This is a genomic window from Allohoeflea poritis (assembly GCF_027889715.1).
In the GTDB taxonomy this organism is placed as follows: Bacteria; Pseudomonadota; Alphaproteobacteria; order Rhizobiales; family Rhizobiaceae; genus Hoeflea_A; species Hoeflea_A poritis.
The window spans coordinates 1-56,387 of record NZ_JAPJZH010000024.1; the positions used below are offsets into that span (position 1 = coordinate 1).

Annotated in this window: 49 protein-coding genes and 1 tRNA gene; 25 read left to right on the plus strand and 25 right to left on the minus strand. The window is 53.6% G+C overall.

Going from position 1 to position 56,387, the window contains the following annotated elements; all coding sequences use genetic code 11:
- Positions 1-175 precede the first annotated feature (175 nt).
- A tRNA-Met gene (locus OOZ53_RS24255) sits at positions 176-252 on the plus strand.
- Positions 253-741: 489 nt separating this feature from the next.
- Here the strand turns inward: OOZ53_RS24255 and OOZ53_RS24260 are convergent.
- From OOZ53_RS24260 to OOZ53_RS24270, 3 genes are read right to left on the minus strand one after another with little or no spacing between them, the layout of a single operon-like run.
- Positions 742-900 (minus strand): hypothetical protein, encoded by a 159-nt coding sequence (locus OOZ53_RS24260; RefSeq protein ID WP_271092368.1) that lies wholly within the window; start codon positions 898-900, stop codon positions 742-744.
- Between the two features lie 3 nt (positions 901-903).
- Positions 904-1,740, minus strand: a complete 837-nt coding sequence (locus tag OOZ53_RS24265; RefSeq protein ID WP_271092369.1) for an alpha/beta hydrolase — start codon at positions 1,738-1,740, stop codon at positions 904-906.
- Positions 1,737-2,975, minus strand: a complete 1,239-nt coding sequence (locus OOZ53_RS24270) for an acyl-CoA dehydrogenase (RefSeq protein WP_271092370.1) — start codon at positions 2,973-2,975, stop codon at positions 1,737-1,739. Before OOZ53_RS24270 ends, OOZ53_RS24265 begins: the two co-directional genes overlap by 4 nt.
- Positions 2,976-3,124: 149 nt before the next feature.
- Here OOZ53_RS24270 and OOZ53_RS24275 point away from each other — a divergent pair, with 149 nt between their 5' ends.
- The 5 genes from OOZ53_RS24275 to OOZ53_RS24295 all read left to right on the plus strand — a co-directional run bounded on the left by OOZ53_RS24275 (position 3,125) and on the right by OOZ53_RS24295 (position 9,743).
- Complete coding sequence (locus tag OOZ53_RS24275) at positions 3,125-5,416, plus strand: bifunctional salicylyl-CoA 5-hydroxylase/oxidoreductase (RefSeq protein WP_271092416.1); 2,292 nt, start codon at positions 3,125-3,127, stop codon at positions 5,414-5,416.
- 199 nt (positions 5,417-5,615) lie between these two features.
- On the plus strand, positions 5,616-7,235 hold the full coding sequence (locus tag OOZ53_RS24280; RefSeq protein ID WP_271092371.1) for an AMP-binding protein: 1,620 nt from the start codon (positions 5,616-5,618) through the stop codon (positions 7,233-7,235).
- Entirely contained in the window at positions 7,232-8,071 is an 840-nt protein-coding gene (locus OOZ53_RS24285) for a tryptophan 2,3-dioxygenase (RefSeq protein ID WP_271092372.1), read from the plus strand. Before OOZ53_RS24280 ends, OOZ53_RS24285 begins: the two co-directional genes overlap by 4 nt.
- A gap of 2 nt (positions 8,072-8,073) precedes the next feature.
- On the plus strand, positions 8,074-9,261 hold the full coding sequence (kynU, locus tag OOZ53_RS24290; RefSeq protein ID WP_271092373.1) for a kynureninase: 1,188 nt from the start codon (positions 8,074-8,076) through the stop codon (positions 9,259-9,261).
- Positions 9,262-9,341: 80 nt separating this feature from the next.
- Positions 9,342-9,743: a RidA family protein gene (locus OOZ53_RS24295; RefSeq protein ID WP_271092374.1), complete on the plus strand. Its 402-nt coding sequence runs from the start codon at positions 9,342-9,344 to the stop codon at positions 9,741-9,743.
- 34 nt (positions 9,744-9,777) lie between these two features.
- Here the strand turns inward: OOZ53_RS24295 and OOZ53_RS24300 are convergent, their stop codons facing one another.
- The 4 genes from OOZ53_RS24300 to OOZ53_RS24315 form a co-directional block, all read right to left on the minus strand.
- Positions 9,778-10,605, minus strand: coding sequence for a universal stress protein (locus tag OOZ53_RS24300; protein WP_271092375.1), 828 nt, complete (start codon positions 10,603-10,605; stop codon positions 9,778-9,780).
- A gap of 13 nt (positions 10,606-10,618) precedes the next feature.
- Positions 10,619-12,208: a tripartite tricarboxylate transporter permease gene (locus tag OOZ53_RS24305; protein ID WP_271092376.1), complete on the minus strand. Its 1,590-nt coding sequence runs from the start codon at positions 12,206-12,208 to the stop codon at positions 10,619-10,621.
- A complete protein-coding gene (locus OOZ53_RS24310) occupies positions 12,208-12,774 on the minus strand; it encodes a hypothetical protein (RefSeq protein WP_271092377.1) in 567 nt (188 codons plus the stop codon). The genes OOZ53_RS24305 and OOZ53_RS24310 overlap by 1 nt, the downstream gene beginning before the upstream one ends.
- Before the next feature lie 72 nt (positions 12,775-12,846).
- Positions 12,847-13,800 carry a Bug family tripartite tricarboxylate transporter substrate binding protein gene (locus OOZ53_RS24315; RefSeq protein WP_271092378.1) on the minus strand — a complete coding sequence of 318 codons (954 nt, stop codon included), beginning with the start codon at positions 13,798-13,800 and terminating at the stop codon, positions 12,847-12,849.
- Between the two features lie 121 nt (positions 13,801-13,921).
- Between OOZ53_RS24315 and OOZ53_RS24320 the strand changes: the two genes are divergently transcribed.
- Positions 13,922-14,392 carry a MarR family winged helix-turn-helix transcriptional regulator gene (locus tag OOZ53_RS24320; RefSeq protein ID WP_271092379.1) on the plus strand — a complete coding sequence of 157 codons (471 nt, stop codon included), beginning with the start codon at positions 13,922-13,924 and terminating at the stop codon, positions 14,390-14,392.
- Positions 14,393-14,702: 310 nt separating this feature from the next.
- Positions 14,703-15,551: an MBL fold metallo-hydrolase gene (locus OOZ53_RS24325; RefSeq protein WP_271092380.1), complete on the plus strand. Its 849-nt coding sequence runs from the start codon at positions 14,703-14,705 to the stop codon at positions 15,549-15,551.
- 347 nt (positions 15,552-15,898) lie between these two features.
- Here the strand turns inward: OOZ53_RS24325 and OOZ53_RS24330 are convergent, their stop codons facing one another.
- From OOZ53_RS24330 to OOZ53_RS24345, 4 genes are all read right to left on the minus strand, one after another.
- Positions 15,899-17,248: a TRAP transporter large permease gene (locus OOZ53_RS24330; RefSeq protein WP_271092381.1), complete on the minus strand. Its 1,350-nt coding sequence runs from the start codon at positions 17,246-17,248 to the stop codon at positions 15,899-15,901.
- A gap of 14 nt (positions 17,249-17,262) precedes the next feature.
- Positions 17,263-17,799 carry a TRAP transporter small permease gene (locus OOZ53_RS24335; protein WP_271092382.1) on the minus strand — a complete coding sequence of 179 codons (537 nt, stop codon included), beginning with the start codon at positions 17,797-17,799 and terminating at the stop codon, positions 17,263-17,265.
- Between the two features lie 32 nt (positions 17,800-17,831).
- Positions 17,832-18,695, minus strand: coding sequence for an enoyl-CoA hydratase/isomerase family protein (locus tag OOZ53_RS24340; protein ID WP_271092383.1), 864 nt, complete (start codon positions 18,693-18,695; stop codon positions 17,832-17,834).
- 117 nt (positions 18,696-18,812) lie between these two features.
- On the minus strand, positions 18,813-19,868 hold the full coding sequence (locus OOZ53_RS24345; RefSeq protein ID WP_271092384.1) for an acyl-CoA dehydrogenase family protein: 1,056 nt from the start codon (positions 19,866-19,868) through the stop codon (positions 18,813-18,815).
- Between the two features lie 305 nt (positions 19,869-20,173).
- Between OOZ53_RS24345 and OOZ53_RS24350 the strand changes: the two genes are divergently transcribed.
- From OOZ53_RS24350 to OOZ53_RS24360, 3 genes are all read left to right on the plus strand, one after another.
- Positions 20,174-20,533 carry a hypothetical protein gene (locus tag OOZ53_RS24350; protein WP_271092385.1) on the plus strand — a complete coding sequence of 120 codons (360 nt, stop codon included), beginning with the start codon at positions 20,174-20,176 and terminating at the stop codon, positions 20,531-20,533.
- A gap of 71 nt (positions 20,534-20,604) precedes the next feature.
- Positions 20,605-21,777, plus strand: a complete 1,173-nt coding sequence (locus OOZ53_RS24355; protein ID WP_271092386.1) for a thiolase domain-containing protein — start codon at positions 20,605-20,607, stop codon at positions 21,775-21,777.
- Positions 21,774-22,163, plus strand: a complete 390-nt coding sequence (locus OOZ53_RS24360) for a Zn-ribbon domain-containing OB-fold protein (protein ID WP_271092387.1) — start codon at positions 21,774-21,776, stop codon at positions 22,161-22,163. The genes OOZ53_RS24355 and OOZ53_RS24360 overlap by 4 nt, the downstream gene beginning before the upstream one ends.
- 323 nt (positions 22,164-22,486) lie before the next feature.
- On the opposite strand, the gene OOZ53_RS24365 is transcribed toward OOZ53_RS24360, so the two are convergent.
- The 13 genes from OOZ53_RS24365 to OOZ53_RS24425 all read right to left on the minus strand — a co-directional run bounded on the left by OOZ53_RS24365 (position 22,487) and on the right by OOZ53_RS24425 (position 36,566).
- Positions 22,487-22,936, minus strand: a complete 450-nt coding sequence (locus OOZ53_RS24365; RefSeq protein WP_271092388.1) for a hypothetical protein — start codon at positions 22,934-22,936, stop codon at positions 22,487-22,489.
- Between the two features lie 220 nt (positions 22,937-23,156).
- A complete protein-coding gene (locus OOZ53_RS24370) occupies positions 23,157-24,842 on the minus strand; it encodes an FAD-dependent monooxygenase (RefSeq protein WP_271092389.1) in 1,686 nt (561 codons plus the stop codon).
- Between the two features lie 379 nt (positions 24,843-25,221).
- On the minus strand, positions 25,222-25,836 hold the full coding sequence (locus OOZ53_RS24375; protein ID WP_271092390.1) for an NAD(P)H-dependent oxidoreductase: 615 nt from the start codon (positions 25,834-25,836) through the stop codon (positions 25,222-25,224).
- A 1-nt stretch (position 25,837) separates the two neighbouring features.
- Positions 25,838-27,262, minus strand: coding sequence for an FAD-dependent oxidoreductase (locus OOZ53_RS24380; protein WP_271092391.1), 1,425 nt, complete (start codon positions 27,260-27,262; stop codon positions 25,838-25,840).
- A 239-nt stretch (positions 27,263-27,501) separates the two neighbouring features.
- Complete coding sequence (locus tag OOZ53_RS24385; RefSeq protein ID WP_271092392.1) at positions 27,502-28,389, minus strand: fumarylacetoacetate hydrolase family protein; 888 nt, start codon at positions 28,387-28,389, stop codon at positions 27,502-27,504.
- A gap of 14 nt (positions 28,390-28,403) precedes the next feature.
- Positions 28,404-29,456 carry a cupin domain-containing protein gene (locus OOZ53_RS24390; RefSeq protein WP_271092393.1) on the minus strand — a complete coding sequence of 351 codons (1,053 nt, stop codon included), beginning with the start codon at positions 29,454-29,456 and terminating at the stop codon, positions 28,404-28,406.
- 167 nt (positions 29,457-29,623) lie between these two features.
- Positions 29,624-30,427: an SDR family NAD(P)-dependent oxidoreductase gene (locus OOZ53_RS24395; RefSeq protein ID WP_271092394.1), complete on the minus strand. Its 804-nt coding sequence runs from the start codon at positions 30,425-30,427 to the stop codon at positions 29,624-29,626.
- Complete coding sequence (locus tag OOZ53_RS24400) at positions 30,369-31,787, minus strand: MmgE/PrpD family protein (RefSeq protein WP_271092395.1); 1,419 nt, start codon at positions 31,785-31,787, stop codon at positions 30,369-30,371. Before OOZ53_RS24400 ends, OOZ53_RS24395 begins: the two co-directional genes overlap by 59 nt.
- The gene (locus OOZ53_RS24405; protein WP_271092396.1) at positions 31,780-33,201 is read right to left on the minus strand and encodes an FAD-dependent oxidoreductase; all 1,422 of its coding nucleotides are present in this window, start codon (positions 33,199-33,201) and stop codon (positions 31,780-31,782) included. Before OOZ53_RS24405 ends, OOZ53_RS24400 begins: the two co-directional genes overlap by 8 nt.
- Positions 33,202-33,426: a hypothetical protein gene (locus tag OOZ53_RS24410; RefSeq protein WP_271092397.1), complete on the minus strand. Its 225-nt coding sequence runs from the start codon at positions 33,424-33,426 to the stop codon at positions 33,202-33,204.
- Positions 33,427-33,650: 224 nt separating this feature from the next.
- Entirely contained in the window at positions 33,651-34,751 is a 1,101-nt protein-coding gene (locus OOZ53_RS24415; RefSeq protein ID WP_271092398.1) for a C4-dicarboxylate TRAP transporter substrate-binding protein, read from the minus strand.
- A 27-nt stretch (positions 34,752-34,778) separates the two neighbouring features.
- A complete protein-coding gene (locus OOZ53_RS24420; protein ID WP_271092399.1) occupies positions 34,779-36,089 on the minus strand; it encodes a TRAP transporter large permease in 1,311 nt (436 codons plus the stop codon).
- 21 nt (positions 36,090-36,110) lie between these two features.
- The gene (locus OOZ53_RS24425; RefSeq protein ID WP_271092400.1) at positions 36,111-36,566 is read right to left on the minus strand and encodes a TRAP transporter small permease; all 456 of its coding nucleotides are present in this window, start codon (positions 36,564-36,566) and stop codon (positions 36,111-36,113) included.
- 283 nt (positions 36,567-36,849) lie between these two features.
- Between OOZ53_RS24425 and OOZ53_RS24430 the strand changes: the two genes are divergently transcribed.
- The 13 genes from OOZ53_RS24430 to OOZ53_RS24490 all read left to right on the plus strand — a co-directional run bounded on the left by OOZ53_RS24430 (position 36,850) and on the right by OOZ53_RS24490 (position 53,752).
- A complete protein-coding gene (locus tag OOZ53_RS24430) occupies positions 36,850-37,614 on the plus strand; it encodes a FadR/GntR family transcriptional regulator (RefSeq protein ID WP_271092401.1) in 765 nt (254 codons plus the stop codon).
- 323 nt (positions 37,615-37,937) lie between these two features.
- Positions 37,938-39,017 (plus strand): TRAP transporter substrate-binding protein DctP, encoded by a 1,080-nt coding sequence (gene dctP, locus OOZ53_RS24435; RefSeq protein ID WP_271092402.1) that lies wholly within the window; start codon positions 37,938-37,940, stop codon positions 39,015-39,017.
- A 130-nt stretch (positions 39,018-39,147) separates the two neighbouring features.
- Positions 39,148-40,773: a GMC family oxidoreductase gene (locus OOZ53_RS24440; RefSeq protein WP_271092403.1), complete on the plus strand. Its 1,626-nt coding sequence runs from the start codon at positions 39,148-39,150 to the stop codon at positions 40,771-40,773.
- A 19-nt stretch (positions 40,774-40,792) separates the two neighbouring features.
- Positions 40,793-42,058: an acyl-CoA dehydrogenase family protein gene (locus tag OOZ53_RS24445; RefSeq protein WP_271092404.1), complete on the plus strand. Its 1,266-nt coding sequence runs from the start codon at positions 40,793-40,795 to the stop codon at positions 42,056-42,058.
- Positions 42,059-42,093: 35 nt separating this feature from the next.
- A complete protein-coding gene (locus tag OOZ53_RS24450) occupies positions 42,094-42,993 on the plus strand; it encodes a DMT family transporter (RefSeq protein ID WP_271092405.1) in 900 nt (299 codons plus the stop codon).
- A gap of 22 nt (positions 42,994-43,015) precedes the next feature.
- On the plus strand, positions 43,016-44,137 hold the full coding sequence (locus tag OOZ53_RS24455; RefSeq protein ID WP_271092406.1) for an acyl-CoA dehydrogenase family protein: 1,122 nt from the start codon (positions 43,016-43,018) through the stop codon (positions 44,135-44,137).
- A 37-nt stretch (positions 44,138-44,174) separates the two neighbouring features.
- Entirely contained in the window at positions 44,175-45,188 is a 1,014-nt protein-coding gene (locus OOZ53_RS24460; protein WP_271092407.1) for a zinc-dependent alcohol dehydrogenase family protein, read from the plus strand.
- A 33-nt stretch (positions 45,189-45,221) separates the two neighbouring features.
- On the plus strand, positions 45,222-46,316 hold the full coding sequence (locus OOZ53_RS24465) for a Zn-dependent alcohol dehydrogenase (RefSeq protein ID WP_271092408.1): 1,095 nt from the start codon (positions 45,222-45,224) through the stop codon (positions 46,314-46,316).
- A gap of 269 nt (positions 46,317-46,585) precedes the next feature.
- Positions 46,586-47,746 (plus strand): acyl-CoA dehydrogenase family protein, encoded by a 1,161-nt coding sequence (locus tag OOZ53_RS24470; protein ID WP_271092409.1) that lies wholly within the window; start codon positions 46,586-46,588, stop codon positions 47,744-47,746.
- Positions 47,747-47,780: 34 nt separating this feature from the next.
- The gene (locus tag OOZ53_RS24475; protein WP_271092410.1) at positions 47,781-49,988 is read left to right on the plus strand and encodes an acetate--CoA ligase family protein; all 2,208 of its coding nucleotides are present in this window, start codon (positions 47,781-47,783) and stop codon (positions 49,986-49,988) included.
- Positions 49,989-50,066: 78 nt separating this feature from the next.
- On the plus strand, positions 50,067-52,361 hold the full coding sequence (locus OOZ53_RS24480; RefSeq protein ID WP_271092411.1) for a xanthine dehydrogenase family protein molybdopterin-binding subunit: 2,295 nt from the start codon (positions 50,067-50,069) through the stop codon (positions 52,359-52,361).
- 43 nt (positions 52,362-52,404) lie between these two features.
- Positions 52,405-53,277 (plus strand): FAD binding domain-containing protein, encoded by an 873-nt coding sequence (locus OOZ53_RS24485; protein ID WP_271092412.1) that lies wholly within the window; start codon positions 52,405-52,407, stop codon positions 53,275-53,277.
- A gap of 1 nt (position 53,278) precedes the next feature.
- Positions 53,279-53,752: a (2Fe-2S)-binding protein gene (locus tag OOZ53_RS24490; protein WP_271092413.1), complete on the plus strand. Its 474-nt coding sequence runs from the start codon at positions 53,279-53,281 to the stop codon at positions 53,750-53,752.
- A 45-nt stretch (positions 53,753-53,797) separates the two neighbouring features.
- On the opposite strand, the gene OOZ53_RS24495 is transcribed toward OOZ53_RS24490, so the two are convergent.
- Entirely contained in the window at positions 53,798-54,658 is an 861-nt protein-coding gene (locus OOZ53_RS24495) for a MaoC family dehydratase (RefSeq protein WP_271092414.1), read from the minus strand.
- Positions 54,659-54,773: 115 nt separating this feature from the next.
- On the opposite strand from OOZ53_RS24495, the gene OOZ53_RS24500 reads away from it, so the two are divergent.
- A complete protein-coding gene (locus OOZ53_RS24500) occupies positions 54,774-55,685 on the plus strand; it encodes an SDR family NAD(P)-dependent oxidoreductase (RefSeq protein WP_271092415.1) in 912 nt (303 codons plus the stop codon).
- Positions 55,686-56,387: the final 702 nt, after the last annotated feature.

Here is a 56,387-nt window from a genome sequence, read left to right on the forward strand (position 1 = left end):
GTGAAACACCCCTGCGCCAATGGTACTTCGTCTCAAGACGCGGGAGAGTAGGGCACCGCCAGGTCCGCAAAAAGCAAAAACATATCTTCTCTTTAAAATGTTCGAGCCAAGCCATTTTCAGCGCCGATTAAGGTGCAAGTTTCGCTTCGGTTCGAGCGCAGGACACAAAAGTTGACGCGGGGTGGAGCAGCCCGGTAGCTCGTCAGGCTCATAACCTGAAGGTCGCAGGTTCAAATCCTGCCCCCGCAACCAAAATCAACCCGGTATTCCAATAGGATGTCGGGTTTTCTGATTCTTGGACACTTCTCAATTTTGGTATGGGTACCAAATGGGTACCACTCGAAAATCAAAATTAAGCCAAGTGCGAACTCAGCCCTCAAAAGGCAGAGGTCACAGGTCCGAATCCAGCCGGGTGCTGCAAAAATCTAATAAATTCAAGAGATTGAAGATATGTTTGAGAGTTTGTATTTCTGAAACAAGAATGGGTCACCTCATGATTACCACGTGAATTCATGAAGGCCGCGAGTTCAAGTACTGCTTGCAACCATCTCAGGGCAAAAAATCCAACCAAGACATGGAGAATTCGATGCCAACCCAACGGTCCGACCGACCGAGAGGCAGCCATTGTTGATCCGTCTTCGGATATCCATTGCCTTGCCCGGATATTGTCCTACCGAATGGTAGAGGAAGTAACCGGACCATCAGGAAGCGGGCTTGCGTCGTTCATGGAAGCTCCTCGATCTAATATCCAAGATTGCCGGGTAACCACAGTCTTATGCCGGGAAAGGTAACGACGATCACCAGTGTCAGCAGGTTGATCAGGAAAAGCAGTGCATTGGCGCTCAGCAATGGGCGCAGACAGCACCCGGCAATCTGGTCAATGCCGCACTCAGTCCTCATCTCTCAATGTTCTACTGCCTCATGATGGTCTCCAGCGAAGGTGCGAGCTAGCGGATGATAGGGAACTTTCAGTCCGTCTATGACATCAAAATGATGCCTTCCCCGATCTTGAACGAAACTTGTAGGTAGGCCCTTGCTGGCCCAGACTTCGGCCAAACATCGAGATTGACGGACAAATTCTGGCCGTTCGTCGTCTCCAACCCAACATGTTAGTTCTGGCCCTGCAACAGGATCATGCAGCACGGGACTTTCGATCTCGGCCTCCTTCTGGTCGAGTTTTAGCAAAACGTTCATCTCAGTCAGACGAAGCGGTCTCAAGTCATGCAGCCCGCTTATGGAGAGCACACGATCGATTCTTGAGAGCACACCCGGCGGGAGAGGGGTGTCGTCGCAGATCATTCGGGTGACAAGATGTCCGCCGGCAGAATGACCTGCCAATCTGACCGGGCCGTCGAACTTCTCAGAGGCACCTTCAATCGCGTGGCCGACTTGTCGGGTTATATCTCTAATCCTGGCTTCGGGCGCCAAGGTATAGCTGGGTATTACGACGGCCCAACCAAGGCTCACAGCGCCAGCGGCGAGGTCGGACCAACTGGATTTGTCGAATTCAGACCAATAGCCACCGTGAACAAAAACCGCCAAGCCAATTGGTTCGCCATCCGGGCGGAAAATGTCCATACGCTCGCGTCTGTGATAGCCGTATGGAACATCCGGTATAGTGAAAGCACTGGACCGATAATCGGCTGCACGCCTGGCCCATAAATCAGGATAATCCTCGCCTTTGTCGATGTAACGCGCATTTGAAAACGCGTCGTCCCAGTTGATCTTCGCAATGCTCATGAGAATGCCTGCAGACCGGTCTGACCGCGTCCAAGGATGAGCGCGTGGATATCGTGCGTGCCTTCGTAAGTGTTGACCGCTTCAAGGTTCATGACGTGCCGGATTACGCCATACTCATCCGAAACACCGTTGCCACCGTGCATGTCCCGTGCTTCGCGAGCGATCGCCAAAGCCTTTCCGCAGTTGTTTCTTTTGACGAGACTGATGAGCTCGGCAGAATTTTCATGGGCGTCCATCATACGCCCCAGCCGCAACGAGCCGAGCAATCCAAACGAGATGTCAGTCTGCATGTCGGCGAGCTTCTTTTGGATAAGTTGCATTGCCGCAAGTGGCTTTCCGAACTGCTTGCGTTCCAGTGTGTAGTTGCGCGCGGCATGCCAACAGGCTTCCGCCGCACCCATGGCGCCCCAACTGATGCCAAATCGTGCCCGATTCAGGCAGCCGAACGGTCCGGCTAGCCCCTCAACATTTGGGAGAAGGTTCTCTTCGGGGACAAAGACATCGCTCATCTGGATCATGCCGGTGACAGATGCGCGCAGTGAGAATTTTCCCTCGATCTTGGGTGCATCGAGACCGCTCATACCCTTTTCGAGAACAAAACCTCGGATGCGCGCTTCATGCGCGTCGGACTTGGCCCAAACCACAAAGACATCGGCAATCGGACTGTTGGTAATCCAGTTCTTGGCGCCGGACACAAGATAGCCGCCGTCCACCTTCTTTGCCCGTGTGATCATCGATCCCGGATCAGAGCCATGGTCTGGTTCGGTCAGACCAAAGCAGCCAACCCACTCGCCGGAAGCCAGTTTGGGTAAGTACTTGCTGCGCTGCTCTTCCGACCCGTAGGCAAAGATCGGATGCATCACAAGTGAACTCTGTACGGACATGGCCGAGCGGTAACCGCTATCGACGCGCTCGACTTCTCTCGCAACCAAGCCGTAGGAGACATAGTTCGTTCCAACCCCGCCATAGGCCTCGGGAATTGTCGGGCCCAGCAGGCCGAGTTCACCCATTTCCGTCATGATGTCCCGGTCGAACACTTCGCGCCGATTTGCCTCGATCACACGCGACGCCAGATTGTCCTGACAATAGGCGCGCGCTGTGTCGCGTATCATTCGTTCTTCATCTGACAACAGGTTTTCCAGGAGGAACGGGTCCTCCCAATTCAAAGCCTCCGGCTTGGCTCGCGCAGTTTCCGGCGTTACGTGAACGCTTTCGATGGATTTCGAGTTTTGCATCGCGCTTCTCTCCCTTATGGCTGTTTCGCAAAAGCATATATTTTAAGTTTAAAAATTTCAAGCTTGAAATATATTTGGTTTCGCGTTATGAACACAGCGTTCGCAACTGATCGTCCAAGGGGCACAGCATTGAGACAATGGAGGAAACCATGCGTATAGCGTGTTTGGGTGGTGGGCCGGCTGGGCTATACTTCGCTATCTCCGCTAAACTGCGCGACCCTTTGCAAGAAGTCGTCGTCATCGAGCGAAACCGGTTCGATGATACGTTCGGGTGGGGCGTGGTGCTATCGGACGAAACTCTTGAAAACCTTGCCGCAAACGATGCGGTCAGCGCCAGAACCATTGGTGAAAACTTCGCGTACTGGGATGACATCGCACTCCACTACGAAGGCCAGACACACATTTCTTCCGGTCACGGATTTTGTGGGATCGGGCGCAAAAAACTCTTGCTCATTCTTCAAGAGCGCGCACGGGAGGTCGGCGTTGAACTGCGCTTCGAGACCGAAGTGGACAGTGCGGAGGAGTATCGAAAGAGCTTCGATGTGGTCGTGGCGTCGGACGGTCTGAATTCAAAAACCCGCGCTCTGTACTCCGATGCGTTCAAACCCGAAATCGACCAACGCCTATGCCAGTTCATCTGGTTGGGCACACATCAGAAATTCTCGGACGCGTTCACGTTCATTTTTGAAGAGACCCAGCATGGCTGGATCTGGGCTCATGCCTACCAGTTCGACGAGGATACAGCCACGTTCATCGTCGAGTGCTCTCAGGAAACTTTTGATCAATTTGGGTTTGCGCAACTGAGCCAGCAGGAAAGCATCGAGATCTGCCAGACCATTTTCAAGGATCACCTTGGTGGCCATGAACTAATGACCAATGCGAATCACATCCGTGGTTCTGCTTGGATTCGCTTCCCGCGGGTGCTGTGCGAAAAATGGCACCATGACAACGTCGTGCTGTTGGGGGACGCCTCTGCAACCGCACATTTTTCGATAGGCTCGGGCACAAAACTCGCGTTCGAAAGTGCGATCGCACTCGCGGAATACATCCACACGGAAAGCAGTCTGGAAAAGGCATTTACCCGATATCAGGAAGAGCGCCGGCTGGAAGTCCTGCGCCTCCAATCAGCAGCCCGGAACTCGCTTGAGTGGTTTGAATCGGTCGAGCGCTATCTTGGTATGGATCCCGTCCAACTGAACTACTCCATGTTGACGCGATCGCAACGGATCAGTCATGAAAATCTGCGGCTTCGTGACCCCGAATGGCTGGAGCAGGCAGAACGCTGGTTCATGCGCGAGGCTGGAATGAAAGCTGACGCTCCCGTTCTACCGCCCATGTTGGTTCCGTTCCGCTTGCGGGAAATGGAACTCAAAAACCGCATCGTAGTTTCGCCAATGGCGCAATACAAGGCAGTCGACGGGTGCCCGACCGATTGGCATCTCATCCACTATGGGGAACGCGCAAAAGGAGGTGCTGGGCTCGTCTACACCGAAATGACCTGCGTTTCAGACACGGGCCGGATCACGCCGGGATGTCCGGGGCTTTACGCGTCGGACCATGAGATCGCCTGGAAGCGCCTCACTCGGTTCGTGCACGCAGAAACCGATGCGAAAATCTGCTGCCAGATAGGTCATTCCGGACGAAAGGGCTCCACCAATATAGGCTGGGAGGGGATGGACACACCCCTTAAAGCCGGAAACTGGGAATTGATTTCAGCCTCGGCAATTCCGTGGACGGACAGAAACTCGGTTCCGATGGAGGCCACAGAGACCGACTTGCAGGAAATCAAGTCTCAGTTTGTTGCCGCTGCCGAAATGGCCGATCGCGCTGGTTTCGACATGATCGAGCTTCACGCCGCGCACGGATATCTGCTCTCTTCCTTCATCTCACCGGTTTCCAACGTTCGGTCCGACAAGTACGGCGGCAATCTGGAATGCCGTTTGCGTTATCCGCTCGAAGTCTTTGCTGCAATGCGCGACGTCTGGCCTGATAACAAACCCATGTCGGTCCGAATTTCGGCCAATGACTGGGTCGGAGACGATGGCATTACGCCACAAGACGCGGTGCACATAGCCAGAGCCTTCGGCGCGGCCGGTGCCGACGTCATTGATGTTTCGGCCGGACAGACGACTCCAGACGCAAATCCCGTATATGGCCGCATGTTCCAAACGCCGTTCAGTGATCGGATCCGCAACGATGCTGGAATCAAAACCATTGCCGTCGGAAACATTTTCGAGGCGGATCACGCCAACTCGATCCTCATGGCTGGCAGAGCAGATTTGGTTGCCGTTGGACGGCCCCACTTGGCTGATCCCTATTGGACGCTTCGCGAGGCGGCCAAGATAGGCGATCGCCAGGCATCATGGCCTCTGCCCTATCTGGCCGGACGCGATCAGGCGTGGCGCCTCGCCGACCGCGCTTCAGAGGCGATACGCGTATGATCTTTCTCACTCGAGCAATCTGTCTGCAACAAAGAAAAAGCTCGGGCAGTGCTCTTGCCGGAACCAGACATAAGCCGTGCACACCTCACCTTCGTGCACAATCTGAGATTGGAGCGTTGCGCGCCCGCAAAGGTACGCCAGACGCTGAGCGCGCGGCGCATGTGTGGCTGACATTCCCAAATCGTCAGGAGTAATCAGGATGCTCGGATCAACGGCCCATACCGACACTTTCGCGCGTGATAACCTGCCAACCCAGGATCAATGGCCCGATCTGAATTTGGACGGTTTTGACTATCCGGATCGACTGAATGTCGCCACCGAGCTGACCGATGTTATGGTTGAAAAGGGGTTTGGCGACAACATCGCGTTGATCGGAAACGGGCGGCGCCGAACCTATAAGGAACTGGCGGATTGGAGCAATCGACTAGCTTATGTCCTTGCGGACGATCTCGCCGTAAGGCCGGGCAATCGCGTACTCATCCGTTCCGCCAACAATCCGGCGATGGTTGCGTGCTGGTTGGCCGCAACCAAAGTCGGTGCAGTTGTCGTCAACACGATGCCGATGCTGCGTGCCGGTGAACTGTCAAAATACGTCGCCAAGGCTGAGATCACACACGCCCTTTGTGACACACGCCTGATGGATGAAATGACGGCTTGCGCCCTTGAAAGTGACGGTCTCAATACGGTGGTGGGCTTTGATGGCACATCGAACCACGACGCGGAACTCGATCGTCTGGCGCTTGAGAAGCCGGTGCAGTTCGATGCTGTGAATACCAGCCAGGACGACGTCGCATTGATCGGCTTCACGTCAGGTTCTACCGGCGAGCCAAAAGGGACGATGCACTTCCACCGTGATCTCCTGATCATAGCAGATGGCTATGCGAAGGAAGTGCTGAAGGTCCGGCCCGACGATATTTTTGTCGGCTCTCCGCCGCTTGCCTTCACTTTTGGATTGGGTGGCCTGGCGATCTTTCCGCTCCGCTTCGGCGCCACGGCGGCGTTGTTGGAGATGGCCTCACCGCCAAACATGATCGAAATCATCGAAAGATACAAAGCCACGGTTTGCTTCACGGCACCGACGGCTTATCGGGTGATGATGGGAGCCATGGATGAAGGTGCTGACCTTTCATCACTGCGCGCCGCCGTTTCTGCCGGGGAGACGCTCCCCGCGCCGGTGTACGAGGAATGGAAACAGAAGACCGGAAAACCCATGCTCGATGGGATCGGTGCGACAGAATTGTTGCACATCTTCATCACCAACCGATTTGAGGATCACCAGCCGTCATGTACGGGCAAGCCGGTGACCGGTTACGAGGCGAGAATCATCGGCGAGGATGGTGAGGTGGTACCGCACGGTGATATCGGCCGTTTGGCTGTACGGGGTCCGACAGGCTGTCGCTATTTGCGCGGCGAGCGTCAGAATGAATATGTGCAAGACGGCTGGAACATCACCGGTGACGCATTCTGGCAGGACGAAGATGGGTATTTCTATTTTTCCGCGCGCAACGACGACATTATCTTATCATCCGGTTACAACATCGCCGGCCCCGAGGTAGAAGCTGCTTTGCTATCACACGATGCGGTTGCCGAGTGTGCGGTCGTGGGTGTTCCCGACGACGAGCGAGGCAGCATTGTGCAGGCTCATGTAGTCCTCAATGCAGCTCTTGAGCTCTCCGACAGCCTCGCCAAAGAACTACAGGATCACGTCAAGGCGACGATCGCACCATACAAGTATCCCCGCTCCATCGTTTTCGCGGACGCTTTACCGAAGACAGAAAGCGGCAAGATCCAGCGTTTCAAACTGAAGCAATCATCATGAGCAAACAACCCTACGATCCCGGTTCTGAAGGCGCCCAAACCGACTTCTCCGACTCGATGTCTTACGGGGACTATCTGCACATCGATAACGTGCTGGCGCAGCAGCATTGTCTGAGCGATGCGCATGACGAGATGCTCTTCATCATTCAGCACCAGACCGCAGAACTCTGGATGAAGCAGATACTGCACGAAATGTCTGCTGCAAGGCAAGCGCTGAAAGCAGGCGACACCGCTAATATGTTCAAGATGCTTGCACGTGTCAGTCGCATATTCGAACAACTCAACAATCAGTGGGATGTCCTGCGTACAATGACTCCCGCAGATTACACGCGTTTTCGCCGATGGCTTGGACCGTCATCGGGTTTTCAATCCTATCAGTACCGCATGATCGAATACGTTTTGGGAAACCGAAATCCCAACATGCTCAAGCCCCACGAGCATCGACCGGACGTCCTTCAGGCGCTGACCGAAGAACTCGAACGCCCGAGTTTTTATGATGAGGTTATCCGTTTTCTCTTTAAGACCATCGATGGAGATGAAAGCGCAGCGCCGGAACCTCAATTGGACTGCCCACATGTGGCAATTCCGGAGGTGCAAGCAAAATGGAAACTGGTTTATCAGGATATCAATCGATACTGGACACTGTATGAACTATCCGAAAAACTTGTTGATCTGGAAGACTACTTCCGACGTTGGCGATTCAATCACGTCACCACCGTTGAACGAGTGATTGGTTTCAAACGTGGCACCGGCGGCACGTCTGGCGTGAAGTATCTGAAACGCATGCTCGAAGTCGAATTGTTTCCCGAACTCTGGCGCCTGCGGGGAGATCTTTAATAATGCCGCTTCCCAGAAAAGAGCTCTTCGACATCCCAAGGAACGTGATTTATCTCGATGGAAATTCTTTGGGGCCACTGCCAAAAGGCGCGATGGAACGCGGGCAGGCGGTGATATGCAACGAATGGGGGCAGCAGCTGATTCGGGCATGGAATAGAGCTGACTGGATCTCATTGCCGCAACGTGTGGGCGACCGCATAGGGCAGCTCATCGGTGCCCCAAATGGCAGCGTCGCCACCGGTGACACGCTTTCAATCAAGGTCTATCAGGCTCTGGCGGCCGCATTGAAAATGCGCCCGGATCGCAAAGTCATCTTGTCGGACACCGGAAACTTTCCAACCGATCTGTACATGGCCGAAGGCCTGATCCGGACCATCGACAAGGGACATGACCTTCGCTTGTCCGCGCCAGAGGATGTCGCTGGGGAAATCAACGCAGACGTGGCCGTCGTCATGTTGACACACGTCGATTACCGTACCGGGCGCATGCATGACATGGCAGCCATTACCGCGGCTGCGCACGAGGCAGGTGCGGTCATGATTTGGGACCTCGCCCATACCGCCGGCGCAATGCCGGTGGAAATAGCACGAACAAACGCCGAGTTTGCGGTCGGTTGTACCTACAAATATCTCAATGGCGGACCTGGTGCTCCAGCCTTCATTTATGTCCGCCCGGACATCATTGAAAATGTTGAGCCAGCCTTGGCGGGGTGGATGGGTCATGATGCGCCATTCGCTATGGAACTGGTCTATCGACCCGCATTTTCCACAGAACGACTTCGCGTCGGAACTCCGCCGGTAGTGCAATTGTCACTGCTCGACGCGGCGCTGGACGTTTGGGATCAAGTCGACATGAACGAGATCCGTCACGCGTCGCAGGAGTTGTCGGAGCTCTTCATCTCAGAAGTTGAGACACGATGCCCCGAACTCTGTCTCGCCTCACCACGAGACGGCGGGATGCGCGGCAGCCAGGTTTCTTTTACTTTCGAAAAGGGCTACGCAGCGATGCAAGCATTGATTGATCGCGGTGTCATTGGTGACTTCCGCAGTCCTGACATCATGCGTTTCGGCTTCACTCCGCTTTACCTTGACAAACATGATTGCGTGGCCGCCGCGGAGATCATCGAAGAAGTGATCTCGAACGAAGTGTGGCGCGATCCGAAGTATCAGAAGAAAGCGAAAGTGACCTGAAAGTCCTTTTGTCACGCGTGCTCGAACAGCCGCGAGACAGATGTCGGCAATAGTTGAAACACACCCATGGAGTCGCGAACATGAAATCGGAGATCATTCACCCTGATGGCTGGGCGCCGGCGATAGGATACTCAAATGGCATTCAGATGCCTGACGGTACTTTGCACATTGGCGGTCAGATCGGCTGGGATAAACGTGGCAAGTTCCCCGACGGAGGATTCGTGGATCAAACGGAGCAAGCGTTGTCAAATATCGCAGAGATTGTACGGGCGGCAGGCGGCGAGGTAACCGATATAGGTCGCATGACATGGTTTGTGAAAGACAAAGCCGAGTACCTGGCCAATCTAAAAGAAGTCGGCAAAGCGTATCGCAGGGTATTCGGAAAGCACTTTCCAGCCATGTCGATGCTTGTGATCAATGACCTCATCGAGAATGAGGCTCTCTTGGAGATCGAAGCGACAGCCTATATTCGACGTCCCTAGTCTAGCTTGATTTCGTACCACGGTCGCCAGTCCACTAATGAGCGAACAGGATGGGGACGGCAGATGCAGCCAGGACGTCCTTGGTCACACCGCCAAAAAGCTCTTCTCTAAAGACACTGCGTTGAAAAGCCCCCATGACGAGCAGTCCAGCGCCGCATTGACTACAATAGTCGAGAATGGTCTGTGCAATCCCGGCTTCGGAGAGGGGTAATCGCGCCATCTCCGTGTCGATTCCATGTCGTGACAATGCAGTTTCGACATCCATTCCTTTTAGAGGGTGACCCAGATTTCCAGTCTCAACCGTTATGATATGGACCCGCTGCTTGGTCTCGAGAATCTGCATTGCATCGTGCAGGGCCCGCGTCGCAGCTCGTTGACCGTCCCAGGCCAAAACGGCGTCTTTGTGGATTGCTTCCGGGCGAAGGTTGCGTGGAATTGCCAAAACGGGCCGTCCGCTGGCGACAGCAATCCTGTCAGGATGCAAGCTCAGCCGTTCACGACCCTGAACCACGTCCCGACGGCCGACGACAGTGATGTCGTATAGACGCGCATAATCGGCAACGGTCGCATCCGCATCACCTTCGATCGTGATCCAGTGCAGCATATCACCGGCGATTTTTCCTTTGGCTTGCTCTTCAAAGCGGGACTGCCACTTCGTGTGGTTTTGCGTCTCCAGCTCATCAAGTGTCTGGCGCAAACTCTCCGGTATCCACGTTTCCTGGCTCAATCGTGCTTGCGCGCTGCGATGTGCCAACAGTCCTGTGACATGTGCGCCGTATTTTTCATGCATCATCAAGGCCGCATGCAACGCCGCGTCCGAAGATTCCGAACCGTTGTAGGCAACAAGGATGTTTTTGATCATGTGGGTCTCCGGCTCATCCTGCTAACCTTCGTCGACCGGTAGATGCGAATACCACCACGACGGCCAATATCATGAAGGTTGCTGCTACCGGGCTCGAAACCAGAAAGAACGGATCCCCGCCCGTTGCGGCAAACGCCTGGCGTGCGCTGTCTTCGATCTTCCCGCCTAGGATAAACGCGATGACAAACGGCAGTGGAGAGATCGCCAGCACGCGCATTCCATATCCCAGCAACCCGAAGCCCAATGTGAACCACACGGCTGCCATATCGGTTTCCTGGACATAGATTGCCGTCAACGTCAGCATCAGAACGATCGGCAGGAGGATCTGTTTTGGGACGCGAGTCATGATGCCCATGGAACGCATAAACAGACCGCCGATTGTCCAATTCATGATGTTGGCGAGGATCATGGCTGTGAAGAGTCCAAACGCAATCACCAATTCAGGATTGACTCGCTCCGCATCGAACTTGAATACCGATGGCCCGGGATTGAAGCCGCCAATACTTTCGGCTGCCAGGATCAGAAACACAGCCGCTGTGTTGCCCGGGATCCCGAGCGATAGCACGGGGATCAGGTTAGCACCTGAAACTGAGGAGTTCGCCGCCTCAGTCGCGGCAACCCCCTGCGGAGCTCCCTCGCCGAAAGCGGGTTCGTCTTCCTTGCGCCTCTTGTCGTACCGTTGTTTGCCCACCGTGTAGCCAAGGGTTGCGGCCAAGGTGGATCCGATGCCAGGCAACGCACCGATAGCCGTTCCAATAACTGCGGAACGCGCGATGTAGGGCATTAGTCCGCGGATGTTCGCCAATGAAAGACTCTGGCTGGCGTCTTCGACAAGCTTTGTCTCCAGACGCTCAGCATCGCGTTCTCGCCAATACTGAGCAAGTTCATGGAAAACGGCACCGACAATCAGAACGCCTAAAATTGCGGCGGCTAGAGGGAATCCCTGACCAAATGCCGGCATTCCCATTGTCAGCCTGGGGTAAAAATCCTGACCGGTCCCGACATATGCAACAAGCAAACCAAGTCCCGCGGAGACCAAACCCTTTGCTGGTGAACCACCGACGGCAGCAGCGATAAAGGAAAGAGACAGGATCAGAAGAGCGGTTTTTTCCGGAAGATCGAGATAGCTCTCCACCAAAATAGCCAGAAAAGGCGCGCACATGATCAAGACAATATCCGAAAAGGTATCTCCAGATACCGAAGAGAAATGTGCAACCCGTAACGCTTTCGTTGCCTGACCCTTTTGGGTCATCGGGTAACCGTCAAGCGTTGTCATATACGCGTCTGGCGTCCCAGGTGTATTGAAGAGAATTGCGGGAACGGCGCCACCTATGGTGGCTCCTTTCATGATGCCGATCAAAAAACCCATTACCGGCAGAAGTGCGTCCGGTGTGAAGCCAAACACCGATATCAGGATCGGCAGCGAAATCGCCATAGCGATTGGGCCTGCCAGTCCTGGCGTTGCTCCCACTGCTATTCCCAGGAGGAAGCCGCAGAATATCATCACCAAAGTAACGGAGATCGAAACGCCAAGAACAGAAAACAGTTCCGGGCCCTGAAACACCGCAAGCACTCCTGACCATACGTATTCGAGCGGGGTCATCAAAAATCGCCGTTGGGAGGCAGGAGCAAATCATCAAACGGAAAGTCGTAGATGGCAATCATGAATATGACTGCGCAGACGGCAGACAATGCCGCTCGGATACTGAAGCGCCCCTCCGCCAGCGAAATGACTCCGGTGATCGACAGGACGCCTCCCAAAAAATAACCGATATACTTCCAAGGCGGTGTGTCACGGAGCAGCCGGTACTCTAGATCCGAACCGGTTATGAGATTGTTGATTTCAACTGCTGCCGGCCCGGCAAAGCGCATGATCAAGAACCCGGCTGCAATTACCGCCGCCATTAACGTGACGATCCCCAGGTTCAGCGGATCGATTTGTGGTTGATCTGACGCCTTGCGCTCAAAAACGAGCAACAGTGCTCCTCCAATCAAGAGAAAGATCCCTGCGATCATCGGAGCCATTGAATCGCCGATAAGGGTTTGACGGCGAACTCTTTCAATAACTCCGGTGGTCGTATCGAGCGGGATCCAGACGAAGACCAGCAACAGCGAAAACACCACAATGGCCCAGCCGAGGATCACGTTAACGCGGCTGGAATTTGGCACAAGCACCTCCCGGCTAGGACGTATCTGACAGAAGAGATTTTCCGGTTCTGGGCCGGCCTCCTGCCTTCCGGTTTACTCGGAGGCAGCGGTGAGCAATTCACCGGCCTTTTCGTATTCAGACTGGAGCACCGCATCGAGTTCCTGACCGCTAAAGACGGTTGCACCGCCAAATGCTCTTTGGACAAGCCCGCCGGCTTTTGTTTCCGGGTCTGATACAACAGCTGCAATCGCACCTGCGATCGCATCGCGCGCCGTTGTGTCGAGGCCGGCAGGTGCCACGAAGACAAACTGTCCATCAGAGTTGAATGGTACGCCCAGGGTCTCCATGGTCGGCGCTTCCGGCGTCTGATCCAGGGGCGCGGACAGGGCGGATGCAAGGTTAACGAGTTCTCCGGTCTCGACGCCTTGTGCCTGGATCCCCGCCATGAAACCAACATCCAGATCGCCCGCGTTTACACCGTCCATGACCGCACGACCACCCTGTACTTCAACGATGTTGAATGTGACGTTGTTTGCTTTGCCAAGAAGATAGGCCAGATCGGCAAGACGGGGGCTCATTACGCCAAACCGAACCTGCTCACCGCCTTCGGCGGCAGCGACCATGTCCGCAAAACTGGCCCAACCGCGATCTGTTTTTGCCACGATTCCCATCTGGAACCCAGCCGTCGTCGTGAGGCCCGCGAAGTCGGCCGGTGTCATACCTGCTCCCGGCGCTGCTGCCATGTTGTAGCCAAACGTCTCGGTCACCGCGATGCCGATTACGGTTCCGTCAGCAGCAGCGCCCTTAAGCTGATTGGCCATATTGAGACCGCCCTTACCGGTCACATTCTCCGGAATGATCTCCCAGCCGTGGCGTTCTTGAAGATCTTCAGCAATCAATCGTGCCTGAGTGTCGGCACCGCCACCTGCCCTGAAGGCAATCATCATCTTTATTGGTCCCGGAGGAATCCAGTCCGCTGCGTTAGCGGACACCGTGACCGCAACCGTCAAGACCGTGGCGGCCGCAATTCGCAGAAATTCTCGCATGCTGTTTCTCCTTGCCAACCAAAGGTATATTAAGGCAATAGAAAGTGGATATGTCAACGTTTTAAGTTGACCTATCTACGAGTTTTTGTCTATTTCAACGTAAGCGCCAAGGGGGTTCAATGTGGCCGAAGCGGTCCGAGAAATGAGCGAAATTCCGGCCGAGCAGCATCTCTCCTTCCCACTGGCGAGGCTGAATGCAAAGCTCACGGCTCAAGCCAACCGGCTTCTGCGCAAGCACTCGGACTTGTCGCTAAGTGAATGGCGTGTGGTTGTTTTTTTAAGTTCCCGTGGAGAAGGCAGTCTGGCGGACTTCATTCGGTTCTCGGGACTGGATAAGTCACAAATGAGCAAGATCACGCAGGATCTGATTCGGCGCGGTCTCGTGCATACACGCCAGTCTGAGGTCGACCTCAGGGTACAGATTCTCTCTATCACGCCAAAGGGGGAGTTGGCCTATCAGCAGGCATTGCCGCATATGCGTAGCAGGCGCGAGCATCTGATCGCGGCCCTTAGCCTTGAAGAACAGGCGCAATACTTCTCAATTCTGAGCAAGATCGAAGCGGCATCTGAAGCCTATGAGGCTGAACTGTGAGCCCAACGCGTCTTACAGCCATTTTGTCGACCGGGCATCAGATGCGCGTGCCTCGCTGTGGCGATCAGCAATCAATGAGAATCACGCTATCCAGATCACCTTGTCAGCTTCGGAAAGATGATTGCCCAGAATCCATCTCCGGTCTGCAGTCCATCATCAGAAACCCTGGCGACCAGAGGCGTCGTCTGACTTCGTCTTCGATGCGACAACGCCATGCCGAGTTCTCTTCAGATCGATTGATAAGCCTTGGATCGGCATTCAATTCAGGCGTACCTATTATCGCGCGAGCTTCGTCATGAAAGGAAAAGGTATGAAACTGACAGTTCTTGGATCGGGCTCCCCGGAAGCCTACATCCGTCGTGCATCGTCCGGATATTTGCTGGAGGTAGGCGAAGACAAGATTCTTTTTGATTGCGGCGGAGGTGTGTTTGACAACTTGGTCCGGTCCGGTCGCCTTCCCTCCGATATCACGCACCTGTTCTTCTCGCACCTCCATACTGACCACATGATGGACTATGCCCGCCTTGTCCACGCGGCGTGGGACGAGGGCGCAAAACCGCTTTTGGTTTGGGGTCCCAAACCGATTGCGCGGCAATCCGAACTTCTCTTTGGGCGGGAAGGTGTTCTGTCACCAGATTTGATTGCACGTACAGAACTCGCGCCAAGCCAACAGGTGTGGGTTGCGCGCGGCGGAACACTCCCGCGTGCTTGGCCTTCTCCCCAGGTTACCGAGATATCTCCCGGTTTTGCTTTTGAGGGCAATGGCTGGATGCTCAAGAGCTGCGAAGTCCCGCATGCGCAACCGGCCTTTGACTGTATGGCGTTCTCGGTCGAGAGCGGCGATAAGAAGTTTGTCTATTCCGGCGATGCTGGCATCTGTGATCCACTCAGGAAGCTGGCACGTGATGCGGATTTCCTGTTGCACTGGTGCTACTGTCTGACCGGCGAAGAGGTGCATCCGGCGATCAAACAGAACTCGCCCAATCCGGCTGAAATAGCGCAGATGGCAGAGTCGTCAGGAGTCAAAAGACTTTTGATCTCGCATTTCCGAATCCACATGGATACGGAAGAGGGTCACGAGAGAACCCGAAACGACCTTGAGGCGAATTTCAACGGACCGGCCAGCGTGGCTGAAGATCTGGAGGTTTACGAGATTTAGTGACCGGCTAACAAGAGGGTCGGCCAAGTCTACTACGCGCTGTTTGTGCATTTTTTTCAACAGATCTCTTCAAGGTCTGGGGACTGTTCAGGCCGACTTTGGTGGCGCAAGGAGTTAACCAAGACGGAACCGGGCGTGCACTCGATCAGGAAAACGCAAGGCATATAACCTGAAGGTCGCAGGTTCAAATTCTGCCCCCAAAACCAGATTTGGCCCGCTATTCCAACAGGATAGCGGATTTTCTGATTCTTGAGCATGCTTCTTTGTTTGGTGTGGGTACCAAAAGTGTCCCGGAAATCCCCTGAAACGCAGGTTCTGCGGGCGGTTCGAAGCGGGCAGATCCCAGGTCATCCTCCCAGCATGGCTTGCGGTAGCCAAAGGCTGATTTGCGGGTACATGATCAAGATAACCAAAGTCAGAACATCCATCAGTAGGAACCATAGGATACCCGCGAAAATCTTCTCCAGCGGGACCTTGTCACCAACAACACCTTTCAAAACATAGACATTCAGACCGACAGGCGGAGTGATTAGGCCGATTTCCAGAAGTTTGATCATAATGACGCCAAACCAAATGAGATCATATCCCAGGTTTTCGACAACCGGCACCACCACCGGTAGCGTTAGCAACATCAGGCCGAGCGGATCAATGAAAGTCCCAAGGACAATGTAGACGACGGAAAGACTGAGAATAATCCAGAAGGGATGCACATCGCCGAGCGCCGCAGCCAATTCCGTCAATGCGCCGGCGACGCCGGTGAGCGCGATGAAGCCAACAAATATTTTCGCGCCGATGACCAACGCGAATACACTTGCCACTTGCTTAGCTGTTTCGATCGATGCGAGCTTGGCTTTGCGTCGATCCAGCCGGCGGGCCAGAAAACCCAACCCCCAAGCGCCAGCGCAACCAACGGCCGCTGCTTCGGTTGGTGTCACAATACCGGCATAAATACCGCCCATTACCAGGATGAACAAAACGATGATCGACCACGTGCCTTTAAGTGCACGGAAACGCTCACCCCAGCTTACCGCTTCAACCCTCGGCGCCAGCTCAGGATTAATTGCCGCGCGAACCCAAATCATCGCGGCGTAAACAAGGGCCGAAAGAAATCCGGGGATCAGGCCGGCAAGGAGCAACTGCCCAATGGATTCCTCGGTAAAGATTCCGTAGAGAACCATGAGAATCGAGGGCGGGATCAACGAGCCGAGCGTACCAGATGCTGCCACCACGCCGGTCGCCAAACCCTTGTCGTACTTGTACCTGAGCATTTCTGGAACGGCCAGTTTACCCATCGCCGCGGCAGTGGCGAGCGACGATCCAGACACCGCTGCAAACATGGCACATCCCGCAACAGATGCGATCGCCAGACCACCGTTAAGCCGGCTCAACCAAACCCGCGCTGTATAATAAATGTCCTTTGTAAAACCGGCATGGAAGGCCACGTAACCCATCATCAGAAACAGCGGCACCGCAATAATTGGAAAGCTTGCAACAAAGGAGTAGGGTTCGAATTGCATAAATGAGAACGCCGCTTTGAAGCCGCGCTCGAAATCAAATTCTCGACCCGGCCGCCAGCCGATTGCAACGATCGTTCCGAGGAACCCGACGAGCCCCATCCCAAAAGCGATTGGGACGCGCAGAGCGACCAGCGCGAGCATCGAAGCCAATCCGATAATTCCAAGCGTAAGTGGATCCATGAGCGTGGCTCTCCCTAGTCTAGTTCAATATCCAGGACGCGATCCTCTTCGGACTTGCTTGCCTGGGACCGGCCGGAAATGAGGGCGGTGATATCTGAGAAAAAATCGACTACGAGGCGGACGACGAAGAGCACGACGCCAACAAATAGGACGAATTTAAATGGTGCATGCGGAACATTAAGGGGGCCCTGGGTGTAGGAGCCGACCGCATAAGCCTCAATGAAAGCAATCCAGCTTGCCCAGGCGAGCAGACCAAAAAAAGCAATCCCGACCGCAATGCCAAATATCTCCAAGACCACTTTCGCCCGGTTGGGTAGCCAGTCGGAAAATATCGTCACGAAGACGTGCTCTCTGGAAGCTTGAACCGCGGCCAGGGGCAAGAAAGCCAGAAAGACCATCAGCTTTTCACTTATTGAAAGATCGTCCGGAATTGGCGTGTTGAAAAAGTATCTGCCCGTGACCGACACACATGTCAGCAACATGATCGATATGAGTGCTGCCACGGCCAACCAAATTGCGAACTTATCAATTCTCCGAAGCGTCCGATCCATCTATCTCCTCCCGGTTTTCCCTCCCACCTGCATTATTTTCCTTTAAAGACAGGCTCCCGCTTTGCGGCAAAGGCACGTTTGGCTTCCTTTGAGTCCTCCGAGGATTGCAGGATCCCAGCTGCATTAGATGTCATGACCATCGTCGTTTCGAGCGAGCTATCGAGAGCCGCACGCATGATGCGTTTCGAGATCCACTGAACCAGTGGCGGCTGTTTAGCGATCCGTTGGCAGAGATTGCGTGTGAAACTCCTCATCTCCGAGGATTTGACAAGGTGGTTGAGCAGCCCCCATTGATAGGCAGTGTCTGCTGTGAGTTCGTTCGTGTAGGCAAATTCAAGCGCTCGCCCGAGGCCGACCATCTTGGGCAAATAGTAACTTCCGCCATTTTCGATTATCTGTGCAACACCATGATAGGCCATGAAATGCGAATTCTCACATCCGATGCGGATGTCGCAATGCAGCGCCAAATCCATTCCCACACCTGCGGCGGTCCCGTTGACCATCGCGATGGTTGGCTTGCGAACATTGGAAATTTCGCAGATCTTTCGGGTGAACCCGTGGTAAAAAAATTGCCGGGTGTCATCGACGTTTTCGGGATTTGCGTAGTCTATGCCACGCGTTCCGATGGGATGCTGACCCACCTCTTCGCCGCTTTTGGGACCCTTGAAATCGGCACCTGCACAAAATGACTTTCCCGCACCGGTCAGGACCGTTACGCGAACATCCTTGTCATCGTCTGAGGCGTGCAAATAATCGACTACTTTGGATACTGTCGCGAACTCTTGATGGTTACCCAAAATGGCGTTTCTGCGATCAGGCCGGTTCAGCGTTATCCAGGCCAGACCGCCTTTTTCTTTCGAATATTTTACATGCTCAACTTTGTCGGCTTCACTCATCCCGGTTACTCCTTGAATGCAGAACGGTCACGGAAGGATTGTTAGGCAAGTCGGCCACTGGTAGGTGCCGCCCAGATCAATTGTTTTTAAGCTTTCAATAACAATGATCACCGGATTTCACCGCGATGCGATGAGTGGCCAAAGCTCATCTGCACCTTGTTTTGCAATTTCATTGCCGAGCTCAATCGCCCAGTCGGATTCGCTGCCGAACTGATCTCGCCAGCCCCAAATACGTCTGGAGTAGCGGCTGAGAACATATTCCGCGGTGTAACCGGTCGCGCCATGTGCTTGGTGGGCAATGGTTGATCCGAGCGAGGCGGCCTCGCCGACTCGAATTTTGGCCGATGCACATTCCAAGAGGAGTGCCGGATCATCGTCGTCTTTGATCGTATCGAGTGCATCTGCCGCCGAGGCGACGGCCGAGTTCGCTGCTGCTACCTCGCACGCCAGGGTCGCAAGGTTTTGCTGGACTGCCTGAAACTTTGACAAGGTCCGTCCAAATGCAGAGCGCACTTGGACATAATCAGTGGTAATCTCTAACATCGCTTCCAGGGCGCCGGCCATTTGTGCGGCATAGGCCACCGCACCCAGGAACTGAGCGCGGCGCCTGGAGACAATATTTGGTCCTGCGCTAATGGGCGTTACGCGGCTTAAGTCAATGTCGCCAATTGGATCGGGCGATGTTCCGGGTTTTACCTGAACGATGCAGTCGTCCGGGCGGACAACCACCGCTCGAATGCCCTGCGGGCTCGTAGCCATTACCACCAGTTGATCGCATTGCGAAGCAAAGTTAATCGACCTAACTGTCCCGACCAACCGGCCGTGTTGTGTTAAGTGAATCGAGTCGCCGGGGTGCTGTGGGGCCACCGAGAGCGCCAATTCAGACGGCGCAGAGCCCGACATTGCCAGAAGCCAGTTTGAAAGCATCGTCTCGGCCAAAGGAACCGGGGAGGCGTGCTTTCCACCTATCTTGAGGATCGCGAATGCCTGCATCAGCGTCAGACCCGCTCCACCGAGGGACTCGGGCACCAATGCAAACGTAAGACCATTTTCCACTAGCAAGGACCAAAGCCGTGCATTGGTTTCAGAACTCTCTGCGACCACGCCCGCTGATTGATCATAATGATCTTGGAAAAAACGATCAGCGGCCTCGGTCAGCAAACTATCAAGCATTACATGTCATCCAAATGGTTCCGCAAAAATGGAATTTTCAGTGACTAATCCATCTTTGGATAAAAAGTAAGACCTTTTTATTGAAAGTATGCAAAAAGGTGGTTTATGTCTGATGAGGTTCACACGGGGGGCAACTCGCTGCCGCCGCGTGAGATCGCTTTGGCGCGCTGTTTGTTTGGGTGAAAAACGCCCCACAGGCGCGTTTGATATTGGAGTGACTACGCTGTTGAGGTCGTCCGCGGGCCCGATCAATACAGTATTTGCTCCTGAAGAAGAGAGATAGGTACTCAATGCGACAACCCAACATGTCCTTCGGTGATTTGGTTGAGTTGCTTCTGGATGACGCCAATGATGGCGAAGTTTTCGCGACCATGGGCTTGTTGTCAAATGGCTGTACGGCGGTGCTGGAATATGCCCGACCATACGCCCTAGATCTTGATAGCTTGGCAGCCTCGCGGCGCAGGTATGAGCACTTGGCAACGATTAAGGCGGACACGGAGGCCGCGCCAACACACAATCCCAAAACAGGCAAATTTGTTTGGTCGCGCGGTGACAATCGCTTCGGATGGCAGTGTTACCTGGGGGGATTTTACGGCACCGGGTGTCGCGTCGCCCATTTTTTGCCGGCGCTTAAGTGGGATCTTTCCATGCTGCCGGCCGTGTAGATCTGCAGGAAGCAATCCAGAGCTGGCACTGATTGACAAAGACAGGGCTTAAGAAAAGGGAGAGAAGCTGTATGACATCAAACCATCTGGCCTTTATTGCTGGCGCATTTGAGCATCCCACACGCAAGGCGATTGATAAGACGGTTGCCCAGTTACATGCCGAGTCCGCACTGGGTGCGCTGGCGGATGCCGGCCTAACCAAAGAAGATGTTGACGGTTATTTCTGCGCTGGCGATGCGCCTGGCTTGGGCGGCATGTCGATTGCCGAGTACCTGAACTTGAATCTGACACATACCGATAGCACGGAGACTGGAGGTTCATCATACCTGATTCACGTCGGACATGCTGTGCAAGCCATTGCGCAGGGTAAGTGCAAAGTTGCGTTGATCACTTTGGCTGGACGCCCTCGTGCCGATGGCGCGACGATGGCTCAGGCAACTCCGAGGGCATTGTTGCCGCCCGAAGAGAGTTTTGAAAGGCCCTACGGTCCGGTTATTCCGGCCTTGTATGCCATGGCAGCAAAGCGGCACATGTATGAGTACGGAACGACGTCGGAACAACTGGCGTGGATCAAGGTCGCAGCGTCACATCACGCCCAGCACAACAAGCATGCAATGCTGCGCGACGTTGTGTCCGTAGAAGAGGTCATAAATTCGCCGATCATAGCGGACCCGATTCACCGGTTGGACTGTTGCGTGGTCAGTGACGGCGGCGGCGCGGTGATTGTTGTCTCGCCAGAGGTTGCGCGCGACCTGGGGGACCGTTGCGTTGGCATTAAAGCGCACGCTGAAGCAGTCAAGCACCTGTCGGGCGGGTATTTTGACTTGACCTTCACCGGCGCTGTGGTCACTGGCCCCAAAGCATTTGCCGAAGCTGGCATTGTTCCCACTGACATCGACTACGCCTCAATTTACGACAGCTTCACGATCACGGTTCTCGAAACTGTCGAGGATTTGGGTTTTTGCCAGAAAGGAAAAGGAGGTGCATTTGTTGCAGATGGAAACCTGATTTCCGGCGTTGGCAAACTACCTTTCAACACAGACGGTGGGGGGCTGTGCAACAACCATCCAACTAACCGCGGGGGGATGACCAAAGTGATCGAGGCAGTCCGGCAACTACGTGGCGAGGCCCATCCCAATGTGCAGGTTAATAACTGCGGTTTGGCACTGGTTCACGGCACCGGCGGTGCAATCTCAACAAGAATGGGCAGTGCAACCCTGATTCTTGAAAGGAACGACGCATGATGCAGGATCGAACTTACCCTGATCCAACACCAAACCTGGAAACCGAGCCTTTCTGGGCTGCGGCGAAGGATGAAAAGCTACTCCTCAAATACTGTAGAACTTGTGGCAAGGCCCACTATTATCCCCGAGCGGTTTGTCCACTTTGCGGAAGCACCGAAACGGAATGGCGTGAGGCATCCGGCAGGGGTGAGATATACAGTTTCACCCAGTTTCGCCGGGCGCCCGTTCCCTATGTGTTGGCCTATGTGACGCTCATAGAAGGGCCGGCCATGCTTACAAACGTCGTCGACTGCGAATTTGATGATCTGAAAATCGGCCAACCGGTGGGCGTGACCTTTCGCGATACACAGGCTGGTTTCAAACTCCCGGTTTTTCGCCCGGTTTGACAATGGCAACATCGTCGCCCTTGTCTTGATGGTTGACATAGGATCAGGGCAGGGCGGATCAGTTCAGGCTGGACCGCCATGAAGCGTTTGGTGTGCGCGATTGCGTAATCCTGCCGAAGATAGCGGCATCGCGAAAATCCGACGCTTCTTCGGGTCGTAGCGTTTTAGAATTTGAATTCGTGCCCGCAGGCACCCGTTGGAAAAGACAGCGCCACGTGAGTCAATTTCGACGAGATGAGGATGTAATTGATCACCAATCGACGCCAAGTAATATAAACCCTGCCAACGGATGAAGTTGTTGATCGGCAATCTCCACGCCAAGCTCAGCACTTACCAAACTGGGTTCCCATGGGCGTCCCAACATTATTATCGCCATGCGATATTATAGCCATGGCGATATCACCTTGATGAAGTGCGGCCTGAACGGACGTCGAAGAGAAAGCACCCAGTTTCGACACTACAGTCGTCAAAATCGATCTTTTACCAGCCAGCTCCGCCAATTTGCGGGTGCGACCCGTACGGTTAATTCCGAAGCGAAAGCCCGAACCGACCACCACATGTTTGACACTCAGCCCGCTGAATAGGATCTCAGCAACTAATTCTTGGGGTATCATTGAGCGGAATAGTTCATCGAACCGTGGCTGAAACAGCAACTGGATATTCTGGCACTTTGCAAAATCAATTTTTGCTCGGCTACAGCTGCTGATGTCCCAAGTGGAATCCGTCGAGATTGCCGATGGCCAACACCGCACCGCGTAGGTGATCCCCGACATTTGTGGCATCCTCGAGCACTACCAGCTCGGGTTTCTCAAGGCGGTTCATTTCGCGGGCGTATTCCCGTGGACGGGAATTCTGTTCGTCAGCATTTGCTATTGAAGCCATTTTGTCCGCGGTTCCATCATGTTTGCCATGTCTCGTTCGATAATGGGATCCATTTTTCGGCATGTTGCCGGTCGAGAATTCAGCAATCCAAGAGATGCCAAGGCCTTGTCGTTAGCGGCCGGACGATCGTTTTGCATCTTGAGCGCCGAGACTTGATCTTTTCCCAACTACCTTTTCGAGAACAAAGGACGGGTCGAGCGGTAGATGTTCGTTTCGCCAGGCTACGTGGCCATCCGGCCGGACCAACACAAACCGTCGATCATAAATGTTGGCGATATCGGGCTGATCAACGAGCAGAACTTCAAATGGTATGCCAAGTTCCTTGGCCTGCACGGCAAATGCTTCCTCGGCGGCGCGCCGATCAACATCGGTAAATGTCAACAACACAAAGCCGCCGCCAAAAAAGTCGATCATTGAGCGACCGTCCCGTAGCCAAGCATGTGGCGCTCGCGCACCCGGGCGACTTGTCTGATTGTATATTATGGCTTCTTCGTATTCTTTCGCGATAAGGTCGGGATCTTCGCCTTCTTCATATATAATAATATCTGAGTTCATATACCGATTGCCAAGATGCATGTTTAGCGAGAACCATTCTCTGCGCAAGCCTTCATCAAAATACTTCCGCAGCCGGCGGCGTTGTTCCCGGCCCTCGTCGCTTTCCTTGAACATCTCCTCGGTCGCTGCCGCCGCTTTCATCGTGTTGAGGTTTCCGGTAGAAAACTGCGTAAACCGCGCTGCAATGGGAATTCGTTCCTGATCATAAGATCTTAACAGGGCTTCCTTGTCGCCCCAGCCTTGCAGTATCGCAGATAGCTTCCATGCCAGATCAACCGCGTCACCAATTCCCGTATTCATGCCCAGGCCGGCGGTGGGCGATGTACGGTGGCAAGCATCGCCACATAGTATCACGCGACCGGAATGGTACCGATCTGCTACCAACTCTGATCGAATCCACGGCATAATGGAGATGACAGTCAGGTCGAATTTTTTTCCAACCATTTTGTAGGCGAATTCGGCCACTTCCTCCTCGTTGTAAAGGGGTTGCGGGTTCTTGTCGCCGATTATCGACATTCGCCATCTGTCGCGGCCGTCTATGGCTACGATTGTTCCCCACGCCCCATCAGGCCCCACGAACATGTAACGATATCCCGGCGTCTTATCATGGAGATCGTTGAAACCTTGTGCTTCGAATATCACGTTGGTTGTGTAAGTGAGGACTCCGGCGCCGTGCATTTCAATGCCGAGCTCGTCTCTTATTCCAGAGTTGCCTCCGTCACACCCGACCAGGAACTGCGCAGAGATTTGCTTGGTCTCACCAGTCTTCAGGCACGAAATTTTGGCGACCACATGATCGCTTTTCTGTTCATGCTCCAAATACTTTAAACCATAGTGGATCTCGGCGCCCTTTTCTCGCGCGAATTCTGTCAGGACAGGATCAAAGAAATTCTGCGGACAGCGCTCCCGTGTCACCGGGCTTTGTGCCGGGGGGATTTCACGACTCATCGAAGGCATTATTTGTCGACCTATTTCAAAGCCGGTCATGGTTGTGAGGAAAACATTATCCTGCGGATAGTCGCGATTATAACCAGCATTGTGGACCCGTTCGGTGAGACCCCAGCGCCTCATATACTCCATCGTTCGAATGCCCACCATATCCATCTTTGGTTGTCCGGCCGTGCCGTCGTTCATATCGACAAGTGTTACTTCATGGCCGCGGTTCGACAAATCACCCGCTAGGGCAAGCCCGACCGGCCCCGCTCCTACAACAAGGATTTCTGTTTCAACTTTGAATGTCATCGGCTTCGTGCTCTTTTTTGTTGTGACAGGGCCAATCATCGACTTAGCCTGCTGATTGATTGAGTGGTTTCGAACCAATAGCTAACTGATCTCATCGGGTGCGTTAGATGGGTTTAAGGGAACAGTTTCCCAGGTTTGGAGCTCGGTCTTCGGGTTGGAAGTCAAAGTCATCATTTGCAGGCCCCGTTGCGGGATTCCGCAAAATCTTGCGTTTACGGTTTTACACTTTGGCAAATGGTAAGACCAAGGTCAATGAACCTTGAATAACTATGTCTTGATTCCGACAAGCAAATTGTCAGCCCGTGCTCATCTGCCGGCTTTTATGCTCGCCATCAGCGGCCGCCTTGTTGATTGGCGTCGCCGCAAGTCAACAATACAGCTAGAAAGGACGTGATTTTTGCCTTCTTGCCAGCGCCTTGCCGCGCCGAGATCCAAGTCTTTTCGATTGATCGAGCCACCGGGAGCGTTTTCCCTCCGATGAGTTAGCAATCGGCCCGAAAGTGAATATCCGGGTTGGAGAAACACCGGCTGGCTTTAGCATGGCACGTTTAATCAGATTGTGTCCCGGCGCGCCCAAGACCCATTTGTAAAGCCTTGGAGGTGTGTCCATCGTGACAATCACATCTGCGGACCGGCCGGTAAGATGCCGCTTGGGAAGCAAAGTTCCTGGTTCGAATTCGAACGCCCAGTTCTTTCCAAAGACCTGTTCCAAAAAACCTTTTAATCGGGCCGGCATCGCACCCAACCATGTTGGGTAGGCGAACACGATATGGGCAGCAGAACGAATCCGGTTTCTGGCGTCTTCGAACACCGGGTCCAACGGTCCTGGTCGGCCAGACGGGGTTGCGTCGAAGGGCATTTGCGACAGATCCATGAAGTCAACTTCGCAGCCTGAATCGCGTACACCTTCGGCATATGCCTCGGCCAGGGCACCACCGTAGCTCTTGATCGTTGGAAAACCGAAAATAATGAGAATCTTCGAGGGAGCGCCCATGCTACTTCACCGGTTTTTGTCGAATGGCGCCGTTCGCGGCTACGCGCCCGAAGATCACGGACTTTGAAAGCGAAGAGCCGCTCATATATCCACTGCCGTGAAAACCGCCGACGCATTCACCAGCCGCGAATAAACCCTCTATCGGATTGCCGAAAACGTCCAACACTTCCATGTTCCGGGTTACCCGTAAGCCGCAATAAGTCGCCAGCATAGCCGTCGTGCATGGATAGATGTAAAATGGAGCTGAATCGATTTTGGAAAGCGTACCCCAGCCGCGACCGAGGCTGGTTCGCCCGAAGACGGTATCACCGCCTGCATCGACGTCGCGATTGTATTTTTCAATGGTTTTGGTAAGCACGTTGCCATCCAAGCCTACCAGCTCGGCGAGCGCTTCGATGGTATCGGCTTTTTTTACCAATCCCAGTTCGAGCGCTCCTTCGAAGTCGTTCGCATTCGGCGCTTTACGAGATTGATCCATGATTGACTGATCCCAAACTTGGAACCCGATGGAACGTTGTTGATCGAGGCAGATTTCGCCAAGTTTTTTGTAAGAAATCGACTCGTCTGCAAATCGTTCGCCGTTCAGATTTACCGCCACGGCGCCACGGTAAATGGCAAGACGCAACAGTGCTTCGCTCGCCTTGGGAGGATTGTCTTCGGGATAGTTGTTGAGCGAAACGCCAAAGGTTCCATTTAAGAACGCCGTATCGACAAAGTCCGCGCCTAGCTTCCACGCCATCAACAATCCGTCGCCGGAATTTCCTTCGCCCCCCAACCGTAAAGCCCGCGCCATGCTCGGAGCGAATTTGGCGATCAGTTCGGCATTTCTGGAAAACCCACCGGTGGCGATCACAACGCCAAGTCGTGCGTTGACAGTTTCGCGCAATCCATTGTGGTCGATTGTAGCGCCGCTGACACGGCCATCGCCGTCAACGTACAAATTGGTAGCCGAAGCGTTGTTTAGATAGGTGATGCGGTCATCATCCAACACACGTTGGTGCAGGGCGTCCATCAGCTGCTGCGGATCTGTTGCGTGGGTGCGTGGTACAGATTGATTGGAGCTTAAAGTGACGGGATGAAAAACGACCCCGTTCGCCAACAGCCAGTCAAAGGCTTCAGATTGATGTTCCATGTAGAGCGATACAAGCTGCGGATCTGCTGCGTTTCCGGACGCCGCCATGATGTCATCGGCCATGGTTTGAGCGGTATCTTCGAAGCCTGCAGCTCGCTGGGCAGCAGTGCCCGCAAATGCAAATGATCCGCTGCTTTGAACCGTGCTTCCGCCATATTCGGCGTTTTTCTCAACAAGAAGCACTTTGAACCCTTGACCGGCCGCCTCAAGAGCGGCGCTATGGCCCGCAAGACCGCCTCCCAAAACCAGAAGTTCACACTCTTCCAATGCATGTATGCGTACGTCGTTCGTCATAACACTCTCAGCCCTACTCATTGGCGTCGGCCTTTCACAGTTTGCCGTGCGTTTCTCTAGAGTAGACAAATGGTATTACCATTTAATTTGGCGGATATGGATTGTCAATCAAGCTTAACATCGAACCACCGAATGTTCCGACATTGGTCGGGCCCGCAGTGGTGCTTAACTCGAGTTTTAAAAGCAATGGCTGCACTCGAAAGACGACCGGCGGCAGGCGATCCGTGATTGGAACTGAACTATTCTTGTGGTTTGTCCCATACCGGGTGGTCGCCGACCGCACTACTCTCAACCCTGACCTCCAATGCACCGACGCCTTCCGCGAAACTTGCCACGAGATCTCCCTCCTTGATCGGGCCAACGCCGGAAGGGGTTCCGGTAGCGATGACGTCACCGGGATAAAGTGTCATCACAGCCGAAGACATCTCAATCATGGTTGGGATGTCGACAATCAGATCGCGGGTGTTGGCTTTTTGCCGCTCTTTGCCGTTTACGGTGAGACGAATGCCCATTTCTTGCGGATTTGTGATCTCATCGCGGGTGACAATCCAAGGTCCAAGCGGGCAAAAGGTGTCATAGGACTTGCGCATGACCCTTTCCTCTTTGCCGCGGATCACAACATCGATCAGACAGGAATAGCCGAAAATGTGCTCATAGGCTGCCTCCTTGGCAATTCCCCTGCCGCCCTTTCCGATAATAATCGCCAGTTCGCATTCGTGGTGAACCTCTCGTCCCTCAACAGGCGGAAGTCGGATCGGTTCATTGGGTCCGCTGAGGCTGGAATTTGCTTTCAGGAAGAAGCCTTGCCCTCCCGATGTATACTTTGAAATCAATCCGACTTTCGATGATTTCTGTTCCTCAATGTGGGCTTGGTAGTTAGCTGGAAAGGCGATCACTTTGTTAGGCCAATTGATCGGACAATCCAGCGTAACATCCTGAAGAGGAACACGCGGCGCACTATCAGGTAACTCCAATGATCCAATTCGTGAATTGCTGCGTTCGATGAATTGGATCATCGCGGTGTCCGGCCAACGCTTCGGGTTCAAGTGCTCCAATTCGGTTAGGTCAACAACGTCATTGCTTTCTATGACCCCGACACGTCCGCCGTTAAATCGAACAACTCTCAAGAACTGTCTCCTTATCAAACATCAGTTTCTTCGCGCCAAAGTCCGAGTGTTTTCATGACCGGGAAATCGTTGACTTGAAAAAGCAGACAGTCGTCGGAATCTGATCGATTGGCGTGTGCGTGCTTTGCCCAAGGCGGAACTGAAAAGAAGTCGCCTTGAGCCCATTCGAACACATCATCGTCGACGACTGTTTGGCCATTTCCGCGCACCACGTGGTAGACTGAGCTTCCGGTATGTCGATGCGGTTTTAACGATATCCCAGGTCTGAGACGCTGAAAGAAAGTCCCTATGGTCGGATTGGCCGGGCCACCTGTCAGCGGATTTGAAAACTCAAGGATGGTATCGTCGTGCGGATCTGGTTCGAGCATTGCCGCATTGTGTATGGCATCTTCCATGCGTGCCTTGGGGTATGCCAGAAGCGGATTGGGGCGCTCCAAACGGGATGGGTATGTGGGCCGCATTATCCCGCTGCCGTATTCGCTGAACGATGCCTGCGGATTATTCAAAACCGGCTGGCGCGGCGCATCGGAACCTTCATAGAAGACAGCCTCCAAGCTACGCACCAGTGAAATATCCAACACGTCGAGCCAAATCATGGGTTCATCACCGAGATGCTCGTGATCGTGCCAAGCCCCATTTGGCGTGAAGACCAAGTCTCCCTCGTTCATCTGATACTGCTCACCATCGACAATTGTATTGGCACCCTTGCCGTGCATGATGAACCGAAGGGCGGAAGCTGTGTGTCTGTGGGCGGTGGCGACTTCTCCGGGATTGATAAATTGAATTGATGCCCAGATTGTTGGTGTTGTCCCGTATTCGAGACCAGGATTGCCAAGTCGAAGCGTTCTACGGACCGAACCATGCTCGAGCTTGATGTCACGCCCGATACGATCCAGATTTTCCATGATATCGGCGTGTTTCCAGTGGCAGGGCACCATTGTCGGTTTCGGCACGGGCGTAAACAGCGGCGGGTCATCGGCCTGATGGATTGAGAAATTGAGCGCTTGTAAATCGGCTTGCAGGTTCTTTCGAGCGTCGCCGTCATTGGCGGTCATGACATCAGACATGCGTTTCTCCATGGTTTTTATTGAGCCGGCGACAGATCGCGGGCGTTTGGTTCAAGTCAGCAACTGGAGCGCTAAAGAATTTAGATGTAATAGTTTTGGATCTTGGGAGTGGCCAATATACAAGTACGAATGCTAGATGCGGTATTGTGTTTGCGTATTTCATTGCATTATACGGAAGAATATCTTCCCCCTGTGACTCTAATGTCTTCGCCCGAGATGAATCCTGTTTCAGGCGATGCAAGAAATAATACGCAATCAGCTATATCGCTGACTTCACCTGGCCGCTTTATTGGCGTGTGTTCTTTGGCCCGGCGATCAATGTCGGCATATGTGGGCATATTCATCACCCGATCTGTCCGGATGAGCCCAGGCGAGACAGCATTGACGGTAATGCCCTGTGGCGCCAGTTCGATGGACATTGCGCGCGTCAGTCCGAGTACGCCGGCCTTGGCCGCCGAATAGTTTGCCTTTTTCCTCTCACCCAGGCTTGCCCGTGATGCGATGTTTATGATGCGACCGTAGGACGATGGGATCATCCGCGCCACCACGGCCTGCGAAACGAGGAATACGGAAGTCAGACAGACATTGAGCACGGAATCCCAATCCTCCTGAGACATCTCCAAAAAACTTCGGTCGCGTGAGAAACCGGCGTTGTTGACAAGGATTTGAGGCTCTCCCAATTCGGAAACTGTCTGGTTCACCGCATCAGCGATTGACTCTGCTTTCGTTACGTCGGCTTGAAACGCGACCGCTCTGCCACCCAAGGTTTCGATCTTATGGACCGTCTCTTTCGAAGCGGCTGTGTCAAGGTCCCAGATCGCGACTTTCGCACCAGCGCCAGCCAGTGTTTTGGCGATACCCTGACCGATGCCGGCGCCGCCGCCGGTCACGATCGCTACCTGATCTTGCAACCTATGTGGCAAGGTGAGGGATCCTTTCATTATTGATGAAACTTGGCTCGAACGGCTCAAATATGAAGTCCAAACCACCAGTAATTCTCTCTAATTCACTGACCCGGCCGATCAGGAATCGAAGATCGCTTTCCTCCGCAATATCCGAAGCCAGGGTCAAAAACTTGGTAATCACTTCGTCATCGGACAGGGGATTGCTCGGAGACCCCTTGGGCGCATTGCATGCCGTCTTTCTGGTTGTGCCATCGACAAGTTCAATTTCGACACGGCACTGATGGTAATGGTCCAGCTTGAGGTCCTCCCTGATCTCGATTGAGTTCATCAGACGCTCAAACCGGGGATCGGAAGCGATATCGCGCGCGCTTACCGTGTGTTCAGGCAGAATTACATCATGCTCACCAAGCGCTAGAGCAATGCAGTATTCGGCGTGGAAGCGTGCTTCCATTGGGGTAGATGGTGGCTCGTCCTTTTTTACACCGGCGATGATGTAGGGCGGAAGGAAGACACGCGCTTTGATGATCAGGTTCGGATCAATTCCAGATTTTCTGAGTTCAATTGAGGCGTCAATTGCAGAATGAATATATCCGCAACACGCATGGAACTTCCGCCTCGGTGCCGTCAATGCCCAGGTCTGGGCGGTCAAAGCAGCAGAATCGAATCTGCGTGCCAATGTTGCAAACAGTCCAATGGGGCTCTCCAGTAAGGCCGGCGGACCAGTCAGACCGCCCATGGCATATCTGGCGGCGCGTAATCCAACGCTGCCGGGCCATGAACCGAACAACAATGGCTTGGTGGATCTGCCCTCTCCGAAAATCACCTCCGCAGGGCACCAACCGGCGAGGGCACCCGAAATGGCCATGGCTTCAGCGACCTGAGCGCGATCGCCGCCCAGTAGCTTTGCACAGGCCGCGGCAACACCGATCGTGGACGGAATGCCCGGCGGCGTCACACCTACATCCTCATAGGACTTCATGGTTGGATAATAAGCATTGTAAATTCGCGCGGTCGCCTCTATCCCAGCGATTATGGCCGAAAGTACGTCCGTACCGGCGCTTTCTTGCTCTTGTCCGAGTGCGAGCGCTGTGGGCACCACTGCAATGCTAGCGTGCCCGGCAATCAGGTCATTGAGTTCGAAGACATCTCCCATATAGGCGTTGACTATCGCCGCGACATCGGTGGGTACTTTTCGCGAAGACCCGATGACCGAAGCGCGGCTTGGCTTATTGCCAGCGACGCCTAATTCGGCGGCAAGGAGCCTGCGGGCATCGTCATCGCGGGAACCGGCGGCAATGCATCCAACAGTGTCCAGAATACAAAGCTTGGCCTGGTCGCGTACATCTGCAGGGCAGGACTTTATCGTCAGTGAAGAACAAAGCCCCGCAATTTCCCAAAACGGTTTGAATTTGCTTGGATCAGACAAGTTGAGGGTCCCTGAGTATTTGTTCGGAGGCGCGCAGCCCTGTAACCGCCGACTTGACCAAGCCGCCGACATAGCCCGGCTTTTCGCCACCTTCTAAACCACCGGTGCAAGCACCTGCCGCATAGAGGCCGGGTATGGGTATGCTGTCTTTTGTTGCCGACAGCACCTGGCTGTTTGCGTCGATTTCAATACCACCCATCGTATGCGTAATTCCGGCAATGATGGGTGCCGCAAAATACGGCGCTTCTTCAATCGGCCAAAGATTTTGGGGCGTGAAACTCCGGCATGGCGTTAAAGAAGAGCCATCGTTCTTAGCGATAGCGCTATTGTGGGAGATTACCGTTTCGCACAGATTTTCTGCCGGCAAAGCAATCCTGTCGGCCAGCTCTGACAAGGTATCACTTTGGATCACCGCGCCCTCCAAATCCAAAAGATTGGGATTTGGGGGAATAAAGCGTGCCCTGCCTGGACCTTCCCAAATATTATGATCAAAGATCACCCAAACTTTATCCGGATCGGGTTGCCTGGCTACCGCATTGGCAATCGACACACCGCCCAGCCCTTCGTCGCAAAAACGCCGGCCGTAAGCATCCACAACGATTCCGGCCAGCGCGAGATAATCGAGCCAAGGGTATGGCCAGTAGCGACTGTCTTGAGCGCTTGGAGCTGACTGCAGGTGGCCATAGAAACCGCTAAGGTCGGTCACTTTGCCGCCAAATGCCGAAACCATTTTTAGTCCATCGCCGACACTTTGCCCGGAGTTCCTTTGCAGCAATCTTTCGGGCAATGCCGAGATGTTCTCGCGCAACAGGTCGCTGTTTGACTGGAAACCGCCATCGCAGATTATGGTAGCGCCGGCGAGTATCGTGACCGATTGGCCATTTTCTTGAAGGGCCGTCATGCCTAGGCAGCGACCGGCATCTCCGACTAGCTGCTGGCCATGGAGACCTCTATGCAGTTCCCCACCCAGATCCAACAGCTGTCGTTCAAGCGTTCTTAAAAGGACATCGCCGGACCGCCCTTCCGTGCTGCCACCAATGCGGTTTATTGCTGGCGGCGCGAGTACAAAATTGTGCCATGGGTCAGGGCTCCCTTTGACAAAGCGAATCCCCTGGTTTTGTAACCATCTCACAGCGCGGATGGCATCGGTTGCAACTGCTTCAGCCAGGTCTTCGCGTGCTGAGTAGCCGGTCTCCTCCAGAATGCGGCCTTTCAAGAGTGCCGGATCGCTGAGGATATCGGTTAAGCAGACATGGAAGACACCACCGGACATCCGCGTGTTGCACGGATAACGTTCATCTTTGCCTTTTTCTGCAACAAGGACCGACTTCCCAGCCTGGGCCAGTCTTAACGCGCAGGTGATTCCGGCAAGACCGGCACCCATCACGACGGCATCTACGGTAAGGTCGGTCATTTAGCGTGGCATCATTGTATCGGCGACGAGAGCGACGATTTCGATTAGGAGGCGGACGATGGCAAACGCGGCAACGGCCGATAAGGCCGCCAATGGTAATACCAGCATCGCACCCGTGTGGAAAAACAAGGCGAAACCGGTCACCAGTACATAGCCGGCGGCAACCCATTCGATTAATGGCTTGTTTTTTATTGCGAACCGAATGGATGGGTAGTCTTGATCCAAATCTCACCTCCTTATCTGCCGGTGGGTTGTTACGGATTGCCGATCGATAAGCTGTATCGTTATAATGGTAATACCATTTTAAAGACACCACAATATGATAAGAAAGATTGGCTTAAAAAACCGGCAAATCTCGTACTTTGAAGGCTAATTACACTCCAGTGGGTCGCGCAGAAGCGAAGTCGCCTTCTGCGCAGTCATTGGTCAGGGCTTTACTTGCCGGACCCTTACAGCTTGCCGTAGATTTCCCGGCGCAATGCAGCTTCGTATGCATCGATGTCATCGCCCAACTCGTCGACAATTGTCTCCCACTTGGCCAAGTTTTCGATGAATGCGCCGACGATCGCATCGGCGTCAGCCACACCGGCTTCAGATGCCGCTGCAACGACCCGTTGTGTTTCTGCTTCAATATGCGCATCGATGACGTCGCGAACTTCCTGCCCAGGTTGGGTGACGTTGAATCCCAGTGTTTCGGCATCGTTGATTACTTTTTCGGATTCGTTCCGGTAAGCAAATGCAGCCTTTGCGACACCTATTGGAGCGGCATCCAGCAGGACGGCGCGCTGCGTATCGGTAAGGTCTTCCCACATGTCCTTTCTCAGATTCAGCATTGGGCCACCAAACGTAGCGCCCGATGCGGTCAGCAGAACATTCTTGGCCACATCTCCAAATGAGCGGGTCACCAGCCAACCTGGCGAGCCGAGCGTGCAATCGATCTGGCCCCGTTGAAGGCCTTCATAAACCTCACTTATGGTCATATTCACAGGCACGCCCCCGACCGCTGTCGCAATTCCGGACAGCGCGGCGGTTGAGCGAATTCGTTTGCCGTTGAGGTCAGAAAGGGTTGTCAGCGGATCAACACATAAGAAGCTGTAAGGTGCTGTCGAGTAGCCGCCGAGAAACTGCACATTCCAGGATGCAAGCTCAGCAAGACAGCCCTCGCAATTTAAGAGCACTGTTTCGGTAAATGCCGCTGCCGCGACACGCGGATCACCACCTAAAACACTGAGTGAAGCGATAGTGTTCAGGACAGGCAAGTCGGTTGGATAGTAGATGGTCGAGACCATGCCCCCATCAACAATACCATCTCTGATCCCAGCAAGTGTCGTTTTGGTGCCAACAACTGCACCGCCGGCCATGAGTTGGTAGTCAATTTCATTGCTGCTTTTCTCCTTAGCAGCTTCCAGAAACGGAATGATGCCTTCGCGGACAAGCACGGATTTTGTCGATCCGTAGGCGCCGTAGGTGATCGTCTCGGCTCCGACGGAAAGCACAGAACCGGCGAGCATCGTCGCAGCAAGGCCAAATCGGCTGATTATAGAAGTCATTGGTTTTCTCCTCCATTTTTTTGTGAATCAGTCGCTCATCACGCTCGGCAAAAAGAGCGTAATTTGCGGAAACAAGATCAGCAGAGAGACGACGATGAGCTCGGCCAACAGGAACCAAGCGACACCTTTATAGATCGTGCCCAAGCTGATCGAATTTCCCACAACCCCCTTCAGGACAAACACGTTGAGGCCAACCGGCGGCGTAAGCATGCCAATCTCCATGTATTTGACGAGCAAAATACCCACCCAGATCAAGCTGACATCCAAAGCGTCAAGTATTGGTAGAAGTATTGGAAGTGTTAGTAGCATAACACCCAAGGGGTCCAAGAACATGCCAAGAACAAGGTAGACAAGCCCGGTCATTATCAGGATCGTCGAAACATCGAGGCTCAACCCGACGACATATTCGGTAAGCTGAAAGGGGATGCCTGTGAAAGCAAGGAAACGCGTAAAAAGCGAAGCGCCGATCGCAATCAAGAAGATCATCGCCGTGCCGGTCACTGCATCGCGTAGGCTGTTTGACAACACCGACCAGGAAAAGCGCCCTTGCACTGCGGCAACAAGCGTTGCGATCAATGCACCAAGAGCTGCCGCCTCGGTCGCACTGGCCAGGCCGCTGTAAATGCTTCCAATTACGCCGATAACGAGGATCGGCAGTGGCCAAATCGTCACAACCAGGGAAAGCCTCTCTCTAAGGCTATAGGTCTCGTGTACAGGCGGTGCCAGACTGGGATTGAGCGAGGATCGGACGACAATCATCACCGCATAACAAAGGGCCGTTAAAAAACCTGGCAGGATACCGCCGATAAGGAGCTTTCCGACCGGTGCCTGCGCAAATACGGCATATAAGACAATGAGTATGCTAGGCGGTATGATGGCGCCCAGGGTTCCGACCGCTGCTGCGACGCCAGTTGCCAGACTGGGATTGTACCCCAACCGCAGCATCTCTGGAACGGCAATCCGGCCCATTGCCGCCGTGGTCGCTAGACTTGATCCCGATGCGGCAGCGAACCCCGCGCCCGCAAAATTGGTGGCGACTGCCAAACCCCCCGGCAGTCGGCCAAGCCACGCCCGCGCAGCGTCGAAAAGGCCCGCAGTCAGACCAGAGTGCGATGCGATACCGCCCATCAACAAGAACATTGGAATTGCCGACAAAGTCCAGTGCGCGGTGAAGTCATACGGGATCGATGCCAGTGCCCCGAACGCTGCCTGCTCGCCACGAATCCAGAAAATGCCAATGAAAGATACGGCTGTGAGCGATAGTGCAATCGGTATGCGAAGAAACATCAGAAGCAAAAGAGTTCCAACGCCGAGCAGGCCTATCTCAAAGGGTGCCATCTTCTTGAAGTGCCTTTGTTTTTATTGATGCGGCGGGGTGGAAGAGGGTCGCAAGAGCTGACCGGCCAACACAAATGCGAAAGTCGCAAAGCCAACAACGACGAACCATCGCGTCGGCCAAACGACAAGGTACGTCGTCATGACCGGAACCGCCTCACCGCGCTGTGTCTGTTCGATCGCAATTTCCGAACTTGCAAAGCAGAGCAATGCAACGAGCAAAAGGGAAACCGAACCGGCAAAAAATTGTATCGCGGCTTGTGTCTTGCGACTGTTGAAAATGTGAGATGATATCTCGACAGTCGCATGTTCCCGGCGGCGTTGCACTTCCGCAAAACCAAGAAAAACAATGGCCGTCATGTAAAAGTGGCTTACAATCTCAATCGTGCCTGGCAGGGGTGAATTTAACAGCTGTCGGGAAAGTGTGTCTGCTGCGACATGCACCACCATCACCGCGGTAGCCAAGGTGGCAACTGCCATAGGTAGTTTCTTAAGCTGTTTTGCCGCTCGCACTCGCAGCCTCCCTAGCAGAGCACATTGCCGTCCTGAATAAACAAATAAGCGCAAATGGTCAAACCATTAACTATGTGGAGTTGGCGATTGGTCAGTTTTGCGTTGAAATGGAGCAGTCAAACAAGCAGCAACCGTCACTGATCTTGACAGCATATGCTGGCTTAAAGCAGGGTTAGCAGCTGAGAATCATGAGCAAACCAGGTGGGCCATTTTGGAGATTCAAACTGGATCATGATCGATAGGGATGGAGATGACGGATACCGCACCTAAGCCAAGCTACGAGCCGATTACACGACAACGCACGTTTGAAATAATCGCGGACCGAATTCGCGAGTCACTGATTTCCCAAGAGCTGCGACCCGGAGATAAACTGCCTTCCGAGCGTATATTGGCGGAACAATTCAATGTTAGCCGACCGGCTGTTCGCGAGGCTTACCGCGTCTTGGAAATGGCCGGCATTTTGCAGATGAAGAAAGGTGTAAAAGGCGGTGCGTTTATTACCCAGGGCAATCAGCAGCTCCTGGTCGACAATATGTCCGACTTGCTCCGCGTTGGAAACATTTCGCTGGAGTCGATGATTGAAGCCAGAATTTGGATCGAGCAAGTAGTTGTTCGCGTTGTCTGCGAACGCGCTTCGCCCGAGGACATTGACAGGCTTGAAGAGAACGTTGTGCAGGCCGAAAGGTCGTTCCTGGCTCACGATTACGAAGCCAAAACGCGATTGAACATCGAGTTTCACAATCTGATGGCTGAGGCGACAGGCAACCCTGTTCTGGTCATGATCATGCGAAGCCTCACGGATGTGTTCATGTTTTTTGCTCGCCGCTTGGGTCCTGAATCGACACGTTCGACTTTCGAATCGCGGCAAAGACTGCTGATGCATCTGCGCAATGGCAACGTTGAGGAAGCCATCGCAGAAACAACCCAAAACCTTCTTTCTGTGCAGGATCTGTACGCCTCTATGGCGGAAGAACTTCGGCTGGCTTCCGGTCGCGACGAGAAATCGAGCAACTGAGCCAATCTGGCCCGCTTGCTCTCAAGACTTTTCCAACCTTCGGAACAACATTGTTGCAACGCGCGAAGCGGTTTTCCGCATCGCGCGAACCGTTTGGTGCACTTTTTTTTTAGGGTAGCTTTCACAGTCTTGCACTTGACCGGTTCTTAAAAGTCCGCCTATATGGCTTTTGTGAATAGGAAAAAGGACAGACCAATCGCCATACAAAGATAAAACGCTCCACATAGGGCGTGGCAATCATCTAGTTAGACAAGTGTTTGGGCGTCTCGATTGCGAGGTGCGGTTTCACTAAGTGCCGAATGTTTGTCAGAGGAGGAGAATCCATGAAGTTAATGCAATTTGCCGTCGCTGCCGCTGTGGCTGTCGGTTCCATCGCAATCACAGCGCCAGCGAGCGCGGAAGCTGAGTTTCGGATCAGTTACGCGGACTTCGGGGCAAACCGGGGCCCAAGGGCAGCTGAACTGGTTCGTTGGGCAGACGAGATCAACAAACGCACTGACGGGCGTGTTGAGATTGAGTTTTTCTGGTCTGGATCACTCATGAAAACAAAGGACATCTGGCAAGGTGTCAAGGGTGGCGTTGCGGAGATGGGAACTGTCATCGCAGCCTTTCATCCCGCCGAGTTTCCGGTTTGGGGTCGTGCAACGGGCGCAATGAATGAACCCGATACATGGGTTGGTATACGTGCTTGGACAGATCTTGCGACCGAAAGTGAGCTATTTGCCAACGAGCTTGAGAACAACGGGATAAAGGTATTGCTGCACAATACCGGCGGTCCGATGCAACTGGTATGTAAGGACGTCGCACCGACCACGGTCGAAGAGCTGCAAGGGCTCAAAATCGGGGCTTCTGGCGCGGTGAACGCGCTGTTGTCCGGCGTTGGCGCTGCATCCCAGGTCATTTCCACCAGTGAGACTTATGTGGCTCTTGACCGCGGTGTTGTCGATTGCAACGTTTTTGCATCGGCGTTTATCACGTCCTACAAACTGTATGAAATCACCGACAATGTTGTGGCTTGGAACATCTATACTCCGTACACATACGGGGGTGTGGTCAACCTTGAATATTGGAACTCCCTTCCGGCCGATATCCAAGAGGTGATCGAAGAGGTCAGTGCCGAATACAGAGATCGCCTGGCAAAAAGTGTGAACGAGCAGGCCACCGAGGTGCTTGAGCAGGTTCAAGCGGGAATTGATGGGCACACCATGAATGTGGTGGAAATGAGCGCTGAGGAATTCGACCGCTTGCGTCCTTACAATGATGTCTACCTGCAAGAGTGGCGTGAAAAACTGGCTGAAGCCACGTCTGCGGAAGCAGTTGCTGAGTTTGAGGCGCTTCATGCCGAACTGATGGAAAAATACCGTATGGAAAGAGACGAAAAGGGCTATCCTTGGGAGAGGTAGGTCTTGGAATACCCAAACTAAAAAACAAAAAACATCCTCCCAAATTATTGGGGCCGGATTTATCTGGCCCCAATTTTTTCAACGCAGCTGCAGTGGCACCATCGGGCGCTACGGTGGGGTGCCGCTTCAAATGACATCATCAACAGAGACCTTTGACTATGTCGTTGTTGGCTCAGGTTCGGCGGGCGGTATCGTTGCCTCCCGATTAAGTGCATCTTCCAAGTACTCGGTGGTTTGCCTTGAGGCTGGCGCCCGCGGATCCGGTTACATTTGGACCAAAATACCGGCTACGGTTTCCTTTATGATCGACGATCCCAGGGTGAACTGGTGCTACAAATCGGATGCGTCGACCGGCCCGGCAAATCGTGCTTTGAACATTCCACGGGGGAAAATACTTGGTGGCACCAGTGCCATCAACGGAATGACCTGGGTTCGCGGTCAACACGAGGACTACGATCATTGGGCACAGATCGGGAACTTGGGTTGGGCATTTCAGGATGTACTGCCCTTCTTTAAGAAGATCGAGAGCTATCCGGTCGGCGATCCAAAGCTACGCGGCCATGTCGGCCCTATTCGGGTTACCAGTGGTCAGAAGATCACGCCATTTTATGACCTGTTTCTGGAGACTGCGCGCGTCGCTGGGATACCGGGAAATCGTGACTATAACGGCGCTGACCAAGAGGGCGCGACTATTGCGCAAGCAGCATCTTATAAAGGCGTGCGCGAGAGCACGGCCAATCGCTATTTAGATCCAGCCACACGTCACAATAACTTGGAAATCAAGAAAGGCGCCGAAGCAACGAGGCTGTTATTTGAAGCCGGCAGATGCATTGGCGTCCTGTACATGCAAGGCTCCCACGAAAGGAAGGTACTGGCCCGGAATGAAGTCGTCGTTTGTGGCGGTGCCGTCAACAGTCCAAAGCTATTGGAGCATTCCGGGATTGGCGACGCGGAACGTCTATATGACTTAGGAATTGATGTCATAAGCCATCTGCCTGGTGTTGGCGAGAATCTCAGCGATCATTTCACGCCCACGATGAAATACCAGATCACCCAGTCTGGCCAATCAGCCAGTGAGCTGATGCATGGTTGGCGCAAGTATCGCGAAGTGTTGCGCTATGTTTTGTTCAGACGTGGTTTCCTAGCACAGTCTTTTGGCGCTATGCGCGCCTTTTTCAGAACCCGGGAAGATCTGACCCGACCAGATGGCCTTATGGTGATTGCACCGTTCATGGTCGAGAATTTTGAGGGTGGCCGTAAGATATCAAAGGTCCCCGGTGCGAGCTTTTTCACGCATGTTCTGCGACCAGAAACGCGCGGCAGCATCCATGTTACATCGCCTGATCCGAAGCAGCCACCAGCCATCCGGGAGCGTTTCTTGGAAACCGAGAACGACAAATTGGGTGCAATCGCTTGCTTTAAGAAAGTTCGCCAACTGACGGAGACCAACCCGATCGCTTCAATCCTGGGCGCGGAGTTGCAGCCGGGTCGCCAAGTTGAGAGCGATGACGAGATCCTGCAGTTCATTCTTGAAACCGGCCAGACCACCTATCACCCCGTTGGCACATGCAAAATGGGCCAAGACCGCGACGCGGTCGTCGATGAGCGGTTGCGGGTCCATGGGGTGCATGGATTACGTGTTGCCGATGCCTCAATCATGCCGACGATAACTTCCGGCAATACGGGCCTGCCCTGTATGATGATCGGTGAGAAGTGCGCGCACATGATTATCGAAGACCGCGAACGGAACGCATGATGAAAAGGTGTAAGAGACGATGACCGAGACGGTTTCTTTGGCAACCGAGCAACAGGTTCGCGACGATGTAAGAGATTGGATCGCTCTAAACTGGAACGTCAAATTAAGCCTTTCCGAATGGCGGGAGCTTCTGGCGGATTCAGGTTGGGGGGCACCGAGCTGGCCGGCAAGATGGTATGGCAAAGGCTTGCCAGCCACCATGAACAGCATTGTTGAAGAAGAGTTCTTCAATGCGCAAGTTGTCGGTGTCACAAGGAAAGGCGCCAATCGTCTCGCTGCACAGACAATTCTAGCCCATGGAACCGACGCCCATAAAAAGCGGTTCTTGCGTCCCATGTTAACGGGCGCGGAAACATGGTGCCAACTGTTCAGCGAGCCGGGCAGCGGTTCTGACCTGGCTGGGGCGATGACCCGCGCTGTTCGCGATGGTGACCGGTACATCGTCAATGGTCAGAAAGTATGGACCTCGATGGCCCATATTTCAGATTGGGGTATTTTGCTTGCCCGTACCGATATGGATGTCCCAAAACATCAGGGCTTGAGTTTCTTCTTAATCGATATGCGCCAGCCCGGGATCGAGGTTCGACCCTTAAGGCAAATGAATGGGCACGCTTCTTTCAATGAAGTCTTTTTCGACAATGCAGTGGTCAACGAGAACGACCGTTTGGAGGATGAAGGCGATGGTTGGCGGGTAGCGACCACGACATTGTTGAATGAGCGCCGCAACTTCGATGTCGCAAGCAAGAAACACACCGGATTTGACAGGCAAGAACAGATCTACGTCGAGGAAGCCGAAGAAATCGCGGTCGCACTAGCGCCACACAGTTGGTATCCGCAAAGGGAGGGCAGGATCGATTTGCTGCTTCCTAGAGCAATTGAGCGTGGCAAGTTTGGTGACGCGGCCCTGCGTCAGGAAATAGCACGACTGTTTGTGCTGCAACGATGCCGGGAAATGGCGTCGCAACGTGCCAGGGCGGCCATTGAGGCGGGCGGAACGCCCGGACCGGAAGGTTCTGTCGGTAAATTAGCCGGTGCCCGCGTTTCAAGGGAATGCGCTCGGGTACACACGATCATATCTGGAGCTGACGCCATGCTCGATGGCGTAGATTCGGAATTGAACGGCACAGTCGCGGAGATTTTTCTTTCGACACCTGCCAATTCGTTGGCCGGGGGCACCGATGAAATCCAAAAAAATATCCTGGCTGAGCGTGTTCTTGGCATGCCAAAGGAACCGAGAAATGATGTTGACCGTCCATTTAAGGGCGTCCCAAAAAATGCTTTGTAATCAATAATTTAATGTACTATCGAAAGCCTCAGTTAATGTTATCCGATAATAATAAGGGTGCGCTTTTCATGATGAGCGCGATGGCGGTTTTGACCGCCGCTGAAGCAATACAAAAAACGATCGGCTCGCAGATCCCATTGTTTCAAATGCTGTTCATCCGATCCATTATGGGTTGTGTTCTACTAATACCACTTAGCTACGTAATCGGACCTATTCAGTTCCCTGCTGATGTACGTACAAATGCGATTCTCTTCATTCGCAGCTTGGGTGACGTTGGCGCTTCTTTTGCATATCTGGCGGCGATAATCAGCATCCCTTTGGCAAATGCCCGCGCCATCGTGCAGATACTACCCTTGGTGATGTCCCTTTGTGCGTTCTTTTTCCTAGGTGAACGTCTCGGCTGGCGACGCATAAGTGCGATTCTGGTTGGATTATTTGGTGTCCTACTAATTGTTAAACCTGGTTCGGAAGGTTTTGGATTACCTGCGTTACTTGTGCTGTGTGCTGTTGGCTTTTCTGTAGTTCGCGATCTCGGCACCCGCTTTGTAAGACCCGATATCAACTCATTGACCGTGGCTGCATATGCGACGCTGATGGTTGCGGTTTGTTCCGGGATCGCGTCGGCATTCACGGCCTGGGACCCCGTGAGCGTTACTCAGATCGGTCTGATCTTCGTGGCGGCGATTTCGCTGCTCGCTGTATACCTCTTCTTGATCCTCGCCATGCGATACGGGCAAATTACATTTGTCGCTATGTTCCGGTATACGGGACTGCTCTGGGCCATCTTTGCCGGGTTCATTGTCTTTGGTGATTGGCCCGATTCGCTCACTTTTGTGGGTGCCATGCTGATTGTTGGATCGGGTGTTTTCGTGGTCTACCGGGAACGCCGTCTGGGACAAAACACAGCCTCTCGATCCCGCGATCCCCTCACATAAAGCGATAAAGACGGAGTTTGAAATGCAGTACGTGTTGACTGAGGAGCAGAACGCATTTCGAGAAATGATTCACCGGTTTCTGGAAGTGCATTCGAGCAGTTCGCGAATTCGAAGCGCGTCCTTGACTGAGTTGGGATGGGACAGGGATGTGTGGCAACAGCTATGTGCCGAGTTCGAGGTTCCTGCGACCTGTGTCCCGGAGGCCTATGGAGGTCATGGATTTGGACTGACGGAGCTAGCGATCCTGGCGGAAGAGATGGGCAGGGCGCTTTATTGCGGCCCATTTTTCGGTTCGACGGTTCTGGCTTCACTTGTGATTTCAAACGGCGCGACCGATGAAATGAAAAAACTGCTGCTACCGGAATTGGTCAAGGGCAACAAACTGGCGGCGTTGGCGATCGCAGAGACATGCGATCGATGGCGGGCTGCCGACGTAACCATGGTCGCAACCGATGACGGCGACCATTGGCGCTTGAATGGCGAAAAACTGTTCGTTGTTGATGGGCTTGGTGCCGATTTCCTCATTGTCATTGCGCGCTGTGCAGCCAAAGGAGAGATTGGCATCTTCAAGGTGTCCAGCCGGGACCAATCATTGTCACGGTTGGAAATGCAAGGAATTGACCGCACTCGCCGGATGTCCCGAGTGCGGTTCAACAACACCCAAGCCACGAAGATTAGTCGCGCGGGTGATGTCGGGGATTTGGTCGACGATGCACTGGACCAGGCGACGATCTGCTTATGCGCAGAGATGGTGGGGGGCGCTGAACGGCTTTTGGAGTCTGCAATAGAATATTCAAAGGTGAGATTTCAATTCGGGCGGCCAATTGGTTCGTTTCAGGCGCTCAAACATCGGGCAGCAGATCTTTTTGTCGACATAGAACTGGCAAAAGCTGCCGCACGTTGCGCGGCTACCGCCGTCGATGACGGCGATGAGAATATCTCCGAGCTGGCCTCGATTGCCAAAGCTGCGGCTTCTGAAGCTTACATGAGCGCCGCATTAGAGACCGTTCAGTTCTATGGTGGGATCGGGTTTACCTGGGAAAACGACACCCACCTTTGGTTCCGGCGCGCCAAAAGCAGCGAGGTATTTCTTGGCACCGCTGATTGGCACCGTGAGCGGTTTATCAAGCAGATCGCCGCATAACGCTCGGTCACTGCAGCCCAGAAAGGAGGTTCGACGAATGAAAGGAATTGTCTTCCTTGGCAATCGTGAACTTGAGCTTCGTGAGTTCCCGGATCCTATTCCAGGTCCAAGAGAAGCAGTCATTGAACTCAAAGCTAGCGGCATGTGCGGTTCAGACTTGCATGCATACCGCCGTCAGGCAGCTGACAAACTTGTTATTGCCGGTCATGAGGCCAGTGGCGTGGTCGTGGCTGTTGGTGCCTATGTCGACCCAAATCGGATAAAAGTCGGTGACCGTGCCATCGCGCATATGGGATTTGGATGTAACAGCTGTCGGTACTGCGACGAAGGCTGGCCGCAGAACTGCACAAATCAACATATTGCAATGGGTTTTCATGCCGACGGCGCTCAAGCCCACTATGTCAAAGTGCCAATGGAGAATGTTGTAAAACTCAGCGATGAGTTGAGCTTTAAATGCGGCGCGGCAATAGCCTGCGGCACAGGCACTGCCTTTGGTGCAATAAAGCGGTCTGGGCTTCTGGCCGGGGAATCCCTTGCCGTGTTTGGGCAAGGCCCGGTCGGTTTGAGCGCGACGCTCCTAGCAAAAGTAATGGGCGCTACCGTTATCGCGCTGGATGTTTCTGAAGAACGTTTGTCCATGGCTCGAGCATTTGGGGCAGATCATGTTCTAAATCCCTCCAATATGGAGGCCGACAAGGCCATCCGAGACCTGACCCGCGGTTTCGGGGTCGATCGGAGTATGGAATGCAGCTCAAATTCAGAGGCCCGCAGGCAGTCTGTCCGATGCCTCAAGCCTTGGGGAACTGCTTGTTTTGTCGGTGTTCACGGCGAAATGACGATCGATGTGAATGACATCATTTTGAACCAAGTGAGTATCGTTGGTTCACTGACGTTTTCCCGAAACATGCTCCGGGAATGCATGGATCTAGTCGCGGATCGCGAAATCAATCTGGAGGCGCTTTTCACCCACACATTTCGACTAGAGGACGCGGTTGATGCGTATGCATTGTTTGACAAACAACAAATGGGGAAAGGCGTATTCTTGCTTTGAAGCTAGCCAAGAAGAGCCTGCAGTCGGATGAAAATGAAAGCAGCGGTGCTCAACGAGCCGCAAACACAGCTAATCGTGGAAGATGTCGAAATAGACGCGCCGATGGACAATGAGGTCCTGGTTAAAACCGCATATTGTGGTGTTTGTCACAGCGATGTCAGCCGAGTGGACACCCCGAAAGACGACTATGCCGGGCCACCAATGCATGGCCCTACCGTTCTGGGGCACGAAGCTGCCGGCGTTGTCATCGAAGTTGGAGCAAAAGTGACCGATGTGAAAGTCGGCGATCACGTGGTTGCCTGTAACTCGTCGTTCTGTGGCAAATGCGAGTTTTGTCTGACCGGACGCACAAACCTTTGCATCAACAAACCCAATCGCACCTTGGAGCAGCCGCCCCGAATTCGGCGTGGTGACCAGCGCTTGTATCAACAGGCAGGAATCGGCGGATACGCTGAGTTTATGTTGATGCACGAAAACAGCGTCACGACAATTCGTGACGATATGCCACTTGATCGGGCGTCATTGATTGGTTGTGGTGTCATTACCGGCATGGGAGCGGTTTTCAACCGCGCAAAAGTGTTTCCCGGTGCGAAAGTAGCGGTATTTGGCCTTGGTGGAATTGGAATGTCTGCGCTGCAGGGATCTTTCATAGCTGGCGCGCTGCAAATCATTGCAGTCGATATCAACTCCGCTCGCTTACAGCAGGCGACCGCATTTGGTGCTACCGATGTCGTGAATGCAAAAGAGGTAAACTCGGTCGACTCGGTCAAACAACTGTCTGGTGGTGGCGTTGACTTTGCCTTTGAGGCTACCGGTTCGGAGTTTGTGGCGGCTGATGCTTTTCACTGTTTGAAGGACGGCGGCACGGCAATCATGCTTGGTGTAGCAAAGAAAGGAGCCAAAGTCGCGGTCGATGCCGCTCAACTTCGGCGGGAAAAAGTCCTGACCGGCAGTTCAATGGGTTCCAATCACTTCAAACTCGACATCCCACAATACATCGAATTCTATCGTCAGGGGCGGCTAAAACTCGACGAGATGGTGACCCGCGAATTCGCGCTGGTAGACATTAACGAAGCGTTTGATCTGCTTCGCAATGGCGACGGAATGCGATCAGTTATAAAGATGTGATTGAATACGTAAAAGGTAAGACCAAAATTCTTGACACGTGGGTATTTTTGGTTAGACCTTGGTTGGTGCGCGCTCATGACCTTTGTGATGCTCAATTCTCATTCGCTCTCAGCGATGGACCAACCGTGGATTGACTGTGGCATTTGGTCTTACCGATATTAAGGCCGGTAAATTGTGCTTGGTATCATATCGATGGCAAAGAATCGCGCTGGGTGGGGTTCGGTTTTGGGGTGGGTTGGCTCACCGTTTGCACACATGGACAGTAGAAATTGTTTTTGAATCTGAGTTTTGACCCGGTTAGGCTACCGCCAGAATGCGACGAACTTCGAAAGGAGGTTCGCTCATTTTTGGCGCAAGAGGTGTCTAATGGCACCTGGGATCCGTCGGACCGATCGACAGTCAGGAAAATTGATAGGGATTTTGCGCGCCGGGTGGGGCGCCATGGCTGGATCGGGATAACCTGGCCGACAGAGTATGGTGGTGGCGGCAAGACCTTCCTTGAACGCTACGTATTGCAGGAGGAGATGATTGTTGCTCAGGCTCCTGCAACCTCCTTTTCTACGGCAGACCGGCAAAGTGGGCCTATCTTGCTGAAGTACGCGAACGAAGCGATCAAGCGTGAAATAATCCCCAAAATTGTCTCTGGTGACGTATCGTTTTGTATCGGCATGTCTGAGCCTAACTCGGGCTCGGATCTTTTTGCGGCAAGTGCGCGCGCAAAACGCGTCGAAGGTGGCTACGTTGTCCGCGGCACGAAAATCTGGACGTCTTATGCCCACGAATGCCAGTACATGATTGGGCTATTTCGAACTGCCGATGCTACGGAAACCGATAGGCGACACGGGCTGAGCCAGTTTCTCGTTGATCTTTCATTGCCGGGAATCTCCGTTAATCCGATCGTCGATCTATCGGACAAGCACTCGTTTAATGAGGTCGTGTTTGACGACGTGTTCTTGCCGGAAGACCGGCTGATCGGAATCGAAAACGAGGCATGGAAGCAGGCAACAAGTGAACTTGCCTATGAGCGGGCAGGGCCCGATCGTTTCTTAGAAACAGTGTTTGTCTTGTTTGCGTTGGTAGAGGTATTGGGTTCGTCACCGGCTGCCAGAGAGGCCGAGGGTATTGGACGATTGGTTGCGCAGTTGCATACGCTACGGCGTATGTCGGTATCAGTCAGTGGGATGCTTGCCAACGGCGCAGAGCCCACCTTACAGGGCTCCATTGTGAAGAACCTGGGTACGATCTGGGAACAGGAACTGCCGGAAAAAGCGCGTGAGCTAGCAGCTTTCGTAGACCGGTCAACGGCTACTTACCAAAAATTCGAACATGCCTTGCGGGATGCAACGTTAATTGCCCCGAAGCTAACCATTCAGGGTGGTGCAACTGAAATACTTCGCGGGATCATTGCTAGGGCACTGGGCCTTCGCTGAATCCAAACGCGGAAACGAAAATCCAGGTAGAAAGATGCAGAACCTCGATACTTACTTGTGGCCCAAGTCCGTGGCATTGATCGGCGCTTCGCCCGAGGAAAACAATGCAAAGGCGGGCATCCGCGGCCGGTTGACCAGCGTCCTTTTGCAACACGGCTATGACGGGGAAATTTTTCTAATTTCGCGGAGTAACCATGAGATTTCTGGGCGAAAAACATACCGGTCTATTCTGGAAGTACCCAGCGATGTTGACCTGGCGATTATCGCGACACCGGCTCAGTACGTCGTCGATGAAGTCAGAAACTGTGCGACTGTTGGTGTGAAATCTATACTGGTTGTCTCGTCGGGATTTGCTGAGTCCAAAGAAGATGGAGCGGCAGAACGCCAAAAGGCTATCGAACGGATCTGCAGGCTAAACAGAATCAATCTGGCTGGCCCCAATTGCCAGGGATTTGTGAACACACTCAATGGCCTGTTTGCTACTTTTGCAAAACCTTATGACAAGCCGAATTATGCCATTGTGCCCGCATCCGGCCGATCAGGTAGGGTGGCCATAATTTCGCAATCTGGTGGCATCGGAAACGGGTATTTTGTGCACACCCGCTTAAAGGAGATGGCTGCCAGCTACATTCTAACGACCGGCAATGAAGCCGGCGTGAACCTGTCTGAACTGATAGAATATGTTCTAGATCGGGGAGAAACCAGCGCGATCCTTGTTTTGATGGAAGACATCAAGGACCCCCAGACATTTATTCGAGCAGCGGACAAGGCGCTTAAGATGGGGGTGCCGATAATCGTTTCAAAAATCGGCAAGTCCGAAGCAGGGCAGCGCGCAGCTGAGTCGCATACTGCGGCTTTGGCTGGAGGATATAGTGGCACACAGGCGGTTTTTCGAAAATACGGTATCATCGAAGCTGACGATATTGGTGAAATGGCCGACATCGCCAACGGCTTTTGTCATTTCGGGAATTGCCTCCCTGCAGGGAACCGGGTGGCAATCTTAACCGGTTCAGGTGGTGGCGGCGGCCTTATGGCAGATGCTGCGTCCGGAGCTGGCCTTGTCGTACCTGAACTTGATGTTGAAACCCGAAGGTCATTGGATCGGGTAATACCCGATTATGGAACTTCGCAAAATCCGGTTGACGCCACCGCACAGGGCCTTCGTCTGGTGCGCTATTCGGGCCTGATAGAGCGAGTCATGCCTTCCAGCGAAATTGATGCTGTCCTTTTTGTTGCATCGACGCGCGATACGCTGACATTTGAGCTCGATGCTGAGAGGCTTACGGAAATCTCAGCTGAACTGCAAAAACCGGTTCTCGTGTGGACGTACACGGTACCGTTTCCGCATATACAAGAAATGTATGGAGAAGTCGGTCTGCCGCTATTCACAGACCTGCGAAACTGCACGCGAACGATGCGGGAAATGGCTGATTACCACGCGTTCCGGACATCCTACCTCAGCTGTCCAGTTGAGCCGTCACTGCCCGGTTGCGACAAGACCAGTGCGGCGTCGCTGCTGGTGGGAATGAGCGGTGCCTTACCCGAGTTCCAATCAAGACCGATCCTTGCAAGTTACAATATCTGCGAAGCAGCAGATCTCCTGGTCGATTCGCCCGAATCTGCAGCTGAAGCGCAGGCTTCGCTGGATGTCCCGATTGCTCTTAAGGTCCAATCACCCAGTATTCTGCACAAATCGGATGCCGGGGCGCTAAAGCTAAATATCAAAGGTCCGGGTGCCGCAGCTAAAGCCTATAGTGACATTGTGGCGAACGCCAAAAAGTATGATCCCGATGCTAAGATTGCTGGTGTCCTTGTTCAACCAATGATGCCCGACGGCGTCGAAATGATACTCGGCATCTCCCGAGATGAGACATTCGGGCCGATGTTGATGGTTGGTTTGGGCGGGATTTTTGTAGAGATCCTCAATGACGTGGCGTTTGCTCCTGTACCTTTGAGCCGAAACGAAGCGCGCAGAATGTTGCGTCGTTTAAAAGGATTTCCGCTCTTGTCGGGCGCACGCGGTACGACTCATGCCGATCTTGACGCGCTGGTTGAAATGATGGTTCGCCTCGCTAAGCTCGCCGATGATTTTCGCGATCATATTGCGGAGATTGATCTCAATCCGGTGATCGTGCACCCAATGGGCGAAGGTGTTTCGGTGGCAGACGCGATGCTTGTTGTTGACGGCAGTTTTGGCATGTCGAAGCAAGACCAACATCGGACAACTCACTCCGCAGCGTAATTCAACCGTATGAGCGCGTGATCGAGCTAAGGCGCTTCGCGCAATATTTGGATCTGGGTTTATTGAGAGGCAAAGGCAATGAATGAACGGGTAAAAACGCCGGAAGGTAGACCTTACTATAAGGAGATTGGAACCCGCCCTATTCGACCCGATGGTGTTGAAAAAGTAACTGGTTCCGCACGATTCGGCGATGACTTTACATTGCCGGGGACATTAGTCGGCAAAATCTTGAGATCGCCGCATCCTCACGCGCGTCTGATTTCTGTTGACACATCCAATGCAAAGAAAATCGCCGGTGTAAAGGCGATCGTCACGGGGTCTGATTTTCCAGATCAACCATTTGCCTACACCGGTCCAGCGGTGCTCGAGCGCAACATGTGGCACGTTACGCGCAACGTGATAGCAAGAGAAAAAGTACTGTATGAAGGGCATGCGGTTGCTGCAGTGGCCGCCGTTGACGAAAAAACGGCGTCCGCAGCATTGCAGGCGATCGCGGTCGAGTACGAGATCCTCCCACACGTAACGACACTGGATGAAGCATTGGCACCAGATGCAGTGCTTTTGTTTGAGGATATGATCACGCGCGGCGTCGAACCGGCACCTGAGAAACCTACAAACATAGCCAGGCGCGCGAATTACGAGAAAGGACAGATCGATACGGCTTGGAGTTCGGCTGATCTTATCGTGGAGCGGAGCTATGAGACCAAGCCGGTTCATCAAGGGTATATCGAGCCTCATGCTTGTCTGGCCCACTATCATCCGGACGGTCAAGCCGATCTTTATACATCGAGCCAGGGCCACTTCCAGATGCGGGCCTTAACGGCCACTTTGACCGGGATGCGATTGACTGACATCAGAGCTATTCCGGCAGAGATTGGCGGCGGCTTTGGTGGCAAGACGGTCGTGTATCTTGAGCCGTTGGCGATGATGCTTTCCAAGATGTCGGGATTTCCGGTCAGAATGAAAATGACTCGCTCAGAAGTGTTCAAGGCCTCTGGACCGGCAGCCGGTACAAAAGCGCGGATTAAACTTGGAGCAAAAAAGAATGGCACGCTGGTCGCCGCTGAAGTTGAAATGTATTATGAAGCCGGCGCCTTCCCGGGGTCTCCGTTTGTCAACGGCGTCCTGTGTTGCGTTGCGCCTTACACGATTCCCAATGTCCGACTGACAGGATGGGACGTAGTCGCAAATCGTCCGAAAGTTGCTGCTTACCGTGCGCCCGGGTCTCCGCAGTCGAACTTTGCGTTTGAGAGTACGGTTGACATAGTCTGCAAAAAGTTGGGTTTGGACCCGATCGCATTTCGAAAGATGAACGCTGTGCAAGTCGGGGCAGAACTGCTCGGTGGCCGACAATTAAACCACGAGGGATATCTGCAGCTACTGGAGGCGACTGAAAGGCATCCGCAATATGCGACCGAGTTAGGGCCCAATCAAGGGCGCGGGTTTGCTGCCGGTTACTGGCCAAACGCTGGAGGAGAATCCGGTGCGACGGTCTATGTAAATGCAGATGGCACCGTTAATATCGCTACCGGTAGCCCCGACATAGGAGGCTCTCGTGCCTCTATGGCTCAAATGACGGCTGAAACACTTGGTATCTCCTATGATCGGGTTCGTAGCGCCGTCAACGATACGACGTCGGTTCCCTTTACTCACGTTACCGGTGGTTCGCGCGTGACCTTTGCGACCGGAAAAGCGGTGGTCGCAGCGTGTGAAACAGTGATCGCTGACCTACGCGCCAGGGCCGCAAAAATCTGGGATGTCGATGTGGACGCAGTAGACTGGAGAGAAGGGGCGGCGCACCCGTCATCTTCAAATGTGGGGGATTTTGATCCTTTAACTCTTGGCGATTTGGCAGCAAGGGCAACGGAAACCGGCGGACCAATTGGCAGTTCCGGTGCGCTCAATGCAACTGGGCACGCCCCAGGGTTCTCTGCGGCGCTTTGCGATGTTGAAGTTGATCCCGAGACAGGGCACGTAAAGATTATCCGTTTTACCGTCGCGCAAGATGCCGGGGTGGCGATCCATCCGTCCTACGTTGAAGGGCAGATGCAGGGAGCGGTAGTTCAAGGAATTGGCTGGGCGCTTTCGGAAGAATACATCTATGGTCCTGATGGCCGGCTGCAGAACCACGGATTCTTGGATTATCGGATGCCGGTAGCGTCCGATCTGCCGATGATTGACCCCATTGTGGTCGAAGTGCCGAACCCAGATCATCCATTCGGGGTGAAAGGCGTCGCAGAGGCCGGAATGGTTACGGCGATGGCTAGCGTTGCCAATGCCGTTGCGGACGCCGTTGATCGGCGAATGACTTCGCTTCCGATTTCGCCGCCCAAGCTCGCCAAAGAAATCGCAGCGGGCAAAGCAGCAATGTGAACGCGGTCTTTGTTACCATCATGTGTGTGAGGGAAATGGTTACATGCAGTATTCCGCACCCGAAACAATAGAATCGGCGCTCAAGCTACTGGAAAGCGATGACGATGCTCGAGTCATGGCGGGAGGCACGGATTTGATTGTTCAAATGACGTCTGGCATGCGGTCACCAAGCCACGTTGTTGATATTAAGCGAATACCCGAACTTTGCGGTGTCGTGCAAACTGCTGACGGCGGTTGGAAAATTGGCGCTGCTGTGCCGGGCGCTGAACTGAACGAACATGTGGAACTTAAGCGAGACTGGCCGGGATTTGTGGAAGCGACTGATCTCATCGGATCAATGCAGGTGCAGGGGCGGGCGACCCCTGTTGGGAACTTGTGCAATGCGTCTCCAGCTGGTGATGCAGTACCCGGCATGGTTGCCGCCGGTGCCACTGTAACCGTCGCTGGATCAAATGGGTTCCGTGATGTTGCCGCGCACGATGTTCCTGCCGCCCCTGGTAGAACAAATTTGGAGAAGAATGAATTCGTCATCGCCGTGAACCTGCCGCCTAAACCTCCAAACTCCGGTGATGCTTATTTGCGTTTCATCCCACGAACGGAGATGGATATTGCTGTGGTAGGAACTGGGGTATTCTTGGCATTTGGTGAATCCGGTCATGTCAGGGAGGCTCGTATTGCGCTCGGAGCAATCGCGCCGACGGTTGTTTTTTGCACGGAAGCTGCCGACGCCCTTATAGGCTCTCGTTTGGAAGAAGAAGCCATTGAAGCAGCGGTGTTGGCTGCACGAAACGCTTGCAATCCGATCGACGACAAGCGCGGTACAGCCGAATTCAGGGTCCACACTGTTGGGGTCCTCATAAAGCGTTCGATTGCGATAGCTACTCAGCGTGCCAAGCGACAAGTTGGGATGGATTAAAATGTCGAAAATGCACATAACCACGTCAATCAACGGTGACACAACCGAGTTTCTAGCCGAGGCGGATCAGACCTTACTTTCTGCTTTGCGGGACAATCTCCGGCTTACCGGCACGAAAGAGGGTTGCGGATCAGGCGATTGTGGGGCGTGCTCCGTTAGAGTGGACGGCCGTGTGGTGTGTTCCTGTCTGATGCTTGCGCCCGAGGCGCAGGATAGAGCTATCGAAACAATCGAGGGAATGGCTGACGGCGACAATCTGCATCCGGTGCAACGGCGCTTTTTGGAGGAAGCGGCACTGCAATGCGGATTTTGCACACCTGGATTCCTGATTGCCGCGCGAGATCTGCTTGATCGAAACCCCAATCCGACCGAGACGGAAATAAGGTTTTGGCTAGCCGGAAATCTGTGCCGCTGTACTGGTTATGACAAAATCGTTCGAGCGGTCCAGAAGGCGGCGGAGGATGTTCGCGGTTAAGCGGCGGCAGGAAGCGGCGCGACCCCGAACTGCTTTGCCCTTCCGTTAATCCGAAACAACAATACGCCCATTGTTGAGAACTACGCGATCATTGGCAAGGGCTCGGAATGCGATGGTGTTTCCATCTTGCCAACTATCGATCCGAACAGTGTCACCTGGAAAAACCGGGCTGGAAAAGCGGGCTTCATGCGATATGAGTTTTGAGCCGTCTAAGCCGCAATAGGTTTTTAAAATCCCAAAAGCCGAAAGTCCGTAGCTGCAGAGGCCATGGAGTATTGGTGCGCGAAACCCGGCCGCGGACGCAACTGCCGGATCCGCATGCAACGGATTCCAATCTCCAGACAAGCGATAGATCAAAGCCTGATTAGTTTGTGTTGATATTTCAAGGACGTTGTCGGGTTCTCGGTCAGGGAGCCTGGCAGGGTTCGGAAGTTCATCAGACTGCTTACCAAATCCACCATCTGCTCGAGCGAGAGTTGTTGATGTTATGGTTGCGATGTTTTCACCAGTACTTTTTTCAGCAAGCTTTCGCTCGTTAAGTACCAATGCGCCCCGGTTTACGCCCTTGTCGACAACACTAACTATTCGTTGAGAGCAAATCACAGTCCCTGATGTTGGCAGCGTGCGATGCATCTCGATGCGTTGACCGGCATGAACCATCTTTGAGTAGGTCACGCCTGTGGAAGGGTCGGTCGCCCAGTTTGAGCGCATTCCGATAGCAACCACTTGAGTGGGCATCGTGGAAAATCGTTCATGGCCCTCGTAGACGAAGCGCAGCGCTTCATTGTCCTCTGGATCTACGCCAATTCCAAGGCCGAGCGCATACAAAATGCTGTCGCGTTCAGTGTAATGGCATTCCAGATCCGGAAACGGATAGTTTAGTGTAGCTTCATAATTCAGCGCCAAAAGCGAGCTCCTTCTCAAAGACTGTGACACGACCGAAGATCGTGGTCGCAGCGGGATTGCATCATCGACCACAAACAGCTATGAACCATTAAAGGTATAAAAGGTCTTACCAAAAATGAAAATGCTAAATTCCCAAGTTATTCTGGTCACCGGCGCAGGTCAGGGGCTTGGCCGAGAAATTGCAATCATGGCCGCCAAAGAAGGTGCAAGTGTTGTTGTAAACGACATTGGCGCCAGCCTTGACGGAAAAGGAAATGACCGAACCGCGGCGGAAAAAGTCGTTGGAGAGATTGAGGAGCTCGGCGGGATCGCGGTGGCGAATTTCGACTCGGTTTCTGATTGGAACTCTGCGCACGCTATGGTCAGCCAGGCGGTGGATCGATTTGGGCGCTTGGACGGTATTGTCAACAATGCGGGTATCCTGCGGGATTCGATATTCCACAAGATGCAAGAGCAAGATTTCGACGCCGTAGTCTCCACTCATTTGAAAGGGACGTTTAACGTTTCTAGAGCCGCGGCCGAACAATTCAGGGCGCAAGATTACGGCCGCATGGTTCACATGACCTCGACATCTGGTCTTATCGGTTCGGTGGGGCAAGCAAATTATTCCGCTGCGAAAATGGGAATCATTGGATTGTCCACCAGCATCGCCATTGAAATGGGTCGTTACAATGTGACGTCTAACTGTGTGGCTCCATTCGCTTTCAGCCGTATGACTGGTTCAATCCCAGTAAATACGAAAGACGACGAGGCCCGGATGGAACGCATCAAAACCATGGAGGCATCCAAAGTTGCCGTCTTGGTTGCTGCACTGCTTTCTAAGGATGCGGCCAAAGTATCCGGGCAGGTGTTCTCTTCTCGAGCAAACGAAATTTCACTGTACAATGCTATGCGCCCCTTTCGCACCCTCCACAGGTCGCCAGGATGGCGGGTACCAGAGGTCGTGAATACTGTCTTTCCTGCGTTTGAGTCCGACTTTTCACCTCTCGAGGTGACGGGAGACGTCTATCGTTGGGACCCAGTGTAAAGCAAGCATGTCTTGTCAGCCGGCATTGCTGTTTGATCAGGCGGAAGACGAACCGGAAAAATGCCTCTTTCCCACAAGCCGATTTAAGTGAATTGGGCAGTAGGCATAGGCCGTGGTCTGACTGAATGTGTGGAAGACATTCTTGCGGAAAGCGACCGTCCGGAGCTCACTTCTGCCTAGATCGTATCTGGCGGTCGTGGTGTCGGATCAGGAGAAAACTTGCCGTTGATCGAGGACCTGTCGGACGTCTTTGGCGCAATTGGTATCGAGGATCGTGCAGAAATGTATATGGGCTCAAGCCCGACCTAGGCATTATGGGCTAGACGCTCGGTTTAATCCCCGAAATGAAAGGTCTCCCACTTGAGGGTAATAAGCAGCCCACTAACCACTCACCGGTAGAAAATGGCGCGCATCTTTGATTGCTTGTGCGGACGCCTTGCTACCGAGTGTCACTTGTGGTTAAAGGTAATACCAATAACAGTGACAAATTCTTACGTCCAGTTCAGGTGGGATTTTCCGTCGTGCATTCCCAAAAAACGCCAGCCGACTGGAGAATGCTACAGGGTTGGGAGAGGATGAAAGAACAATGCAGCTTCCAAGAGACGTGGATGATACTCCCGAGCCTTCGACACTTGCTTCCTCCCAAGTTGTGCGATGGCGCAACTGAATGGCGGGCGGGCTCCATCGGGCGCGCTCGCCGGT

What these genes read in the sequence shown, in the direction of transcription:
- OOZ53_RS24300 (WP_271092375.1), bottom strand. Translation starts at nt 10,605, where the DNA reads ATGATCAAAAACATCCTTGTTGCCTACAACGGTTCGGAATCTTCGGAC.
- OOZ53_RS24260 (WP_271092368.1), bottom strand. Translation starts at nt 900, where the DNA reads ATGAGGACTGAGTGCGGCATTGACCAGATTGCCGGGTGCTGTCTGCGC.
- OOZ53_RS24275 (WP_271092416.1), top strand. Translation starts at nt 3,125, where the DNA reads ATGCGTATAGCGTGTTTGGGTGGTGGGCCGGCTGGGCTATACTTCGCT.
- OOZ53_RS24370 (WP_271092389.1), bottom strand. Translation starts at nt 24,842, where the DNA reads ATGACATTCAAAGTTGAAACAGAAATCCTTGTTGTAGGAGCGGGGCCG.
- OOZ53_RS24425 (WP_271092400.1), bottom strand. Translation starts at nt 36,566, where the DNA reads ATGGCAGTTGCCACCTTGGCTACCGCGGTGATGGTGGTGCATGTCGCA.
- OOZ53_RS24375 (WP_271092390.1), bottom strand. Translation starts at nt 25,836, where the DNA reads ATGGGCGCTCCCTCGAAGATTCTCATTATTTTCGGTTTTCCAACGATC.
- OOZ53_RS24480 (WP_271092411.1), top strand. Translation starts at nt 50,067, where the DNA reads ATGAATGAACGGGTAAAAACGCCGGAAGGTAGACCTTACTATAAGGAG.
- OOZ53_RS24305 (WP_271092376.1), bottom strand. Translation starts at nt 12,208, where the DNA reads ATGACCCCGCTCGAATACGTATGGTCAGGAGTGCTTGCGGTGTTTCAG.
- OOZ53_RS24315 (WP_271092378.1), bottom strand. Translation starts at nt 13,800, where the DNA reads ATGCGAGAATTTCTGCGAATTGCGGCCGCCACGGTCTTGACGGTTGCG.
- OOZ53_RS24445 (WP_271092404.1), top strand. Translation starts at nt 40,793, where the DNA reads ATGACCGAGACGGTTTCTTTGGCAACCGAGCAACAGGTTCGCGACGAT.
- OOZ53_RS24270 (WP_271092370.1), bottom strand. Translation starts at nt 2,975, where the DNA reads ATGCAAAACTCGAAATCCATCGAAAGCGTTCACGTAACGCCGGAAACT.
- OOZ53_RS24440 (WP_271092403.1), top strand. Translation starts at nt 39,148, where the DNA reads ATGACATCATCAACAGAGACCTTTGACTATGTCGTTGTTGGCTCAGGT.
- OOZ53_RS24490 (WP_271092413.1), top strand. Translation starts at nt 53,279, where the DNA reads ATGTCGAAAATGCACATAACCACGTCAATCAACGGTGACACAACCGAG.
- OOZ53_RS24485 (WP_271092412.1), top strand. Translation starts at nt 52,405, where the DNA reads ATGCAGTATTCCGCACCCGAAACAATAGAATCGGCGCTCAAGCTACTG.
- OOZ53_RS24360 (WP_271092387.1), top strand. Translation starts at nt 21,774, where the DNA reads ATGATGCAGGATCGAACTTACCCTGATCCAACACCAAACCTGGAAACC.
- OOZ53_RS24475 (WP_271092410.1), top strand. Translation starts at nt 47,781, where the DNA reads ATGCAGAACCTCGATACTTACTTGTGGCCCAAGTCCGTGGCATTGATC.
- OOZ53_RS24415 (WP_271092398.1), bottom strand. Translation starts at nt 34,751, where the DNA reads ATGACTTCTATAATCAGCCGATTTGGCCTTGCTGCGACGATGCTCGCC.
- OOZ53_RS24450 (WP_271092405.1), top strand. Translation starts at nt 42,094, where the DNA reads ATGTTATCCGATAATAATAAGGGTGCGCTTTTCATGATGAGCGCGATG.
- OOZ53_RS24330 (WP_271092381.1), bottom strand. Translation starts at nt 17,248, where the DNA reads ATGGATCCACTTACGCTTGGAATTATCGGATTGGCTTCGATGCTCGCG.
- OOZ53_RS24455 (WP_271092406.1), top strand. Translation starts at nt 43,016, where the DNA reads ATGCAGTACGTGTTGACTGAGGAGCAGAACGCATTTCGAGAAATGATT.
- OOZ53_RS24420 (WP_271092399.1), bottom strand. Translation starts at nt 36,089, where the DNA reads ATGGCACCCTTTGAGATAGGCCTGCTCGGCGTTGGAACTCTTTTGCTT.
- OOZ53_RS24265 (WP_271092369.1), bottom strand. Translation starts at nt 1,740, where the DNA reads ATGAGCATTGCGAAGATCAACTGGGACGACGCGTTTTCAAATGCGCGT.
- OOZ53_RS24405 (WP_271092396.1), bottom strand. Translation starts at nt 33,201, where the DNA reads ATGACCGACCTTACCGTAGATGCCGTCGTGATGGGTGCCGGTCTTGCC.
- OOZ53_RS24335 (WP_271092382.1), bottom strand. Translation starts at nt 17,799, where the DNA reads ATGGATCGGACGCTTCGGAGAATTGATAAGTTCGCAATTTGGTTGGCC.
- OOZ53_RS24285 (WP_271092372.1), top strand. Translation starts at nt 7,232, where the DNA reads ATGAGCAAACAACCCTACGATCCCGGTTCTGAAGGCGCCCAAACCGAC.
- dctP (WP_271092402.1), top strand. Translation starts at nt 37,938, where the DNA reads ATGAAGTTAATGCAATTTGCCGTCGCTGCCGCTGTGGCTGTCGGTTCC.
- OOZ53_RS24460 (WP_271092407.1), top strand. Translation starts at nt 44,175, where the DNA reads ATGAAAGGAATTGTCTTCCTTGGCAATCGTGAACTTGAGCTTCGTGAG.
- OOZ53_RS24280 (WP_271092371.1), top strand. Translation starts at nt 5,616, where the DNA reads ATGCTCGGATCAACGGCCCATACCGACACTTTCGCGCGTGATAACCTG.
- OOZ53_RS24350 (WP_271092385.1), top strand. Translation starts at nt 20,174, where the DNA reads ATGTCCTTCGGTGATTTGGTTGAGTTGCTTCTGGATGACGCCAATGAT.
- OOZ53_RS24295 (WP_271092374.1), top strand. Translation starts at nt 9,342, where the DNA reads ATGAAATCGGAGATCATTCACCCTGATGGCTGGGCGCCGGCGATAGGA.
- OOZ53_RS24500 (WP_271092415.1), top strand. Translation starts at nt 54,774, where the DNA reads ATGAAAATGCTAAATTCCCAAGTTATTCTGGTCACCGGCGCAGGTCAG.
- OOZ53_RS24325 (WP_271092380.1), top strand. Translation starts at nt 14,703, where the DNA reads ATGAAACTGACAGTTCTTGGATCGGGCTCCCCGGAAGCCTACATCCGT.
- OOZ53_RS24430 (WP_271092401.1), top strand. Translation starts at nt 36,850, where the DNA reads ATGACGGATACCGCACCTAAGCCAAGCTACGAGCCGATTACACGACAA.
- OOZ53_RS24355 (WP_271092386.1), top strand. Translation starts at nt 20,605, where the DNA reads ATGACATCAAACCATCTGGCCTTTATTGCTGGCGCATTTGAGCATCCC.
- kynU (WP_271092373.1), top strand. Translation starts at nt 8,074, where the DNA reads ATGCCGCTTCCCAGAAAAGAGCTCTTCGACATCCCAAGGAACGTGATT.
- OOZ53_RS24380 (WP_271092391.1), bottom strand. Translation starts at nt 27,262, where the DNA reads ATGACGAACGACGTACGCATACATGCATTGGAAGAGTGTGAACTTCTG.
- OOZ53_RS24365 (WP_271092388.1), bottom strand. Translation starts at nt 22,936, where the DNA reads ATGTCGGGGATCACCTACGCGGTGCGGTGTTGGCCATCGGCAATCTCG.
- OOZ53_RS24465 (WP_271092408.1), top strand. Translation starts at nt 45,222, where the DNA reads ATGAAAGCAGCGGTGCTCAACGAGCCGCAAACACAGCTAATCGTGGAA.
- OOZ53_RS24340 (WP_271092383.1), bottom strand. Translation starts at nt 18,695, where the DNA reads ATGAGTGAAGCCGACAAAGTTGAGCATGTAAAATATTCGAAAGAAAAA.
- OOZ53_RS24345 (WP_271092384.1), bottom strand. Translation starts at nt 19,868, where the DNA reads ATGCTTGATAGTTTGCTGACCGAGGCCGCTGATCGTTTTTTCCAAGAT.
- OOZ53_RS24390 (WP_271092393.1), bottom strand. Translation starts at nt 29,456, where the DNA reads ATGTCTGATGTCATGACCGCCAATGACGGCGACGCTCGAAAGAACCTG.